Source organism: Halobacillus aidingensis (assembly GCF_900104185.1).
Lineage (GTDB): Bacteria > Bacillota > Bacilli > Bacillales > Halobacillaceae > Halobacillus > Halobacillus aidingensis.
In genome coordinates, this window is sequence record NZ_FNIZ01000002.1 from 111298 (window position 1) to 168482 (window position 57185).

Below are 57185 nucleotides of genomic sequence, written 5' to 3' on the forward strand. Positions count from 1 at the left end.
CGAAAACATAAGGGTCTATTGCAAGAATGAAAGATGCAGGGCTTGGGAGCACCATGGACGTTTAACTGGAAATCATATACTATGAAACTATAATAAGGAATTCCTTTTATTAAAAGCTCAAACACCTTGACCTTTCCGCCATTTTTTTGGAGGAGGATTAAGGTAAGTGACCCCGGAAAAAAAACCGCCTACAGTCAGTCCTATCATGAGACTCAAATTAATTTCTCCAACAACAAAGAAGCCGAACATCAACGAACCGATGATGTATCCTAAAGCTGTGATCAATCCCCATTGCAGTCTTCGCCACATACGAATACCTCCTTACCCATGATTTCCCCTTTTGAAAAACCACTGCAGCACGAAACGGGTAATGAATCCACATCCTAGAGCAATGAGAATGATGACGATCCATTGATTAGAAACCGCTAGTCCCAGCTGGAAACCCAAGAAGAGGGCGAATCCGAGAGCGAGACCAAGGAAAATTTGTTGACTTCGGGTCATTTTATCAGCTCCATGAAAGGTTTACTTCCTGTTATTACCTTTTTTTTAAAACAGAAAACATATAGAAAGGACGATGTATATGGAATTGACTCATGTGCGATTGCTTGTAGATGATTACCAAGCTTGTTTTTATTTCTACCGGGATACGCTCGGGTTCGAAGTGACGTGGGGAGATGAAAACTCCAACTACGCAGATTTCAAATTCAGAGGTGTGACGTTAGGCGTCTTTGAACGTAGGCAGATGGTGGAAGCACTGGGGAATGTTTATGTAAAGAACGGGAGCAGAGAGGACAGAGCTGCACTCATTTTTAAAGTGGATGACGTGGAGGAGACGTATCAGGAATGGAAGGATAAAGTGATGTTCATTACAGAACCTGTGGAGCAGAAGGACTGGGGCATTAAGGTCGCTCATTTCAGAGATCCCGATGGTAACCTTCTGGAAATCTATGAACAGATCATGTGAGGGGTTGGAGACAGAAAGGTTATCCTTTCGAAAGTATGAGGAAGGTGATTTTCCTTTTCTGTTATCCATGGTTACGGACCCGGAAACTGTAAGCTTTATCGGAGACGGAAAAGTGAAAGATGAAAAGGGAGCCCGGGAATTTTTGCAGTGGATTTACCGTACATATGAAGCTTCGGAAAATCATGGACTGCACGTTCTTGTCCGTAAAGCAGATGGGATGAAGATTGGCCATGCTGGACTTGTTCCTCAATTCATTGACGGAAAAGAAGAGATTGAGGTCGGCTACTGGATAGGCCGGGATTATTGGGGCCGTGGGTATGCGACGGAAGCGGCTGCCGCTCTTTTGAAACATGGAAAGAGGGAGCGGGAGCGATTGATTTCTTTGATTCAGTCCGGAAATATCGCCTCTCAACGTGTTGCTGAAAAAATGGGGATGGAAAAAGAGAAGTCGGTAGTTCTGGATGGAAAAGACGTCTGGATTTATACCGTTTGATAGAAGAGCTTGAAAGGAGGCGTTGTTTTATGAAAAGCAATAGAAGAAATATGGGGGCCATTTTAAGGGTGAGCGTATCATAACCCCTATAAACTACGCGTTATCCCTATTACAGGGAGGATTTTATGAAAACAAAAATGATGGGTGATGTGACCTTTTCTTTGCGGGAGGACCATGATTTTCGTTGGTTGGAAGAAATAGGACACGTGTTTTGTGTCTTTGATGAGCAGGATTCAGGAAACATCAGCTTCGGCGTGGAAAACGTAGATGGGAAGTTTTTTGTTAAATATGCTGGAGCAAGACCGATGGACTTTACGGGGGAGCCAGATGATGCGGTGGAGCGGTTGAAAACAGCCATCCCTGTTTATGAACAGTTGGACCACCCTTTCTTGATCAAGCTTAAAAATCATTTTGCATTAAGGGAGGGGTATGCTGCTGTTTTCGATTGGGCAGAGGGAGAGTGTCTGCATTCACATTGGTCTCATGGCGGACCGGCGAAATATACAGATCCTACCTCCCCTTATTACCGGTTCAGAAATCTCGATGTTACCAAGCGTTTGAAGACGCTGGAGACGATCTTTTCTTTTCATGCCTTTGTGGAGGAGCAAGGATTTGTGGCTGTTGACTTTTATGATGGCAGCATTCTTTATGATTTTATAAATGATGTCACGACCATTTGTGATATCGATTTTTATCGAAAATGCCCTACCTTTAATGATATAGGCGAAGAGTTCTGGGGAGCGGATCGGTCCAAGTCTCCGGAAGAATATGAGCTCGGGGCAGTGATTGATGAGCGTACTAACGTGTACACCATGGGAGCGATTGCGTTTGGGCTTTTAGGAGGGGAGACGGATCACTCGTTGTCGAGCTGGGAAGCTGGTGAAGATCTCTATGAAGTGGCTAGTAAAGCAGTAAATAAGGATAAAGAGGCAAGGTATAAGAATGTTCGAGCATTCATGAAAGCCTGGAAAGAGGTAAAGGAACGGTTGACCTTTACGTAACGGCACCCTTTATGGTTTAGAGAGGTTCTTTCAACAAAGGGAGAACAACATAGGAGGGAATGATCATGAATGCTTCTTCGACGATACGTCTTGTCCATTATTCAAACCGTTACAAAAAAGAGTTGAATGCATTTGCTTTACCTGCCGATCAAGAGAGGTTCACGGCACTGCCAGGGAAAACGTTGGAAAAATCGATGAGAGGCGTATTTCCTTGCGTTATCCTTGAATCCTCACGCCCGGTTGGATTCTTTTTGCTGAATCAAACAGAAAGGGTTTATGAATATACCGAAAATCCTTATGCCCTTTTACTTACCGCCTTCTCCATCAATCATTTGGATCAAGGGAAGGGATGCGCGGAGCGAGCGATGGGGATGCTTAGGAATTTTGTGGGAAAGGATTTTCCGTTTGTAAACGAAATTGTCCTCGCTGTAAATCATAAAAACGTCCCTGCTCAAAAACTCTACTCAAAGTGTGGATTCGTGGATACAGGGCTGCGTAGAGAAGGGAGAATTGGCGAGCAAATCGTGATGCGTTTGTCTTGGTGAATAGCTGGAATGGGGACAGTATAGAAGGCTGTTCCCATTTCAGCTTCTAAAAGCGCGTGAATTGTTCTTTAGGATTGTGAATTCCTCATGAATGGTCCCGGCATGAAACAGCTTCACGCTAAAAAATTTTGAAGGAGGAGATTTTATGAAAATCCAGGGGCTTAACCACTTTCTTTTTTCAGTATCTGACTTAGAAACATCCATCACTTTCTATGAAAAAGTCTTAGGAGCCGAGTTATTAGTTAGAGGGAAATCGACCGCCTATTTTGATCTACAGGGGATGTGGCTTGCATTAAATGAAGAAAAAGATATTCCTAGAAATGAAAATTCAGTTTCCTATACCCACACCGCTTTCACGATTAGAGAATGTGACTTTGATGACGCCTATGAGGAGCTGGTCAGCCTGGGCGTGCCTATCCTTCCGGGGCGGGAGCGTGAAAAGAGGGATAAAAGGTCCATCTATTTTACCGATCCTGATGGTCATAAATTCGAATTTCACACAGGGATACGGAAAGATAGGATCGACTATTACAAAAAGGCAAAACCCCATATGACTTTTTATGATTTATGAATGTACATAGTCAGAAAAGGAACCGTATGATGATGAATCTTGACGAACTTTGGCAACGGACCGATGATTGGTTGTACGAGGACCGGATATGGAATCATCATTCTTCAAACAACTATTTCATTTGGTTTCATGTCTTTGAAGATGAGATCAATCATAGAGGGCAGACGAGAATGATAAAAAAAATGTTGTCCAAAGTATAACGATTGGTTTTATGTATGCCTTCGTGATTCATAGTAAATCCTGTTTCTTTACACCTAATATATAAACGGAGAATCCTATGGTTGTTTTGATATACATGGCGATTAGCATTGGCATCGCATTCTTTTTGGGAATTATCCCCGAAGGGTTTGGAGACACGTTATTGTTAGGAGCAGTACTGGGGGGGTTATTAGGAATCTTCCATCAACTGACTAAGATTTATAAATTATTAAAAGGTGAAGAGGAAAATAATAAACCTGTGGTGAATTCAAGTAAAATACCTTTACGAAGATAAGGTCCATCGTGCATGATCAAGCCTTCCATTACAGGGAGGCTTTTTTTAGTATAGGCATGGACTCAGTATCAAATGCTCAATGGAATCGTATCAGTATCATCACTTTAGAAGGACTGTTCATATGTTCTTGGAATCTGAAATAAGAAAGTTGTATTCCTCTCTTTGCAGCAATGGTTTCTAATAAGTCTACTTCGTTGAACATTACATCCGATAAAGTACCATTAAAGATTTCCGTTAAAACCTTATAGTACATGCCTACGATTTTTTCATTATTAAGCCGATCGTAAATGTTTTTTATATTCATTTAGTAGTCTCCTTTTTTCTAACAACCCAGAGTAGCACATCTCTATATTGGATTTTACTCTTCTCTTCTTTGTTCGTTAAGTAGATTATGCTGAATTTACAATTTTTTAAAAATTAATTATTATAAAGCGTTTAAATATATGGAGTATTCATCATAATTTATTTTCATGGTTGATAGAGAAAGACTGTTTTACACAGGAAACAGAGGACTACTCTCGTTGGGAGTGTGTCTTTTGTGAAAAAGATAATGGAAAGCAGGTTGTTAAGGCTTAATAATTTTCCTTAAATTCCCAATTAATTTATGGGAATATTGGAATGGTTAATGTAGGATTTACATATGAAACGGAAATACGGGACGACCATCTGAAGGGGGAAACGGAAATGAAAAAATAGCCTGGGCTGTAAGCTTAACCTTGATTCTAGGAGTAATAGGAGGAATCGTTTCTTTACGTCTGACAAGTGCGTTAGGGAAAGATGCGGAGGAGGTTCATAACGAACAAGCAATTTCAGGAGAGGAAGTACGTTCTATTGATATCGATACATCAACCGCTGATGTTCAAATCATAAAAGGAGCGAACAATCAGATAAAGGTTGAACTTTTCGGCTCTAACCTAGATCTAGAGAAATACCTTTATAAGTTTCAGGTAGCTGATGGAGTTTTAGGAATTGAGTTGAACAAGAAAGGAATACTTGGTTTTTCATTGGATTTTTCAACCAAGATTAAATGTGGTGGAATACATTTTGAATTAAAGGAGCGTGCCTGCCTTTCTGTGGAGTCTTTCTTGGCAGGCACCAAATGATCTATTTGTAGTAATGATGGGAATCTTGATAGCTCCAAGGTGCTGGTTCTAAATATTCGCGTGATTGACCTCCCATACCTGGAAGTCCCGGCATCATTCCACCGCCTGGCATGCCCCCTTGGCTGCCACCTGGCTGCGGGAACCCTGGCATCATCCCGCTTCCGCTGCCACCACCATTTTGTCCTGGAACGGGGAATCCTGGTGTGGCTCCATTCCCGTTCTGGCCCGGCATAGGGAATCCCGGCATCATTCCATTCCCATTTTGCCCGGGAGCGGGCAACCCCGGCATCATCCCGTTGCCATTTCCACTTCCGCTCTGCCCCTGGGACGGACTCTGAGGTGACTGCGGCATTCCGCCACTTTCACCGCTTCCATTTTCCTCACTACCGGATTCACCGTTACTGGTTCCATTTCCTTGATTTCCCGCTCCATTCTGCGACCCAGCCTGAGGATATAAAGGGTAGCAGGTGACGGTCATTTCTTCACCGTTTTCCCCTGTAATCGTTCCCTGCATGCCTCCTTGCATCTGAGCTCCCTGCCCTTGTGGAAAGCAGATCATGGCCCCTTGCTGACGCTGATGAAAATATGGTGGATAAGCATTCATATGATACATAAACGTTCGCCTCCCTTGAATACATCTCTTCATCCTATTCAATTCCGGCATCTTCGCCTATCGTTTCTTACGAATTGGTGAATTTGCCTAATTTCATTCACTGTTTTTTCATTTTTAGAATATAGACCGGACATTACAGATCTTTACTCCCGCTTCACCTTATTAGAAGTGAGGGAGTGAGGGCATGGAAAAAGACGGTATAAAAAAGGGTTAAGTATTAAAGACTGCGACTATGGCACTGTTTTCATTCTTATCCTAAATAATAGTTATAATTTTCTGTCATTTTTGCTAAGGTTAGAGTTATCCATAATTTTCAAGGAGGAATATACATAATGATGAATCCATTTCGGTGGAAACAAATGGTTGTTTTAATGATGGCTTCTTTTTTAATCGTCACTCCTTTTCAAACGAATGAAAGCACGGGAGTGAACGCAGAAAATGATGACCTCGGGCATGAAATCAATCGGATTTTGATGGATGAAGAGCTGGATGGCGCGCTTGCCGGGGTGAGTATTCGATCTGCAGAGACGGGTGAAATGATTTACGAACATGATGGGGATATTCGTCTAAAGCCTGCATCGAATATGAAGTTGTTGACGGGGGCTGCGGCGATGGAAGTCCTTGGGCCGGATTATACGTTTACGACAGAGATCCTGGCAGATGGGGATATTAAGGGAAAGAAACTTCACGGTGACTTGTATGTCAAAGGGAAAGGCGATCCGACCTTGATGGAAAAGGACTTCGCTGCTATGGCCCAGTCGTTGAAAGAAAAAGGAATCCGGGAAGTGAAAGGTGACCTTGTCGCAGATGATACGTGGTATGATGATATTCGTTTATCGGAAGATATTGCATGGAATGATGAAACCAACTATACCGGTGCTCAAATATCTGCACTGACGGTTTCCCCGAATGAGGATTATGATGCGGGGACGGTCATTGTAGCGGCTCATCCGTCTGATACGGTTGGGGAACCGGCAGAGATTAAAGTGACGCCTGAAAACGATTATGTGGAAATCGTAAACCGTGCCACAACTGTACCTTCCGACCAATCGAAAGACATTTCCATTGAGCGTAAACACGAGACAAATCAAATTGTCATAGAAGGAACGATCCCAGTGGATGGAAGCCGTTCAAGGTCATGGATTGCGGTCTCCGAACCGACGGGTCTCGCACTGAACCTCTTCCACAAAGCTTTAAAAGATGAGGGAATCAAAGTGAAAGGGAAAGAGGTTGTAGACGGTAAAACTCCGGAGGCTGCAGAAGTAGTGATCTCTAAGGAATCCATCCCTCTTGAAGAATTGTTTATCCCGTTTATGAAAATCAGTAACAACGGCCATGCGGAAGTATTACTTAAAGAGATGGGAAAAGTGGTTCATGATGAAGGAAGCTGGGATAAAGGGTTGGAGGTTGTGGAAGATTTCTTGACGGACAATAGCGTTGATGCGGATACGATGCGGCTTCGTGACGGGTCCGGGATGTCCCATGTGAACATGGTTCCAGCGAATGAGATTTCCAACCTTTTGTACCAGGTGAAAGATAAAGAGTGGTTCCCTGCTTATTGGAATTCTCTTCCGGTCGCAGGCAATGGGGAACGTTTTGTTGGTGGTACGCTTCGTTATCGTATGAATGATACAGCTGCCGAAGATAACGTGCGGGCTAAAACGGGCTCTTTGACGGGAGTAACATCGCTATCTGGATATGTAACGTCAGCCGATGGGGAAGAGTTCATCTTTTCGATTGTGTTGAACAATTATCTTGGTTCTGTAAAGGATATTGAAGATGAAATTGCTGTGACGCTGGCTGAGTATGAACAGGACAGTGGAGAATAAGCTGATAGGGACTTCCTCGGGTAGAGGAAGTCTCTCTTTTATTACATTCTTTTTAGGTATATGGAATTAATTTAAACAGACGGTTTGTGCCTATGAATCCGTACTTTCCTGGGAAACAAAGGGGGAATTTTTCTGCTTTAAGATTTCTGATGAGTGGACGTATAGTTCAAAAGTTTTGTTGCTCTTTCTTCCACCTTTCTCTATAATCAACACCAAATGATAATGAAAATCGTTATCATTTATTTGAGGAGGAGAAAATATGAGCGATACTACTAATCGTACAGAACTAAAGATGAAAGGTGGAGCGAAGGAAGATGCTTTTTCTTTTCGTCCCTTGGAAGAAAAAGACGTAGGACTGCTGCATGACTGGATGCATCAAAAACATATTTCACCCTTTTGGAAGCTGAACCTTCCTATGGAGGAGCTGCGTTCTTGGGTACGGAAGTCCATAGAAGCTGAACATAAGGATGCTTACATCGGTACATACAATGGCGAGCCTGTTTGTTATCTGATTGCGTATGCGATTGGAAAGGATCCGATTAGAGACTATTACGACTATCGGAACGGTGATTTAGGCATGCATCTCTTAATTGGCCCTCGCCCGTTATTGAATATGGATGACGGTCTATCCATCGTTCGTGCGATGATCTATTTCCTGTTTGAACGTTACCAAGCGAAAAGAATCATCGGGGAACCCGATCGTCGCAACCGGATTGTGATACCAATTTTGAAAAAGGTGGGGGGAGAAAATCTGGGCCGCATTAATTTACATGGGAAACAAGCGTCTTTAATTGTGGGAGCGAAAGAGGCATTTGAAAAATCATTGCAGGCCAATGATGTTGAAATCCAGACGTTGACAAGGATGAAGGCGTCTAAAAGTGAGCTGGTGGTATGAAAGTAGATGCACAAGTCCTTCACTTACTCAAAACCATTGGGGATCGGATGATTGAGCTTGAACATCCACCACTGGACCAGTTGACCCCTAAACAATCAAGAGAGTACTACGAGGTGGCCAGGGGATATTTTAAAGATATGTCTGTCGGCGGAGTGGCCGTGGATGACTCTTCTTTTCAGGGCAGATCAGGGAATGAAGTCCCGGTGAAAATCTATACGCCTGAAGGGGAAGGACCATTTCCTGTCCTTGTTTATTTTCACGGCGGTGGCTGGGTGTTCGGGGACGTCGACAGTTCAGACAACGTGTGCCGGTACTTTTCCCGTCATGCGCAAACAGTTGTGGTCTCCGTTGATTACCGATTAGCCCCTGAACATAAATATCCGGCAGCTTTCCACGATGCTTTGGATGCGGTCACATGGGTTGCGAATGAGGCTCATCAATGGAACATTGACCTCAAGCGGCTGGCCGTAGGTGGGGAAAGCTCTGGTGGTAACTTGGCTGCTGCTTCGGCGATTTATTTCAGGGACGATGAGGAGATAGAGATTTCTCATCAATTTCTGATTACCCCTGTGTTGGATTATAACTTCGATACGGAATCGTACAAGGCGAATTATACATATAACTTGACGAATGAAAAAATGAAATGGTTTTTCCAGCACTATTTGAAAGAGGAGGAAGATGGGCGGGATGTGTTTGTTTCACCACTGCGGACCCAAAACATGGCCGAGTTACCGCCGACATTGATGGTTACAGCAGAATACGATCCCCTCAGAGAAGAAGCATTTGCTTATACTGAGCGGCTCCAAGCCTCAGGAGTGTCCGTAAACCATCTCCATTTTGAAGATCTCGTCCACAGTTTTATCAATATGGCGGGCGTCGTCGATTGTTCGGCAGAAGCTTTGGACAAAATGACGAGGACATTGAAAGATATGCTGTATGAATAACGTGTTCCACCTTCGTTTACGAAGGTGGACTTTTTTTACCCAATTTTACACAGGGGAAGAAAATACTAGAAACGGGGTCCTTTATAGTTAAAACCGCCTGTTTTTATTCATGACGAATTCCTTAATTATCAGAAAAATAATCGACTTGAATATCCGTTAAAAACCGCTCTGTATCAAAGGGCAGGGACCCAATTGATAATGATAATGGTTTTCAATTAGTGTTGACATTGATAATCATTATCAAATAGTATAGCGGTAAGCCATTGAGCAAACGAAAAGGAGTGGAATCACATGAGTGTTCATATAAAGAAATCCAATCAGGAATTATTGAATCAACAAAATCAACGGGAATCGAATGCACGGTCTTACCCGCGCCGTTTCCCATTAGCAATTCAGGAAGCAGAAGGGGTCTACCTCACAGATATGGAGGGGAACCGGTACATCGACTGTCTAGCCGGAGCAGGGACACTTGCTTTAGGACATAATCATCCGGTGGTCATTGAAGCGATGGAAAAAGTGCTTCACGATAAACTGCCCTTACATACACTCGATCTTACGACAGAAGTGAAAGAACAATTTGTGGATGAGCTTTTCTCCAGTCTTCCAGAAGGGTTTCGGGACCGGGCGAAGGTTCAATTTTGCGGACCGACCGGAGGCGATGCGATTGAAGCGGCGTTAAAGCTTGCCAAAACAGCGACAGGTAGACAAAACATTCTGACCTTCCAGGGCGGTTATCACGGTGCAACTCACGGAACGATGGCGATCAGTGGAAACCTTGGACCGAAAAAGCGTGTCCAGGGATTGATGCCGGATACGCATTTCCTTCCATACCCTTATGATTATCGTTGTCCTTTTGGAAAAGGTGGAAAAGAAGGAGCAGAGCTGAGTGCCGCCTATATTGAACGATTGCTGGACGATCCGGAAAGCGGCATTCTTCCTCCGGCAGCGATGATTTTTGAAACCGTTCAAGGAGAAGGTGGTTCCATTCCAGCGCCCATCGAGTGGCTGAAGGAAATGCGCCGGATCACAAAAGAACGTGGCATTCCATTGATTATCGATGAAGTTCAAACAGGGATCGGACGGACAGGAGAAATGTTCTCCTTCGAACATGCAGGCATTGTACCGGATGCTTTTGTGCTTTCTAAAGCAATCGGTGGCAGTCTCCCGTTATCGGTTGTCGTTTATGACCGTGACCTTGATGCATGGGAGCCCGGCGCTCATATTGGGACCTTCCGTGGTAATCAGATGGCGATGGCTGCAGGAACAGCCACCCTCCAATACATTAAAGAGCACAAGCTTTCTACACATGCAAAAGAGATGGGCGGGAAGATTTTCCAAGCGTTATGCGAACTGCAAAAGGATTATCCGCAGCTTGGAGACGTCCGTGGACGCGGCCTGATGCTTGGGGTGGAAATCGTCGATCCATCTGGTAAAGCCGGCATGGAGGGCAGTTATCCAGCAGACCCTGATTTGACGAGCCGGATTCAAAAAGCCTGTTTTGACCGTGGGTTGATTCTTGAGAGTGGAGGCCGTCATGGGTCTGTGCTCCGATTCTTACCACCACTCATCATTACAGAAGAGCAGGTCGATACGATCATTTCCATCTTTAATGAATCTGTCGCTGCTGCTGTTTCGGAGTGAGTGAATGGGAACCACAACGACTCAATTAGCAGCTACCGCATTCGATTCATTTTTCCTTCAAAACGGGGAATTCGGGGGAGAGCATTTTCGAAACCATGTCGAACTCGTCGTCGATACACTTGCTGACGTGTTGCAGGACGTTGATCGACCGTTGGAAGGAAAGACCGTTCAAGACATCCAGCAGGAGCTCAACGGGATCCTGGATCTTTCAGAAGAACCGCAGGCGCTGCATGAAGTCCTACGGGAAATCAAAGGACCTGTCATAAAAAACAGCCTCCACGTTTCCCACGAAAGGAGTATGGCCCACTTGCACTGCCCTCCTGTTTTACCGGGCGTGTTGGCGGAATTGATCATCGGGGCGTTAAACCAATCGATGGACTCCTGGGATCAAAGCCCTGCAGCGACTTATGTGGAAGAAGCATTGAGCCGGTACTGGTGCGGGCGGATTGGCTTTTCGGTTCGAGGAGACGGTGTGTTTACAAGTGGTGGGACACAGTCCAACTACATGGGAATGCTGCTCGCCCGCGATGCGTTTTGTCGATCGAAATGGGAGCACATCGTGCAAAGAGATGGACTGCCGGAATCGTTCAAAAAGATGAGGGTCCTTTGTTCAGAAGAAGCTCACTTTTCTGTGAAAAAATCAGTTTCTCAGCTTGGTCTTGGCGAGAAGGCGGTCGTTCCGGTTCCCGTCCTTGATGACCATCGGATGGATCTGGATGAGGTTAGACGTATGGTTGAACAATTGGAGCAGGATGGACTTCTGCCGTATGCGGTCGTCAGTACATGTGGGACGACAGATTATGGAAGCATCGATCCGCTTGAGGGTCTGGCTGACTTTTGTGAAGAAAAAGGCCTCTGGCTTCATGTGGATGCCGCATACGGAGCAGGGCTTCTGCTTAGTGAGAAGCACAATGGGAAGCTTGCAGGCATAGACCGTGCGGATTCGGTGACGCTCGATTTCCATAAATGGCTGTTTCAGCCGATCAGCAGCGGGATGTTTGCGGTCAAAGATCGGAAGCACCTGCGGTTGTTATCACACCATGCCGATTACTTGAATCCTGTAGAAGATGAAGAAGAAGGCATCGTGAACCTTGTGAATAAAAGCATCCAGACGACGCGCAGGTTTGATGCGTTAAAAGTTCTTTTGACCTTGAAAGTACTCGGGACGCGGTTATTAGGGAGTATGGTGGACCGGACGATGGAAGTCTCGAGCTTTGCTGCAGAGGAACTCGGGCGTCGCGAGGCTTTCCGGGTAGAAAATCCATCTCCTGAACTTTCGGCCGTCGTGTTTCAGTACCAGCCGGAGGGAAGCCTGGATGTGAGCGATTTGAACCGGAAAATACAGCAAAAACTTTTCAACGAAGGAACGGCCGTGATTGCGAAAACATCAGTCCGAGGAGAAACCTATTTGAAATTTACGCTCTTGAATCCACGTACGACGGAAGAAGATGTGTTGGCCGTGATTGATGAGATTGAAAATACAGCGAAACAGATATTAGGAGGGACACCTCATTGAATAAAGCAAAAGAAATCGCCGAAATGGCCACAATGCAAAGCTTTCTTAATTGTTACTTAAGAGAAACAGGCAACTATGAGGGGATGGATGTTGGCGAAATGAATGAAAAAATGCTGCGCATTCCTTTGGTCCGACAACACTTGGTCATCCATGTACCTGTAAACTATTGGTCGTTAACGGGGAGGCACCTGTTTGACTTTCCGATGACCTATCAAACAGAAGGAAAGGAAGAAACCCATACTCTTGATTATGTCACGATGACCACCCTCCTTGTGAAAGAATGGCTCATCGGCAATGGACAGGAATGGGCAGAAGATGAGCTCGTCCTGCGTGTCCTGCTCAGCTGCAAGAAAATGAAAGATTATGTAGTTGCAAGATTCGAAGATCGTCACAAGCTGATGGACGAAGATTTTACATTTATCGAAGCGGAACAGTCGCTGCTGTTCGGGCATTTGCTTCATCCGACCCCGAAAAGCAAACAAGGCCTGACCGATGATGAGGACCGTGAATATTCCCCTGAATATAAAGGGCGTTTCCAGCTCCACTATTTCAGTGTGAATCCTGATCTTGTTGAAGAAGATTCCAGTTTGGATCGTCCCGCATCCGCTCTCATCTTCGAAGGCGTCAAAGATACGGAAGGGGCGGAACCACTAGTGAAGGAATGGAACAAAGGCCGACTTTTACTTCCTATGCATCCCCTGCAAGTGCCGGTTGTATTAAAAGATCCGGAAGTCCAAGGGTATCTTGATTCTGGAGATATCAAACACCTTGGGCCAAAGGGTGTCCGGTTTACGGCTACCTCTTCATTCCGGACGCTGTACAGTGAATCTTCCCGGTTTATGTACAAATTCTCTGTCCCGGTCAAAATTACGAACTCCTTAAGGGCGAACCAGCCGAAGGAACTGGCGAGAGGGGTGGAAGTTTCACGTTTGCTCGATACAGAGCTTGGAGAGCAAATGAAGAAGCATCATCCGAATTTCCATATGATGAAAGATCCTGCGTCGATCAACCTACGTTTATCGAAAGAAACTTCAGGGTTTGAAGTTTCGTTAAGAGAAAATCCTTTTTACGACGATGATGAGCAGGTGACTCTTGTGGCAGGGCTCGTCCAGGATCATGCGTATGGAGGGCAGTCCAGAATCTCCACGATTATCCGAAGTATTGCTGAGAGCGAAGGAAGATCGTTGGAAGAGGTCAGTCTCGATTGGTTTGACAAGTATTTGTCGATCAGCCTGGAGCCTATTCTCTGGCTGCATCACACTTACGGGATCGCCCTTGAAGCCCATCAGCAGAACTCTGTTGTCAGGATGGAACAAGGGTATCCTTCCAAGTTTTATTACAGGGATAACCAGGGGTATTACTTCAGTCGGTCCAAAGCGGATCAACTCACAGAACTGCTTCCTTCATTAAACAGCAAAAGCGATACGATCTGTGAGGATGACGTCGCGGATGAACGTCTGCGCTATTATTTCTTTTTCAATCATTTATATGGGCTGATCAATGGATTCGGCGTCAGTCGATTGGTCGATGAAGAAAAATTGATCGACCTTCTTCGCAGCCGTTTGATGGATCATCTTCCATCCTCCCTGGTCCAAAGTCTATTGGAAGAAAGCAAGCTTCCTTGTAAGGCCAACCTATTGACGCGTTTGTATGATATGGATGAACTGGTCGGGCCGATGGAAGAACAGTCGGTCTATACAGCGGTTGATAACCCGCTTGCTGCAAAGGTGGGAGTCGGCCATGAGCATTGAGTTTGAGATTTATGATGAAACAATCCAGCGCACGATTGCGTTTCGGAAAGCTCAAATGGAAGATGTCGCGTTGGTTCACAAGTGGATGAATGAAGAACACGTGCATCCTTTCTGGCAGTTGAATCTCCCGTTTGACCGGTTTGAAAAACACTTTCAGAAGGCAGTGGCCGACACCCATCAGACGCTGTACCTCGGCCTGATCGACGGGGAAGTGATGAGCTATTGGGAAGCTTACTGGGTCAAAGGGGATGTGATAGAAAACGCGTACACACCCAAAGCTTACGACCAGGGCATCCATCTGTTAATCGGGGAAAAGGATTACCTCTGTTCAGGCTTTGCCCTGCCTCTTCTGAGAGCGATGGTGCGTTTTCAGTTTCAGCATGAAGCGACAACGAAAGTCGTGGCAGAACCGGATATACGGAATGACAAAATGATCCATATTTTTAAAAAATGCGGGTTCGCACCGATTGCGCCCATACAGCTGCCGGATAAAGAGGCACAGCTAATGTTTTGTGAACGAGAAGCATTTGAATCGAGGTGGAACGATGAATACAGAAAAGCAGATTTTTGATGTAATCGGCATCGGTCTCGGGCCGTTCAACTTAGGAATGGCCGCCCTCCTGGATAGCGTTGAGGATGTGTCCGCGGTGTTTTTGGAAAAAGAAGAAGAGTTCCAGTGGCACCCTCATTTATTGATGGAAGGAACAACGCTGCAGGTGCCTTTTTTCGCAGACCTTGTCAGTATGGCGGATGTCACCAACAAGCACAGCTTTTTGAATTATCTGCAGGAACACAACCGTTTATATAACTTTTATTTTTTGGAGAAGTTCCATATCCCGAGGAAAGAATACAATCATTACTGCCGGTGGGTCAGTGACCGGTTGGACAGTTTGCGGTTCGGTAAGGAAGTCATCCATGTGACAACCGCTGATCTCGGTGGAAAGACACTCTATCAAGTGACCGCTCACGATTCCTCCACAGGTGAGGAACACACGTACACAGCTGAAAACATCGTGATGGGCATTGGCACGGAGCCCCGGTTCCCGGAGGCACTTCAAGACGCCCTTGGAGAATCTGTTTTTCATACGTCCGAATATTTGAAAAGAAAACCATTGTGTGACTTATCCAAGTCTGTCGCCGTGATTGGATCGGGACAGAGCGCGGCGGAAGTTTTCCTTGATGTAGCGAAGCACCAGGAAGAAACAGGTGGTTCGCTTCAATGGTACACAAGGTCGCATGGGTTCTTTCCGATGGAGTATTCAAAGCTTGGGCTTGAGTATTTCTCCCCGGATTACATCGATTTCTTCTATGAGCTGCCTCAATGGAAGAAAGACCAGCTGTTACATAAGCAGGACCTTCTCTATAAAGGCATCAGTGCAGAAACCATCGCCGCTATTTATGATCATCTTTATGAACGGACGGTCGGCAATGCCGATCCTTCGATCCATCTTCAGGCGATGACCGAAGTGACGTCCATCGAACAGAAAGAGAGCCATTTGAGCTTAAAAGGTTATCAGAAGGTCACAGAGGAGCCAGTGGAGATGGAAGCGGATCTGGTCATTTTAGGGACAGGGTATCAGCCTCGCGTGCCCGCCTTTTTCTCAAGCATAAAGGACAGCATCATTTGGGATGAGCAGGGCAGGTTTGCCGTGAACAAAGGCTATGACCTGGCTGCGGACCTAAAGGCAGATGGGCACATTTTTATCCAAAATGGAGAACTCCATACCCACGGCGTCGGCGCATCTGATCTTGGACTTGGCGCACATCGCAATGCGGTAATCATAAACAGGATCGCGAAAAGAGACGTTTATTCGATACAGGAAAAAAATGTCTTCCAAACATTCGGAACGAAGAAGACCTTGGTCACACAACATCAATCATAAGAAAGAGGGGATCGGTTTGTTATTTCAACAGGACATTCATGGACAATTGAACGCAGACAGTTGGAAGAAAGCCAATCAACAGTTAATGGCGAAAATGTTCGCGGAATATATGTATGAGGATATGATCCAGCCGGAAGTTTTACTAGAAGACGGGAAAACGATAGAGTACAAGCTTTCCGTTTCCAGCGAAAAGTCGTACCGGTTCGTTGCGGAAAAGCGTTTGTTCGACAGTTTTGATGTCTCCGTTGATGAACTGAAAAAAGTCGAGCAGGGGATCGAAGAAGAGGCGGATCACGCGCTTGAACTTCTGATCGATTTAAAGGAAATCATCGGCATGTCCGCAGAAACCCTCGGCCATCTGATTAAAGAGATGAACGCGACGTTAATCGCTGATGTGCATTTGATGCAAAAGACAGATCGGGGGTCTGATGAGCTTGTGACTCTCGATTATGCGGAGCTTGAAGGCTACATGAAGGGGCACCCGTGGATTACTTACAACAAGGGGAGAATCGGCTTCGGTTATGATGACTACCTACGTTTTGCACCTGAGCACCAGCAGGAAGTGCAGCTTTCCTGGATTGCGGCACATAAAAATCTAGCAACCTTCCAATCGGTTCAGAACCTCAGCTATGAAACACTTCTGAACGAGGAGTTAAGTGAACAAGAGAGGGAACGCTTCTTTTCCGAGGTGAGCAAACAGAACCGCGATCCGGAAGATTATTACTTTTTCCCTGTCCATGAATGGCAGTGGAAAAATCAGCTGATCCAAAACTTCCCGGAGGAAATCGCGAAAAAGGAAATCATCGCAGTTGGAGATGGCGACGATGCTTATCTTCCTCAACAGTCGATCCGTACGTTTGTTAACAGAAGTAGTAAAGAGAAACATCATGTGAAGCTTCCAATGAGTATTTTGAACACTCTTGTGTATCGAGGGCTGCCATCAGAACGGACAGTGATCGCGCCGAAAGTCACTGAATGGATCAAGGGCCTCTATGAACAAGATGACTTTTTAAAGAATGAATGCCGGGTGATTCTGCCGGGGGAAAACGCCAGTATCAATGTGGATCATAAACATTACTCTGCCGTTAAGGAAGCTCCGTATCAATACCTTGAAATGCTGGGGACGATTTGGCGGGAAAGCATTTATACGTATCTGGAAGACGGCGAGCAGGCCATCACACTTGCAGCGCTCGTTCACGAAGATCCAAATGGGAAACCGTTCATTCAATCGTTGATCGAGTCGTCTGGATTGGATCCGGAAGATTGGATGAAGAAGTTTTATAAAGTTGTCATGGATCCTTTGCTTCACTACTTATATAAATATGGGACAGTCTTTTCACCGCACGGGCAGAATACGATTCTGGTACTGAAAAATAACGAGCCCCGTCGTCTTGCCATCAAGGATTTTGTCGATGATGTGAACGTGACGGACCAGCCGTTCCCTGAACTTGCGCACGTAACGGAAGAGATGAAAGCTGTGCTGCGTACAGAACCACCGGAAGGCTTGACGCAGTTTATCTTTACGGGACTTTTCATCTGCCATCTGCGTTATTTGAGCCATATTCTAGAAAAACACCATCTATTAAATGAAGAAGTCTTCTGGCAGCTGCTTGCAGAGTCGATCCACGACTACCAGAGCAGATTCCCTGAATTGAAGAAACGATTTGAGTTGTTCGACTTCTTCAAACCGGAAATGACGAAGCTTTGCCTGAACCGCAACCGGATGGTCGATTATGGCTATGCCGATGGCGATGATCGTCCGCATGCATCGGAATTTGGCAAAGTCACCAACGCACTGGCTGCTTTTAAAGAACAGCCGATCGGATAACCTGACGAAAAGAGGGATGGATCGTGGCGATCATTGTACAAAAATATGGAGGCACTTCACTCCAAACAACCGAACGAATCAGACAGGCAGCGAATCGCATCATCGGTGAACGAGAGAAAGGAAACCAGATGGTCGTTGTTGTCTCAGCCATGGGAGACTCCACCAATCATCTAGAGCAGCTCTCCCGTGAAGTCTCTTCCTGTACGAATGGAAGAGAAAAGGATCTGCTTTTATCTACAGGTGAACAAGTGTCATGCGCGCTGATGGCGCTCGCTCTTCAAGAAAAAGGGCAGGCAGCTATCGCTATGACCGGCGAGCAGGCAGGGATTGAAGTGGAATACCTCCACGGGAACGCCAAGGTCACTGCGATTCATACCAAGTGCATGAAGAAGGAGTTACAAAAAGGAAAGGTTGTCATTGTAGCCGGTTTCCAAGGCGTAGCCGCAAACGGAGAACTCTGTACGCTTGGCCGAGGCGGTTCCGACACGACGGCCGCTGCCTTGGCTGCAGCACTGAAGGCGGACCGCTGTGACATCTGTACGGATGTCGATGGGGTGTATACCGCAGATCCTCGTGTGATCCTAAACGCAGCGATATATTCATACATGGATTACGACAGCCTGCTCACCATGGCTGAAATGGGGGCCGGGGTGATTCATCCGCGTGCTGTCGCCCATGCGAAAGAATACCAAGTTCCTCTAGTCATTCGTTCGAGCTTCAGTGAACACGAAGGGACTTGGATATCAAAGGATACATCTATTTCTTCAGTGGCAGGGGTCACGTATCAAAAAAATCTCTGTCATGTCCGTCTTTTTGGAAGAAGGATGAAAAAGGAAAAAATTTTGAGGCGGATGAAGGATTCTGGTGTGATTGGAACAAAGGATGTTCATGCACACCTAGACGAACTTCTCGCAGTGGTAAAGAAAGACGACCTCGACCAGACGATATCAATGCTTGACTCATACAAAGATCAATTAGGCGTCCAAACCATTCAAACAGAGATTCAAAAAGCGGCCATCCACCTGATTTTTGTTAATGAGGAGGAAAAAAGGAAGCAGACCGCCTTGATGAATGAAAAAAAGTTCATGCCTTTGGAAGACGTCCATTCGATCGACAGTCATCCAGCGGTATGGAGTGTTTCCGTACAAGAAGAATATGGCTCGGATATGGCTCGACGTGTGTATGATGTCTTTATGACTGAGAACCATCACAAATTTCCGCTTGCTTATTGAAAGTCATTCGAATGCCCGCCCCCGCTTCATTTAAAGCGGGGGCGGGCATTTTTTTATCGTTCGTAGGTTTCGAGATTTTGAATGAAAGGTAAATTCATTAGAGAGATTCAGTAAAGTAAATAGCTGGTTTTAGAGGTCTCGTCTATTTCTATGAAGGATGGTGAGTGTAATCGATATTAATAACTATTTCAAAAATAATTATGAAGAATCCAGAGAAACGTTTAGAGGTTTATTGAGCAAAATTCAAGAAGTCTGGCCGGAAGCCAAGCTTTATCAACATGCGATTGGTGAAAAAGAAGACAACTCCATAGATGTTATTTATGCGGAAGCGACATCGTCCAACGACAAAGTGGCCCTGCTGACATCGGGTGAACATGGAATTGAAGGATACGCGGGAGCAGCTGTTATTCATTTATTCGTCGATCATTACCTAGCATCCATCGATCCATCGACGACGGGGATTTGTTTGGTCCATGCCATCAATCCTTGGGGCATGAGGCATTTTCGCAGAGTCACAGAAAATAATGTCGATCTGAACCGGAATTACTTTTTAGAAGAAACAGATATCCCTTATGATCTAAATGAAAACTATGAAAAAGAAAGTCACATCTTTCTTCCGAAGAAACCGGTGGATGTGATTTCTAAAGAGAAGACGGAATTGTATGAAGCCTTGAGTAAAGGGATGATGAACGAGGGGTATAAAGGAATCAAACAAGCCAAAGGAATGGGGCAGTTTCAGTTCGACCGCGGGGTGTATTTCGGCGGTTATGAAGAAGAGCCTTCCGGTTCCTATATCAAAACATGGCAGAGGCATTTGCTTGGGCAATTCTAAAAAGTCATTCACATGGACTGGCATACAGCGCTTGGACCGACCAATGAAGTGACCATGGTCATTTCCGAGAAGCACGGCATAAAGGAAGATGAGCTGAAAGCTTCCTATGGCATGGAAAATATCCAAGTGTTTTCTCCAGAAGACGTCAAAGGCGATTCGACGAATTACTTTTATGAATTAAGAGAGGCGGAATATCCTTCTACATCACTATTCTCCGCCTTGTTCGAGTTTGGTACATTTGGAACCAGTCGTGAAGCGGAACTGAGGGAATTTACGACGATCATCTTAGAAAACCAACTGTATTGGGAAGGTACGGAACATGAGGAAAGCAGGGAATGGATCCTGGAAGAGTTGATGAATATGTTCTATCCGAAAGAGAAGGAATGGAAAGAATCGGTCTTGGAAGAAGCTTGTGAAGCCATTGAATCTGTGCTGAAAAAAGAAAACATTCTCGAGTCTTCTGCTTCTCATTCTTCCCATGAATAGGAAGGGAGACATGTAGGAAAGTGGATGCGCGGACCCGACGCTTTCCAATGTTTACTAAATTCTGAAAAAGGAAATGGTCTTTATACAAGAAATAAAGGAGGAATCACATTGGTACACGATCCAAAACAAGCAGCAAAACAAATGAATGAAGAAAAGAAAGAAGATATTCTCCAACATTTTGAAACGTTCAAAGATTATTTAGGTGACAAAGTGCAAAAAGGAGAAAAGCTGGGACTCGGAGAAGAAGGTCTTTCCAAAGGGGCCAAGCGGGTAGCCGATTACCTCGCTGAACATGAGGAACCGAGAAACCGTGAAGAGAAAGTCTTAAACGAATTATGGAATGTAGCGAATAAAGAAGAACGTGAACATATGGCTCATGTATTGGTTAAATTGACGGATCAAACCAACTAGAAGGTAAAGCGTCTCCATCATTGGGGCGCTTTTTTTATTCATTTTTTTAAATAACTGTCGAGTGCTTTAAAAGATGAGAAGAATGAGCCCAGCGATTAATAATAAAACAGACCCTGAAAGTAGAGCAATTTTTGTCGGTCGGTTGGCTTTATGGAAGATTCGGAAAAACAAGATGATCACCTCCATATGAAAAGATTTGATCCTACTTTTACATACGTTTGAAAAGTGTAAGAGATTCATTTTTATATTCCTTCTCTGGACTGATTTTTCTTAGACCTGAGGCAGTCACCATAAAACTACGGATGTAATATATATATTGCATTATGTGGTGTATCTGTTATAGTTTGGTGGAAAGGGAAGGTATTTATGGATAATCATGTTAAAGTGGCGAGAGTGAGCAAAAACCTCACCCAACAGCAGTTGGCTGAAAAGACCGGTGTGACGAGGCAGACCATCAGTTTAATAGAAAAAGGGAAGTATAATCCAAGTTTGAAATTGTGTCTTGAAATTTGTTACGCCGTGAATAAAACCCTCGATGAAGTTTTCTGGGTGGAAAAGGGGAGCGATTCTTTTGAAGAAAATAAGGGATGAACGGCTGCAGTGGAAGAACTTAAAAAACATTCGTGTGGTTTACATCGTTCAAACGCTCGGAATTTTAGCGATTCTTGGTTATGATCTTACAACGAAAGGGTTAGACGGGATGACTAATAATCCGGTCTGGATCGTATTTATGGTCTCAGTTATTGTAAATGCATATTTATCGATGACCATAAGTGTCGATCATGAAGAACGGCAGAGGTCCCCTGTTAAGAGTCTTTATATATCCTTGACGGTCATTAGTGTACTCGCCGCTATCATTGGTTTGTTCGTATCCTTTTCAGATGGGCAGACAGTATGGAACGGCCTTCTCATCGGAGGAATCATTTTCGTCAGTTTCCTGGTCCCAGTGTTGTATATCTTTAAATTAAGAAAGGATAACTTGGAAGAAGAGATATCCAATTAATTTTCCTATGTAACCCGCAACAAGGAAGAACCTCCATGTGTGCGGGATTTTTCATTGTCCTATGATTGGAAGGTCTGGTTTTGAGCTTCTCTCATTTCTTTTGGCGGCGTTCCATGGATATAAGCAGGCCCTGGTTTAAGGTCGGGAATCTGGCCCATCGGTTTAGGATCCTGAATGTATTCAAAAGAACCTTTGCCATCCAATGTTGGCCCATTTGCCCATCTTCCCTGCTGACTCTCCGTACCTTCAGAAAAATTGTAGAAAGAGTAGGAAACTTCCTGCTTTTCGTATTCCTTGTTAAACGAGCTCGGAACGATAGCCCCTTGTGTCTGCTCGAGTTCTTCGATGGCTGCCATCCATTGATTCTGGTGCATCGTATCACGGGCAATGAGGAAAGAAAGCATGTCTCTCACTCCAGGGTCTGTCGTCATTTCGTAAAGCCGGCATACTTGAAGCCTTCCCTGTGATTCCGCATTGAGATTCGCCCGGAAATCTGCAAGCAGGTTTCCGCTTGCGACCGTATAACGGGCCGTCCATGGGTAGCCGACACTATCATTAGGCTGGGCTCCCAAACCGTTGACAATCGCGTGCTGGGGGTTCATTCCACCTAAAACAGCTTCAATCGCGGGATCCTTGGCTGCCTGTTCTTGATCATTTGCAGGCGCCCCATCCAAAAGCTGTGCGATCATGGTCGCAATCATTTCCACATGCGCAATTTCTTCTGTCGCAATATCTAAGATCATGTCTTTGTATTTATTTTCAGCACGGCAGTTCCAACCTTGAAAAAGGTACTGCATCATGACAGACATTTCTCCGTACTGTCCGCCTAAGATTTCCTGCAGTTTTTTTGCATACACGGGATCAGGTTGTGAAGGTTTTGCATTATATTGAAGTTCTTTGATGTGATAGAACATAACATCTCTCCTCTTGTGGTGGTGTCACGTTCTTAGTGTGGGGTAATCGCCAACTTATATGTGAAAAAAACAAGGGAAAACATTGGATGTTTTCCCTTGGACGTACCTATTTTTCCTTATCTTCTTCATCATACGGAAAAAGTTCTTCCGAAGCTTCTGTTTGCAGCTGGCCAGTGGAACGTACTTCGTGATTTTCTTTCTTTTCCTGATCGAGGCTTCTTGCCACCGATTGATGGAAGAAGTATTCGAAAATCGCTAAGGAAACAGCTGAGATTAAGGTGGCTTCAAATACATCGTCACCGACTGTCAGTGCATCGGTCATAAAGTATATGACGGCGAAACTAAGGACAAAATCCCCGGCTGTGGCCATGGTGTTGTTTGACTTTTTAAGAATCGTCACGTCACCTAAATAACCGAGAGCACTAACGACTAGGGAAATGAGAAAGACGTTTCCGAAAGAGACGTCAAATCCTAAACCTAAAATGATAAACAGAATGCCTAAAGTGAATACAAACTTCAGGGCCAGTAATTTTACGTGTGTCATGTAAGGCACCTCCTCAAGCTATAAGATGCACCATTGCATAAAAAATATACGTCAAAGGAGTTGGTCCTTTTAGTGGGTATGCCCCGACAAATTAGTGAGTAACAGAGAACAAACAGGTTTCAGCTTTTCTTACACTTGTTACTGGATAAGTCTTGGGAAATTAAGGATTTAAGATGACTTTGATGCAGTCATCCTCGTGTTTATTAAATTTTTTATAGCCTTCTGCTGCTTTTGCCAAAGGCAGTTCGTGCGTAAGGATCGTCTTTGGATCGAGCTCATTTCTTACAATTTGTTCATAAAGTGGCTTCATATAAGGCCTTGCATGGGCCTGCCCCATTTTGATCTGGATGTTTCTCGAGAAAAAAGCCCCGAGAGGAAACATGTTGTAATTTCCTCCATAGACCCCGGTAAGTTGGACCGTTCCGCATTTCTTCACTGCTTTCGATGCGATTTGAATCGGACCGAGCGTTCCTCCCTGGAGTTTGAGTTTTTGTTCCATGAATTCCAGTGGAGATTTCTTCCCATCCATGCCTACACAGTCAATCACGACATCCGCGCCGCCTTTGGTTACTTCTTTCAAGATTTCTCCCATATCCTTATGCCTTGTGAAATCAAAGACTTCTGTCCGGTTTGTGATCTTGGAATGGTTTAAACGGTAGGAGAGGTGGTCGACAGCGATCACTCGCTCGGCCCCTTTCTGCCAGGCGAATTTTTGTGCCATCAAACCAACAGGACCACACCCTAGAACAATTACCGTATCTCCTGGTTTGACACCTGCGTTTTCCACGCTCCAATAGGCGGTTGGGAGGACATCCGAAAGAAACAGCAGGGAAGGGTCATCCAGTTCGCAGTCCTCCGGCACCTTAAAGGGCGTAAAATTCCCGAAAGGCACCCGCAAATATTCCGCTTGTCCACCAGGATAGTTTCCAAATTTCTCGGAGTACCCGAAATACCCTCCAGAATCGTAATGGGGGTTGGCGTTGTCACACTGGCTTACATGATTTGTATCACAATATGGACAATGACCGCAGGCAACGGTGAACGGGATGACGACACGGTCGCCTTTTTTTACTTTGGTTACTTCCGGACCGACTTCTTCCACGATTCCCATTGGTTCATGTCCGATAATATAACCAATCGGCAAAGGGAAATTGCCTTGATACAAATGTAAGTCAGATCCGCAGATGGCTGTGGATGTAATGCGTACAATGACATCTTCTTTATCCTGTATCTTTGGAGCGGCGACTTCCTTGACAGCTACTGAATATTTTCCCTGGTAGGTAACAGCTTTCATCATTTATCCCTCTTCCTTGCAAGTTTATTCGAATGGTGGAGCCATGGATTATTATGTAACGCGAGCAGCCAGCTTTATAAGGCGGTTTCAGCTGCTTTTCGTCACTTTCTTATCGTGTTTTACTGTCAGCATTAACATAAGAATGCTGAAAACAGTTGAGAGAACTGTACTCCCTATAAGGATCCAATAAATCTGGGTTATTTTTTTATTCAAATCCACTCTCTCCTTGTTGGTGAAGTAAAGGTTTACCACAAGGGAAGCCCTTGTGGTAAGGATTGAAGCTGTCTTCAGTTCTTTTTATGAAGAGGAGGAACGACAAGCCAGCCTTTTTCTTTATTAAGGCGGAGGGCTTTTGCCCCTGCTTGTACCTTGTTCATATGGAATTTACCAAACAACATGGCGACATCTTCTCTTGTGGATTGCCCGATGGCCTGACTGCAGGCGACCAACCCTTGAGAGATATTCAGTGATATAGCCGCACTGATTTCCGGATCATTCAACCGTGCACCTACTGGAATGTCTTCAGCGTCGGCCACGGATCTTTCAGGCGGAGACGGAGGAAGGACGACACCGTTTACTTTTAAAACTTCCTCTATTTCCTGTGTCTCCTGTCTAATCCCCTGGACGAGTTCTTCCAAAAGACGTTTTAATTCTTTGTCACCTGCGTGATTATACATGGTCTGGTAGCTTGCGGAGTCTCCCTTTGCTACAGATAGATAACTCCAAAGACTGAAAACTTCCCCATAATGAAGGGGTTCTTGCTGTTGGTTTCCGCTTAAGATTCCCATATCTTCACTCCTTCGTTTTTGGTACAGGGATAGTATTCTTATCATTATGAAAATCATTCATGGAAAGGGACCATATGTATTTCTGTGAAAGGTAAGCACCAGGGGCACGTGTGGAACGAGATTTACGAAAGGTGCCTCCCGATACAAGTATGGCGTTTCTTTTTCGCTCCATACGTATACATTGCGGTGGCGGAGATTATTATAGTGTGACTAAAACCAGCGGATCGTTTTTTCGATGGATACCGAACATGTGACGACTCCAGAATATCTGGAACGACCGACAAAGGGGCAATCCGTATAATTTTTTGAAGATGGGAAGTTATAGTGGCAGGAAGGGGAAGGTCTCTATCTTTTGATTGAATTATAAAGCGCTTTCATTTTGTGATAGGATAAAATGAATAAGTAACCATATGCACCTCGGTTCGAAATCGTCCCTGAATCAAATAAAAAGGAGCCGTCCATGATGGCTCCTTATCTCCGCTTCAAAGAATCTAATTGATTTAACAATTGATCCAGTTCTTGAGATATTTTTACTAATTCACTATATTCCACGGAATCCAGGTAGGCTTGATACAATTGTTCTCTTACGGACTCGATTCTGTTTTCCAAGCAAAGGATGGTTGGCATAGCGCTCCCCTCTGATTTATACTTTTTCAAGCTGTTTGGATATCTTATGATGTGCTGGTCTTAACACAATTTTAATACAATCATTCTTATTCCCCCATAGGTATATATGTGGGTATTTTTGGATGGTGTGATTGAAGAGAGACTTTAGAAGTAAGCGGTCATTTTTTGTTCTAAATGAAGGACGATGGAAACTAAAAACAAGCCGTCCTCTATACGGGGCGGCTTGTTTTTAATGATTTAAAATTCCTGATACGTAGCAGGGTTCTGGTCTTTCATTCTGCCGGTTTCACGAGTCAATTGATTGATTTTGTTCATGTCTCCATCCGTCAAAGAAAAGTCGAATATAGATAGATTTTCTTTTTGGCGTTGTGGTGACGCCGATTTGGGAATAGCTACTGAACCGAGCTGATAATGCCAGCGCAGAATAACCTGGGAAACCGTCTTATCGTGATGATCCGCTACACTTTGTATCACCTCATTGTCGAGGATGTTCTGGACACGGGCCAATGGACTCCAGGATTGTGTTTGGATCTGCTTCTCCTGGTGATAGGCTCTTTGTTCCTCTTGGTTGAAAAATGGATGAAGTTCTACCTGGTTCAAGCTCGGTAAGACGCCTGTCTCTTTTTCAAGGCGATCCAAATGTTCCGGGAGAAAATTACATACCCCGATGGAGCGGATCAGGCCCCACTTTTGAGCGTCGATCAACGCTTGCCATGCTTCCACATACAAATCCTCTTTCGGGTTCGGCCAATGGATTAAGTAAAGATCATAGTAGTCCAGCTGCGCGCGGAACAGGGATTCCTGGATGGCCGTGACGGCTTTGTCGTATTCATGGTACCGGCCAGGTAGTTTGGACGTAATTTTCAATTCATTTCTTGGGATGCTGCTGCGGCGGATCCCTTCGCCGACCGTCGCCTCGTTTTCGTAATTATAGGCGGTGTCGATCAAACGGTAGCCTACGTCTATGGCACTTTGGATGGCTGAAGCGCCGCGGTTTCCGTTCAGGCGATACGTTCCAAACCCTAAGGATGGAATGGTGAGACCATCGTTCAATTGAATTTCAGGAATCGATTGACTCATTATAGTTGCACTCCTTTATTAGATCTTTTCCTATAGGTGATCAAAGATTGTTCAGTAGTTCTGAGGAAAGCTTAAACATATACTCTTTTACCTTGTCTGTGCAACCGTAAACCAATGACAGCGTGTACATTAGAGATTATTATAAAAACGATGGAAGCACTTGGTTCGTTTCCGTTTCCTCCAGGTTTCTGGGATTATCGTTCATTTTAAAAGTCAATTGTGGACATAGAATTCTGTTGAGTGTAGGGCAGTCACGTAAACAAAGGGTGAAGTTCTAAGACTATTACACTAACGTTTATGAAGCGCTTTCATTATATGATAGGATAGAAGTGCGCAATGGAAAAAGTCACCAGTTAAAACGAAATCGATGAGGAGGTTAAGAAATGTCTAATTTCGGAAATCAAGTTCAATTCGAGGTGTATCAGACGATGACGCAGCCTGATCCTGACAGGCTTCCCGTTTCATATGAGGAATGGGAAGCGAGGGCAAGAGAAGTCCTGGAGGATGGTCCTTTCTATTACGTAGCGGGAGGGGCAGGCGGTGAAGAAACGATGAAAGACAATCTTCAGAGTTTTACCCGGTGGAAGATCGTCCCGCGAATGCTTAAAAATGTGGAGAATCGTGACTTAAACGTAGAATTGTTCGGGAAAAGGTATGATTCTCCCCTCTTGCAGGCGCCAATCGGTGTGCAATCGATTATTCATGAGGGTGGAGAATTGGCTTCAGCAAGGGCTTCTGCAGCATTGAATATTCCATACATCGCAAGTTCTGCCTCTACAAGAACGATGGAGGAGGTTGCCGGAGTGATGGGGGAAGCTCCAAAATGGTTTCAACTTTATTGGAATAAAGATCCAGAAGTAACGGCAAGTTTTGTCCGGCGGGCAGAAGCCTCTGGGTATGATGCGATTGTCGTCACATTGGACACGCCTATGATGGCCTGGCGGGAAAAGGACTTGAAGAATGTGTACTTGCCTTTCTTGATAGGCGAAGGTGTGGGGAACTATTTTACAGATCCTGTGTTCCGGTCTCGACTGGGAGCACCCCCAGAAGAGGATCCTGCCCAGGCGGTCATGCATTGGACTAAAACGTTCGGAAATCCGGGGTTAACGTGGGAGCATCTGCTTTTTTTAAGAGAGCATACCGATTTACCAATCTTGCTGAAGGGCATTCTTCATCCGGATGATGCAAAGAAAGCGCTGGATTTTGGTGTAGATGGAATCATTGTCTCCAATCATGGTGGAAGGCAGGTCGATGGAGCAGTGAGCTCTCTTGACGCACTTCCACCGATAGTTGAGGCGGTAGGAAAAGAACTCCCTGTGCTGATGGATGGTGGAATTCGCCGAGGAGCTGACGTGATTAAAGCATTGTCTCTCGGTGCGAAAGCCGTACTTGTTGGACGGCCATGCATGTACGGACTGGCTGTTGCCGGAGAACAAGGAGTGCATGAGGTGTTAAGAAATCTATTAGCGGATACGGATATCACCTTGGCTTTATGCGGTTGTTCATCGATTGCTGAATTGAATGAATCTATCTTGCAGGCATCAAAAGGATAAACTTACGTGAAATAGGAGCAAGCCTAGCGCAGAACCATTTTGATCAGGGTTCTGCTCTTTTTTTCGTCCTCATATGAAGGAAGGGACCTTTCACCTAAACGGTATCAGGACTAGAGTTGGGATTCCTTATCAATATATTTATACCTAAAAAAGATAATTATTTATTGAAAAACGATAAATGGGAAGGTATGATAAGAATGACATTATGAAGTGAGGTGCTTTTTATGAAACGTGGATCGACACTCTTTTTGAAGCTGGCTGTCTTTTTGATTGGTCTGCCGGTACTTGCGCTGTGTATATTTTTCGTTCCTGAGTTTGCGGAATTTACGGGCGTTCTTCTTTCCGATTTTCCAGTCATCGAACCAGTCGTCTTTATTTATATGTATCTAACAGCCGTCCCTTTTTACATGGCGTTGTATCAAGCGTTTAAGCTGCTGACCTATATTGACAGGAATCAGGCATTCTCCGATTTATCGGTCAAAGCATTGAGAGTGATCAAATTTTGTGCGATTACCATCAGCGTTCTTTACGTTGTACTTATGCCGGTGATCTATATGGTCGCTGAAATTGATGACGCTCCTGGTCTGATTATGATTGGGATGATCATCATCTTCGCTTCCGCAGTCATTGCTGTTTTTGCTGCTGTCCTACAAAGACTGCTGCAAGAAGCGATAACCATCAAATCTGAAAATGATCTTACGGTCTGAGGTGATCTACATGGCGATTATAATCAACATTGATGTGATGCTTGCGAAAAGGAAAATGAGTGTGACTGAGCTTTCCGAGAAGGTCGGGATTACGATGGCGAACCTCTCTATTTTGAAAAATGGCAAGGCGAAGGCCGTCCGTTTTTCAACTTTGGAGGCGATTTGTAAGGCGCTCGACTGTCAGCCTGGAGACATTTTGGAATATCAGGAAGACGAAGATTAGGAGGGGTCGGATGCGAGCGGTGAAACAGCTCTTACACTTCGGATGGGAACAGGCATGGTCCTGTTTGTTTCCAGTCGTTATTTTCGCTTCTTTGGCGATTACCAAATGGGTGCCGATGCCCTTCTTGCCGAGGTATGATTGGCTGCTTATCATTTGTCTCTTCATGCAGTGGTGGATGGTACGCGCTGGACTTGAAACACGGGATGAACTGAAGGTGATTTCGTTGTTTCACGTGATCGGACTTGCGCTCGAACTTTTCAAGGTCCATATGGGTTCCTGGTCTTATCCGGGAGAAGGCTATTCAAAAGTGTTCGGCGTCCCCTTGTATAGTGGGTTCATGTATGCCAGTGTTGCGAGTTACCTTTGCCAGGCTTGGAGAAGGCTGAAGGTGGAGCTGGTCCGGTGGCCGTCTTCCTGGCTCGTCGTTCCGCTGGCGTCTGCTATTTATTTGAATTTCTTCACCCACCATTTTTGGATGGACATCCGCTGGTGGTTATCGGGGCTTGTAATTCTCGTTTTTTGGAAAGCATGGGTTCGATACGAGGTGAACGGCACGCGTTACCGGATGCCGCTCGCGCTATCGTTTGTGCTGATCGGATTTTTCATATGGGTCGCAGAAAATATCGCGACTTATTTCAGCGCATGGGAATACCCGAACCAGGCTGAAGCATGGAGTCTTGTTCATCTAGGAAAAGTGAGTTCCTGGCTCTTGTTAGTGATTGTGAGTTTTCTAATTGTAGCAACCTTGAAGCGAGTGAAGAAAGGTTCTGATGAAAATCGTAGCTTCATGGGTGAGGAGAGCAGTCCGAACGTGCAAGGACGTTTTGGAAGTGGAAAGTTATATTCGTGAAGGTGTGAGATCCTCCGTGATATGGCCTTTGTTTGTCATGGAAGGGGGGATTTCATATTTTGAAATGGAAGGGAGAGGGATTGTTTGGGTATATCTGTGATCGTGCTGATTTTCTTTGTGATCGTAGGAATCATTATGGTGGTCGTCCCTTCCCTTATAGTGAAAAAACAAGGGAGAGGGCCTTTCCCGTATAAGAGGTCTTTGAGTATCGGGGTTTTACTTCTTGTCCATTGGGTTTTATGGTTATCGGGCTTTTATGCTTTGCTTCCTGTGAGAGTTGCAGACGCCATTTTTCTTCCGGTATGGTTCGTGTTATGTGCTTTTGGTGCTGTTTTTGCGGGATTAGAGTTTAAGAATAATGCCGCTTTCGCCATTCCTCTAGCCGGCTTTACTTTTGTCAGCTTTGTCTTTGCCCTTTTTATGGAAGGGTTGTCTCAGATGTAATACATAAGAAGACGGCTGGATGAACCAGCCGTTTTTTTGATTAAAAAAGTAAAAATGAGGAAAAATTATGTATCCTGGGTTTCATCAATTCCTAAGTTAATCAGGTCCATCGATTCGTTTATTGTAAATGATCCGTAAATTCTGAATTCATCCCCTTCATTTATGGTACGTTGAGAATTGTGAGAAAAAAGTGAATGGGGGATGGAAACATGAGCAGATGGAAGCCGGGATTTATCGCTGTACTTATTTTTGTATTAGGATGGACGAGTATCCCTTTGTCGCAGGTGACCGAGGCAGCAGGGGCGAATGATGTGGTCATTAACGAAGTGGCCTGGATGGGGACGGATGTAAGTTATAACGATGAGTGGATCGAACTTCACAATCCGACCGGTTCAGATATATCTCTGGAGGGATGGTCACTGAATGCAACGGACGGATCTCCAGTAATTTCGTTAACTGGCACGATTCCTGCCGGAGGGTATTACTTACTCGAACGAACGGATGATTCGACCGTTACGGCTGTTGATGCCGACTTGATTTACACAGGTTCTATGAGTAATACAGGTGAGGTGCTTGAGCTGAGTGATGGTACACAAGTCATTGATGCTGTGGATGCTTGGTATGCAGGTGATAATAACACGAAAGCCACGATGGAACGGATCGATCCGCTATCGGAGGGGACCAATTCTTCAAACTGGCGTACAGCAACCGATACATATTCAGAAGGACTTGGGACTCCTTCCGCTAGCTTTTCCGTACCATCAGAAGGATGTTCTACGTCAGATGAAAAATTGAACAACGTGAGCGAGTCAGCAGGGAGCATTAATGTATACTTTAACAAATGCGCCTATGATGACTACGCGACTTCCGGAAACGGAGCCAACTATAACGTGAACTTAGAAGACCGGTTAATCCATCGCATCAAACAGGCGACGACGTCGATCGATCTTGCCACCTATGAAATCAACTTACCAGGCATCATTGATGCGCTGATGGCCAAAGCGGCTGAAGGGGTCGACGTCCGTGTCATTGCGGATGCGAAAGACGGCAGTGACCCTCATTATGCAGAACGTTATCAAACCATGCGTTTGTATGTGGAAAAATTGGTGCGTGGACAGGACAATGTCTTAGGAACAAGCGATGATACGACGGTATTTTCTGATTCCATCATGTTCGCTGTGGAAGATCAGGCGCTGCGGGAACAGTACGGACTTCCGACTTCAACGAACGGAATGGAAGAAGTGACCGTTGAAGTCGGAAGTGGTACAGAGACCGGATACAAACTTGTCGATGCCGAACAAAAAGAAGAAGGCAGTTATTACTCGCCAGGACAACAAATGCATAACAAATTTGCAGTCATTGATGGAACATGGGTATTCACAGGAAGCTGGAATTTCACCGTGACCGGTTTATATGGATCAGAGGAAAATATGCAGAATGATGTCCTTGGAGGAAACACCCAGCATGTTGTGGAATTGAATTCCGCAGCCCTTGCTGACGTATTCAAAACCGAGTTTGATGAAATGTGGGGAAGCGCTACTCTGAATCCGGATCCGGCTGTTTCGAATTACCATGGTCGTAAAGTGGACAACACCCTTCATACCGTGGATGTAGGTGGGAAAGAAGTGGATGTCTACTTTTCTGCAGGTGATGATGCTGTTGGACAAATGACTTCCTATGTGAAAAATGAGGCGGATTACAGCAGTTATTTTTCCATCTTTGCATGGAGTGACCAGGCCCTTGTCGATGAATTGAAATACAAGTGGGAAGGCTCGTACAACGACTTGGAAGGAAGTTTGACAGGCTTTGATGTGCGCGGTGTTTTTGACCAGAGCTTTTGGAACCAATGGTGGTCGGCTTCCATTGAAATGACCGGCCGTACGGCAAGCCAATCATCAACAAATAACCCTAATGTACGATGGAATCATGCCGCTCCTGTTTATGAAGATGCGGAAGATCGTAAAATGCACGCGAAGACAATGTTGATTGATGCCACCCATCCGTCTAGTGATCCTACTGCGATTGTCGGATCAACGAATTGGAGCACGAACGGAAATGATATCAACGATGAAAACATGTTGTTTATCCATGATGAAAAAGTAACGAATCAATTTTTACAAGAGTTTTATGCCCGGTATGAGGCGGCGGGAGGAGAGATTCCCACACCGTAAATGGTTTGTGATAAAGGTCCCCTAGCTTTTACGAGCCAGGGGACTCTTTTCATCCATTCTCTAAGGCTCGGATTCTATGACTCAGCGAGGCCGTCCGAAGGGGAACCCTTCCTAAATCATGACATCAACCCAGCTTTTTTTCATACAATATGTTGGGGTGAGTAAAATGAGGGTGAAATATACGAATGCAGATGTTGCTCTAATGGCGCGGATGATGCGGGCAGAAGCCGTAGGGGAAGGGAAACAAGGAATGTTGTACGTCGGCAACGTCATTGTAAACCGTGCAGCAGCTGACTGCCTGGACTTTACGGATGTAAGATCGATCCGGGATGTCATTTTTCAAGTCCAGGGGGGGAATTATTCTTTTGAAGCGGTTCAGAAAGGAAATCTTTTTTATAGTCCGGCAAGAGAAATGGAAAAAAGATTGGCAGAAAGAAACCTGAAATTCTGGCGTATGCACCCGGCAAAGTATGCTCTATGGTATTTCAATCCGTTCGGTGAGTGTCCTCCTACCTGGTATGGTCAGCAATTCACAGGGCGTTATAAAAATCATTGTTATTATGAACCGGTCGCAGGAACATGTGCCAGTGTTTACAGATAACAAAGCTATTCTAATAGGTGTGAGAAGGTATGTGAGGAAGTGCAATCCTTTATGGGATTGCGCTTTTTAAGTGCCCCTTGAGTATTGAGGAAGGGTTTGAAATAATTGACTCTAAGTCCTTTATCCACCATGCAGGTAAGGGATCGCATACATAGGCATCGATTTGATGTCAGTCCAGCTATAATTAGTTGACCCCCTCACTTAATCATTTCAGGGAGGTTTATATGTCTGAAGAACGAGAGAAAGAAATTCTAGATGAAATTCAAAAAATGAATAAGAAGTTAGATGAGATCCATGAATCTAAGGGGATGTCTACTCCTGTTTTATACGTAATCGGAATTCTAGGCTTCCTATTATTAGCCCCTATTTTGGTTGACTTGATTATTCCTTTGATCAATTAAGGAGACTGGAAAAATAAAAAGGAGAGGTGTAGAAGACATGAATATGAAGTCTGCTGTTCTGCTGCTTTTTGGCGTGTTGTTTGGTTTAATTCTAGCCAACATGTTCACCCACAGTCATTTTGATGGCAGCCAGTTGTTATTGACAGTGATCGGCGGCGTTTTCGGGTATGGGATCGTCATTCTTTTTGTAAAGAAGAGGCAGGGGAAAAGGAATTAGCTTCATCCATGTCCTGTAACTCTCATTAAATGCCCTCTAAGTCCTAGTCAATGTCCTATAACTAACGGTTAATGTGTTCAATGTCCTTTAACCAAGTGTTCTAATCATTTGAAGGAATGCGGCACAATTGTGTTAAGGAGTGAGTCCAATGGAATTTGAGTTCAGGCCGATCAAGGTGGAAGATGTGAAACAAATTGATTCATGGAACTATGATGGCTTCGTAGAAAAAGTGGAAATGGCGCCTTATTTTGAATCATTCAAGCAAACAGGGAAGTTGCAAGGTCCTGGTGGATATGAAGGATATGCTGCCTTTCATGAAAACGAAGTGGTAGGTTTGTTCGAATTCGATGTGAATGGAAGGATCATGGAGATCGGATTAGCATTGAGGCCGGATTGGATTGGGAAAGGGATAGGTGCAACCTATGTAAAGCAGGGCATAGCATTTGGTATGCATCATTATCACGAAGACGTTAATGAAATACGTCTAGAAGTGGATGAACAAAACAAAGCAGCCATCCGTGTCTATGAAAAAATCGGTTTTAAGAGAAAAACACAAAAGGACCGGAATATTGAGATGCGAATGGTCTTGTAAGAGTTTCCTACCATGAAATGGGTAAACCTGCCAATGTGGGTTTGCCTTTTTTTATTATCAAACACTATGGAACACTTTTCCTGCATTCAAAGGGTTCGATCTTTGATAGCATGGCCCTTGAGAAAAGGTGGGGAAAACATGGATGCGTTTCTATTCATACTTAAATATTTGATGCAGGGGTCACTAATTATCGGAGGAGCTCTGTTGACCTACTGGTTTCAATACACAGATGAAGGAAAAAGACACTGGGAAAGAAAAATAAAGAGATTAAATGGGGAGACATCTGGTCGTAAAGGGCAAGGAGGGTATAAGAAAAAGGCGAGGGATATCACACGTTTCCTAAAAGAAGGGTCTTTATTATTGAAAATTTCCCTCAGTCTGTTTGGGATCTTCTTGGTTTCATTACTACTTATGGGTGTTGTCGTATTTTTTCTCTAGCATAAGGTTATAGAGAGATTCATTTATACTACAGGAAAAAAGATTGGTGAAAGAATAGAATGACTGATCTGCATCGTAATTATAAAAATAAAAAAGGAAGATTCCTTAGGTTTTCAGATGGCTTCTTGAGGGATGTGCGGGAATTGAATGTCTATTCCCATTGATTAGCTGTGCCTCTTTAGGTGCGATCTCGGTATGGATAGATTAATCGAAAGGAATAAAGAGGATGAACGTAAGGAGCGTTCATCCTTTTTATATGATTTCTGATCGTAAGATACACCCTTATCCTGCTTCTCGGAAATAATCACCAATGGTCGGCACAGTATTCGGGTCGAGCCAAAGGACATCCGGATCAAACGGTCCTTTCGCAACTCCGGTGGTCTGCGTCACGGAGAAGTTTAAAGGTACGATGGGATAAGTCTGATGTTCGAAAATTCTTCTGTGAGGGAATAGAGATTAGAAGGGAAGGATTTTACATTTGTATGGAGTGAATGATTATGTCTACCAATCTTTTTAATGAGTGGCCCTGGCAGGATATTGTTATGGTGGCGGGTTTTATAGTATTTCTTTTCTTGACACGCTGGATAGCGGGTGTCTTGATCAACCGGCTGTTCCGAGAAAAGGGAAGCGTTCAGAAAGCAGCTCTCTCCCTCATCAATTGGGTTGTGTTCAATGGCCTGCTTTTATTTGTGATTTTCTATTTTTCTGATTCGGCCTGGCTGTTGTACCCTCTCTTCACCATCGGCCAAGTAGATATTACGTTATTTCTGATCATCATTGCTGTCCTGATCATTACCTTCGCCTATAGACTTTCAAATATCTTGAATGAGCATCTCCTGCCTTTTTTCTTCGAGCGTCATCATTTGGATAAGGGGATCCAGTTCACGATGGAGCGGGTCGTCCACTATATCATCATGGTAGTCGCGGTATTGGTTAGTTTGACGACGGTCGGGATTGATTTGAGTGCCCTTACTGTATTCGCCGGGGTCTTAGGAGTGGGTATCGGTTTCGGGATGCAAAACATCGCCTCCAACTTCATTTCAGGATTGATCCTCCTCTTTGAACGCCCGATAAAAGTAGGGGACCGCGTCCTCATTGACGACGTCATCGGTGATGTTGAAAAGATCAGTATGAGAGCGACGGTCGTCCGTACGCTGGAGAATGAACACATCATCAACCCGAACTCTTATTTTTTAGAGGAAAAAGTAGTGAACCGTTCGTTTGCGGACCCGAGGCTCCGCCTGACAATTCCAATTGGGGTCGCCTATGGGACAGATGTTCAAAAGGTGAAAAGAATCCTTCTCGTGGTCGCCGAATTGGCTAGGCAAGAGAACTCGTTCGTTCTGGAATCACCAGCCCCTTTTGTGAATTTCAAAGGTTTCGGTGATTCGTCATTGGACTTTGAACTGTTTCTCTGGATTTCCAATCCGAAAGAAGTCATTCGGATGAAAAGTGAGCTGAACTTCTCCATTTATGAGCAACTGAATGAAAACGGGATTGAAATTCCTTTTCCTCAAAGAGATTTGCACATCAAGTCTGCTCCTGAATCCTTGTTAAAAGGACATCAAGAGGACTCTTGATCGTTGTGTGAATTTAAGAATAAGCGTTCATTTAATGAATGCTTATTCTTATTTTATGTGAAATTTCATCTTAAACTATTTTGGGACACATTCGTATATCTCGAAACTGAGTCTTTAAGTATTGGGCAGGTTAGTTGAATCCTCAGTTTCGAGATAATATTAGATTTGAAACTAATTTAGATTAGTATCGTACATGTAATAAGAGGTTTTTTATAACTTGAAAATGGGGGCAGGTTTAACGAAATGAATAATCCAAGCGAAGAAGCACCAATGTGGGGTATGTCACTAACAATATTAATAATGGGTATCCTATTCTTAAACACTGATATTTCTTATACTGTTACTATCAAATCTTTTTCCTTTAACCTCCCATTAACAGATATTATAGGAATATGTTTGTTAGTCTTTTTTGGTGGGTCCATGTTGCAAAGTATAAAAGATTTCTTTCCCGAAAAGGAAAATAAGAAAAGTATGGATATAATAAGTGTAGGATTAGTTATCGGTCTAATACTATTAATCCTTTATAGTTTGTTTAAAGATATTAAAACCGTAAACCTTTTTCTGATTGCTCTATCATCTATCCCCTTGTTTGCTATAACTTCCAGTTCAATTGAGATTATTGGGCGTGTTATAAATGCAAAAGGTGAGGAAGAAGGGAAAGAGTATAAAGAAACTTTAATCAAAGTTAGCGGCTTACTGGTAACTGTTATATCCCTATTGGTAATGATACTTTAAATAGGATGAAAAATATACAACAATTGGAGTAGTTAAAACATCTCGAAACAAGTCTTAAATCGGGGCAATTCTTTACCATAAGAATTGCTCCTTCTTTAATTTAGGCAGGTTAGTTGAAGGCTCAGTTTCGAGATAATAATTGAGGATTGAGTTAATCAGTATAATTTGAAATAATTAGCATTCAAGCGTATTAAGAGGTCTTTTGTAAAAATGAGTCCTTACTAATGTTAGATTGACATAATAAGATACATAAAAATTCTACATAAGAGGTGAAAATTGTGATTTTGCCTATAGAAAAATGGATTGCTGAACAAAATTTTCCGGTAGAGGCTACTAACCTACTAGATGAAGGCATTATCTGTTATAAATCAGGTGCATATAGAGCTGGCTTGCTTTTTTCCTATCTAGGATTTGAGAAGATTATTAAGAATAGGCTGTTAGACGCCAGACGACCTGATAATATTCATGAAGGTGCATGGGGAAACATACAAAGAGATGTTAATAATGATTCTAAGTGGGAAGAAACTGTGTTTGATACAATTACAGGGTTTTCTAATATGCCAATCTTCCTCCAAGACAACAAAAAACGCGAAGAAATGAATCGACATCTATCCTACTGGAGAGATAGAAGAAATGACGCTGCACATGCTAAAGAAAATGAAATCAATAATGCACATGTAGAAGTTTTCTGGACGTTTATGCAATCTAATATACCTAAACTTGTTGTGCGTGGAAGTAGGGCTGCGATATTGGATAATATTAAACTTCATTTTGACTCTAGATACACACCAGAGGGGTCTGATTTTTCACATATTATACAACAAATAAAGCACTCTTTATATGAAGAAGACTTGAAAAGCTTTTATAAAGATGTCAAAGAAGTATTTGAGGATCTCCACCCATTCTACCCTTTTATTAGTGATTCTGAAATGAATAGTTTTTGGAATGAAATATTCAAGCTTGGAGAGCCATTCTCAACATCGTTAGTCCAATATTTCAAAAGTGAAGATGGCGCTGATGTTTTCATTATTGTTATTCAGGATTTTCCACGCCATATCGCTTTGTTTCATGAAGAAAAACAGTTTATTCATAATTTGTGGTATGAGAAGATAAAGGACTTTGAAGATCCATATAAGATTATGAGTGCACTGTTAAGGAACAGCCTTATTGAAGAGAGAAATCAAGAAGAGGCATTAAAGAAGCTAATACTAAATTTAAATAATAAAATCCCTTCAGATGGACTTGATTTTATGCTATTGAATCAATATGGCTACCTAAACCATTTTAGAAAATTAGTATTTGGGATAGATAGCGAAACTAAGACATTAATAAATGATTTTAGTTGGGGGAACAAAAATTTAAATCCTGTTAGACATTATTTGGAACATAATGGATTAGATGACGAAGTAGTTAACTCTTTGTGTAGAGTTTTCATGGCACAGCCGTATCCAGATAAGATGTGTGCAAATTTAAAAGACTATTTTAATAATCACAAAGATATAAAAGAAGAATTCATAAGAATATCTGAAGGTTTGAGAGCTACTCCACCGACAAGCTTAGGTTTTAACAGTTAAGTAGAAAGTAATTTACCGTTTCAACTCTAAGATAAGTATTTTATTAGAATTAATTTAACTTGATATCAAGTTTTCTAGTTAAGGGGGCATTGCTTGAATAAAAGGTTTCATTCAATGAGAGGGGATAAACAATGATTGTAGTGAATATTTTTGGAGAAATTGAACCCATTGTAATCTCAAAAAAATTAGGTATTACGTTATCTAACCTTCCTCAGGATTGGCAAGAAGAATTAATAGAAACGATGGAGGAAGAAATTCATCGCAGAGAATATGACATAAAGAAACTCAGGAAATACAGTAATATACCAAATATTGAACAGTATAATATTAAAAAAATTGTTGAACATAAAAACTTCTCAGGAATTTTTGGTGAAGGAAGCGGTAATTGCTTGAAGAAAATAGCAAGCAACTTGATGTGTGTAAGTGTTGAGGACTTTGAAAATTCAATGTTACAAAAGAAGAACTCTTATATAGACAGTCCTACTTGTGAAAGAGAGTTCGGAGAAAAAATGATGAATTTATATAAATTTCTAACTAGAAGTGGTTCTAAGAATACAAGTTGGTTGCCATTAACATGTTTGTATTCATCGGAAAAGAGTTTGTTCGAAGAAACCCATGTATTAAGAATGATTTATGCTGAAATGGGTTTAGATATAAAAATGAGTCCTATTATTTTTAATCAAAAGCGGATAGACAGTCTTCTAGGATTTGGAGAAATAATAGATTCATTTCTTGAGAACACAGAAGATTTTTATATGTTTGATTATATCCTGACAGCTATAGCAGATGATAGCAACTATAATGCATATCACATCTTTAAAAATTACTCTTTAATTGAAATGATTTTAGGGAAAGATGAGATCGATAATCCAATAAAATTCGATGAGAAATTATCCCTGTTCATAAAGTCGGATAGATATTCAAGTAAAAAAAAGTTATTCGCTAAAATGATTCGGCAAATTCGCAATAAAATTGCGCACGGCAATTTTATTGAAGTTCGAGAAAAATTAGAAGAGTATGCTGCCCATTTTATGAAAAATTATCACTTTGATTACCTTGAATATAGCAGAGAAAATTGGATTTATTTAAATATTTGTTGCGAATTGGATATAATATTAACTAATATCCTATGGGAATTGTTATCAGAATCCAATGTATCAAGTCATGTAAAATAGATATTTTTACTGCAAACATTGAGTTGTTGAAAAAAATTTATTAAGCATCTACTTAAATGAAAATTCTTCTTTAGTGTGAGCATATACTTTCAGTGGGGAGGTGTTTACATTGAGGAAGACAACTGGGTCAGGAGTTTTTTTACTTACTATCCTTATCGCAGGGGGGATCATTTTTTATTTTGGATCCGAAAGCAACGAGAGGACGAGTACTCAGGAGATTGAAAAATCGATGAAAGATACGGAAGAGGTAGCTGAAATTATTAACTACATAAAAGACAAATTTTCCAGTAACGACAGAATAAAGGATGTTTATTTTGACCATGATCGTAAGTCTATATCCGTCGATACTAGTTTTACAAGATCAGACCTTGAAGACGGAAGTAGATTTGAAAAAAAATTGTAGATGAGCTTCAATTGTACAATAAATCTGGTGAGAGGAATTCTTATATGATTGAAATTAACTTTAGCGAAGGAACTTTGTTTTCAAGCATAGTCATTTTAAATTGACAGTATAAAATTTAAAAAATTCCCTTTTGTGCCTTAAAATATCTTGGATTCGAGACTTAAACAAACGGGGGCTTTAGTTGAATAAGCAATTGAAAATAAATAGAAGAAAAATCTCAGTTCACTGAACTGAGATTTTTTTAATTTTAATTACAAATACTGTGCAATTATTTAAGCAAATCTAGTCACATTTTAAAGTGTAATTTCGAGTTTTGCGATAGGGGACGGAACCCGTTGTGTCCACAATCGCTTCTTTTCTAGTGAGGGAGCCCCGTCCAGGCGGTGGAGAGTATGGAATCTCGCACCATAGTATTTTATTTCAAATAATTTTAAATAGTTTGATTTTTTTCACTAACCGTTGTATCCTATTTTATGAATCCGCTTACAGAGAGAGTGAAGGAGGTACATAATATGCAAGCAATGAAAAACAGATGGTTAATTGCTTTATCAGCTATATCCATCCACCTTTCCATCGGAGGTGCCTACGCATATAGCGTATATACCACCCCCGTAAGTGAACAAATGGGTTGGACCCCAACTCAAGTAACGATTGCATTTACCATTATGATGGCACTGGCTGGGTCATCCGCAGCATTGTTTGGGAAGTTTGTTGAAAAAAATGGTCCAAGAAAATCAGCAATTCTGGCTGGTGTTTTGTTTGGATTAGGACAAGCCGGTTCAGGGATTGCGATCGCGATTGATTCACTTCCATTTTTCCTATTGTCCTACGGGGTAGCAAGTGGACTTGGACTTGGCATTGGCTATATTTCACCCGTATCAACTCTTGTGAAATGGTTCCCTGACCGAAGAGGTTTAGCAACCGGATTAGCGGTACTTGGTTTTGGAACAGGAGCTCTCATTACAGCGCCCGTTGCAGCCAACTTAATGACTGCAATTGGAATATCTAATACATTTTACGTATTAGGGGCAGCTTACTTTGTTTTTATTATATTAGGTGCTTCTTACATTGCCCCACCCCCAGAAGGCTGGGTGCCAGCTTCTATGAAACAAAATATGGCCTCTGGGAATAAAGTTTATAAAAAGGATTTACAACAATTGACTTCAAAAGAAGCGGTTAAAACAAAGCGCTTTTGGCTGCTTTGGACGATGATGCTTATTAATACGACCGCAGGGATCATGATGATTTCAGTTGCTTCACCGATGGCCCAAGAAGTTGTAGGGTTATCAGCCGTTGGAGCTGCCACGATGGTCGGGCTTATGGGTGTGTTTAATGGGGGAGGTCGTCTTGGCTGGGCAACAGCTTCAGACTATATTGGCCGCCCCAATGTTTTTCTGATCTTTTTCGTAATACAAGCTGTTGCCTTTTTCATGCTTCCGATTACAACAAACATCATCTTATTCCAGCTTCTAATTTTACTCGTTGTTAGTTGTTACGGCGGAGGATTCTCTAATCTCCCTGCATTTATTGGTGATTTGTTTGGAACGAAACAACTCGGTGCCATTCATGGGTACTTGTTGACAACATGGTCTTTAGGTGGCGTATTTGGACCTATGATTGTTTCGCAAATTCGGGCTAGAACCGATAGTTACACTGCTGTATTTTACGTTTTTCTTGCTTTAATACTCTTAGCGCTTGTCGTCTCCATTCTTATGAAGTTAGACATTAAAAAGACTGAGAGGGATCTAAAACAACAACAAGAAAAAGAAGCCGTTAATTATTAATTAGGAACCCAAAGGATTTGCATCGTAAAGTTGGATCGCGTCTTACCGACGAGATTCAACTTTTTTCTTAGGGATGGGATGGTTGATTGGATCGGAACCTGGTCGCTTTCCTCAGGAGTCTTCCAGGTTGCCATCCAATCAACGTCATAAGAGAAAGGTGAACGAATGTCAGAACTTAAGATCTAACTTGGAAGCGAGGGGACGGTTCTAGCGCTTCCGACAAAAGCATAAGAACCACCCTTGGCTTTGATTATCTTGAATTCGAGTCTTATAATAACGGGGGCTTTAGTTTAATAAAACACAATGAAATATCATAACTAAGTTTTTAGGTTAAGGAGGTTAATCTTTGATTACTGCTATACTCTTACTCTCTGCATTGTTTTTATAATGTTAAATATTCCAAATTTAAGTTCAAGAAAACAGTTCGAAAAAAATTATCAAGTACAAATTCTTATTGCATTTTTTACGGCCAGCAGTATATCAATAATTGTTTTATTCCTTGATCCAGTCAGTGTAGAAATTAGGTTCACATTATTAGGCATGGGTATTATATCGATATTGGCTAACCTGAATGCGGCTATATCTATTTACATGCAACAAAAGAAGATATCATGAAGCTGAGTTTTGTAGAAAAGGGGGATTTTGCATAATATAAACAAAAAACTAGAAGTCATTTTGTATGGGTAATATCATCACTAAACATAAACATAGCCAAAAAACCGACGATCTCATTAAGAGATGGTCGGTTTTTGGGTAATCTTATGCTTGAGTATTCTTTTTAGTCAATCGTTTTCCGATGGTTACGGCAAGCCCTGCGAGGAAAAGAAGTAATCCATTGCCTACGATAACAAGACCTACGAATGCTCCATACATCGCTCCTCCTGCGCCACTCGACGGTACCAGAATGGCACCTGTTAAAAAGCCCAGTATAACACCCGCAATTGCCAGTAGAAGACCGGAACCCCATAAATGTAAACGTCCATTTCTATACCACTTAATGGTGTAAACGTTTACCAGGATTAAAAAAATAAAAAGAAGTATCGTAAGAGCTCCATCCAAATCCTTCATGCAGTCCCTCCTAAAATAAATTCTTATGTTTAATATATGGCATATTGGAATATTTTACAAAAAATATTTGTTCTGCCCTAAATGATCAGATACGCATGCCGCATAAGAATATTCTTCAGATTATCTTGATTTAATATGTCTTAATGAAACGGGGGGCGATTGATAAATTTGTATGTTCGGCATTTAACTAAATTCCGCATTTACCTAACGAGCTTTATATCGTAGGAAAATGAAAATCGTAAAAAACACTGACATTATTTTTTGGAATACATTACCATTATAAGTACAACGGTAAAGGAGTGACTGGTATTGAAAAAACCCGAAGTAGTCTTAAATGTCTTTTCTTCGATCGATGGGAAAATTACAACTGCTCCGAAAAGAGATGTAGCGGAATGGACAGCAGCAGGTATTGATGGAGAAGCCCACGAAGTAACGCATCAACTATACGACGAGTTAGACTGTGATGGTTTAGTTTCAGGTAGCGAAAGTTTAATCGTATGGGGCGCGAATGGGGTAGAGCTGGACAGGCCCATTTATGAGCCGAAAAAATCAAAAGCTTATATTGTATTTGATGGGCGAGGGCGCATAGATTGGTATCAAACGGAGGGGTTATTAGTAGTTACTAGGGAAGATGTTTCGAAAAAGTATATTCAACAATTAGAAGAGAAGGGTATTACCTATATATCAGCAGGCACCGGTGCTCACATAGATTTACCTCTAGCTCTACATAAATTATATGAGTTAGGATACAGAAGATTGGGGCTTAGTGGTGGCGGAGTAATAAATGGAGCGTTCTTAAGGCAAGGTCTAATAGATGAAATAAGTTTAGTTATTGCCCCTTTAGCGATAGGAGGTACGACTACTCCCTCAATCTTCGACTCAGAGGATTTGAAAGAATTAAATGATGTGACCAGGATCGAACTAAAAAATATGAAAACTGTTGGTAATGGATCAATTTGGCTTCACTATAAAGTAATGAAATAAAAAATGAGAAGGCTTATCGATTATACAAGAAACTGGGATATTCAAATACGAGAATCTCGATGGAGAAAACCTTATAAGTAAATGGTTAAATCCGAGAGACGTATGACTAAATATTCCAGATATATTGAAATCAATTCTTCAAGTGTAGGGGACGAACCCTTAATAAAAAGGTTCGCCTCCTTTAAATATTATTGGGGCAGATAGTTAAGGATTTTTTTCTTTAATGATACTAGTCCTTTTAAAAAAACAATTGTATGAATACCATATAGGAAATGGTGCCGACGGCAATGGATAGAAGCATATTTTTTCTCCAGAAATGAATCATGGCTATAATGGCTATAGAAATGATTTCTGGAATGCCACGGGTCCCTGAATAAAATGTTACATCCCTTAAGCAATAAATGACTAAAAAACCAAAAACGGCAGAGGGTAAAACTTTACCAAGATACTGGACATAGTCAGGAGTAGGTCTACTTGATGAAAAAATAATAAAAGGAAGGAATCTTGTAAACATGGTTACTAAAACAATAACTCCTAAAGTCATGATTTCTTGTGTCATCGTCATTGTTCAAGTACCTCCCTTTTCTCTGGACTTTTTTTCATAAGTATAAGCGTACTTAAGATAACTACCAATGAAGGCAAAATGAAATGATCTGGTCCTAATAACACTAGACATAAGAGGGAGCCCCCTATTCCTACAATCGAACTTTGGTGATTTTCCTCTTGTAACCACTGATCTAAAAATATAACGGTAAACAATGCCGTCATGACAAACTCCAGACCTTCTGTATTAAACGTAATATATGCCCCAAATAAACCACCGATTGTTGCTCCTAATACCCAATAAATATGATTGAGGAGAGTCACAAAAAACATAAACCATCCTTTATCAATGTGTTTAGGTATCCTGGCTGTACTGTTAATGGCAAACGATTCATCGCACATCCCAAATATCAAGTAATATTTCTTAGCACCGGTAGCGTTATACTTATCTAAAAGAGACACCCCGTAAAACAAATGCCGGGAGTTTAATATAAGAGTTAAAAAAGCTGCATTTATTGGATTAAATGCGACAAGCAACAAATGCCCGGCTACAAATTCCATAGATCCTGCAAAGATTAGTAAGCTCATTAATGTTGCGTATAATGGGTGAAACCCTAATGATTGCATGAATATTCCATAGGCAGCTCCTACAAACATAAAGCCTGTCAATATAGGGATTGTCTTTGGAAAAGCTGCTTTAAATGCCAAATACAACAGTTCTTTCCTTTTCATTTTTTCACTTCCTTAGCTTAGCTTTATATAATTTATATCACGGTAAGTATTTGCAACAAACACTATAATTGTATGGATTACAATAAAATCTTTTTGAAAGAAGTAATCGATTGGTTAAGAACTTGTGGTTATACTGAGGAAATAGTAAGATATTCAATAACAAAAACATACAATTAAATTAATTGTATGTAGAGCGAGGTTATTTGTTATGCCTATTAATTCATTCGATCAATATCCGATGTCCTGGAAACCGGAAAAGTCCTCCTTGAAACGACCCATTTACCTTTCATTAGCTGATTTGTTAGAGAAAGACATCGTTCGTGGACATCTAACTCCTGGTACTAAACTTCCGCCTCAGCGTGAACTTGCAGATTTTCTGGATATCAATTTCACTACTATTACGCGTGCGTATAAACTGTGTGAAAAGAAGGGGTTAATTTTTGCGATCACAGGAAAGGGTACTTTTATCTCTCCAAATGCTGCGAGGACTATAACCATTTCCAAAGAGGCCGGTTATTCAGATATCGACCTTGCTTTTGGTGCTACATTTGAACAAACAAACTTCATGGTTGTAGATACCATACAAGAGGTTGCATCAAAAAAAAGTGTGGAAGAGCTGCTCAATTATGATCACCCAGCTGGGTTGCCTCACCATAAAACGGCTGCAATAAAGTGGCTGAAACCATTAAATATTGAGGCAAGTACAAATCAATTGGCGATCGTATCCGGGGCACAGAGTGCGTTAGCGATATCTCTATCCAGCCTTTTTGAGCCGGGAAATCGGATCGTAACTGACTTTTTCACTTATGCAAATTTCATTCAATTGGCCCAGATGTATCACATTCAACTGATCCCTATACAGGCAGATGCAGATGGGATGTCAGCCGGTGACCTCGATAAAATATGTTCTAAAACAAATATTCATGGGGTTTTTCTAATGCCGTCTGGTTGTAATCCAACAGCACATATGATTTCTGATCATAGGAAAAAGGAACTCGCGGAGGTCATTAAAAAGCACCGGCTCATTCTCATAGAGGACGAGATTAACGCATTATTCATTGCGGAGGAACTGGATGATTACAAGCAACCCATGTTTAATCTATTGCCTGAGCAAACCGTTTATATTAACAGTACATCGAAGACCATCTGCTCCGGGTTGAGGGTAGCCCACATAATCTTTGGGGAAAGTCTGTCTAAAAAAATAGTGGAGGGCATTTATAATATTAATACAAAACCCTCTTCTCTTGATATAGAGGTTGTTTCACAACTGATTCTTACAGGGAAAGCTCATTCTATTTTCAAACAAAAAAAGTCGTTACTAAAAGAAGCGAATGAAATATATAACTCCTATTTTCCTATAAGTAATGAATACGAAAACCCGTTAAGTTATTTTCGTTGGCTGCCAATTCATAGTAAAGCACCCGGCCTTCAAGTGGAGGAGGAAATAAAAAAGAAGCAAGTTTATGTTTTTCATTCGGATCGGTTTATCAGTGGTGGACAAACTTCCGATAAGAAGTACCTGAGAATTTCTATGGCTGCCACAAATTCCTTTGAAGAATTGAAGGAGGGTTTAGACAGACTTAAAATCCATCTTGGCCATCTGGATTAGTTTATTTACTTTATACTTTCTAAGTAGGGGCGAAAATATTGGTATTTTAAAAATTATCTCGAAGATATAGTGAAAGAGGAGAAGGCTATGATCTTCACGGCTCATTCAGAAAACGAAGCAATTAAGGAATATCATAATAACGACCAACCTAACCTTGCCTATTCCACAACACTTAATAATAAATGGTTATGGAGTAAGGCAGGAGGGTACCCGTTCGATAAATGGAGTGCAAACCTTGTTGGAGAACCCTATTTATGGTGTGGAACTAAACAGAAGCTCAGGAAGGATATCTCAACCTTCTGAGCTTCTGCTTTATTTCATATTTGTTTGGAATAGTTATTTTTCTGTTCGTAGTGCCTGCAAAAGAATCTGTTTATGCTGAGGGGCCAATTCTTTTAATTGGTCCACTGTACAACACCCTGTAAAGTATTGAATCACAAGACCATCAACGAAAGCGATCAGTATAGAAGCGCCTTGCCCGTCTTGAATAACTGGGTATTCTTTGTCAGAGTCAAGCTCTTCCAATTTATCCTGCACATGATCGACCATTTCATTGAAAGCACCACTAAATGTCGTTTCATAGATTTCACCTTGGGTGTAACGGCTCATCACAGCTTTGATTGTTTCTATATTTTGATCATTATAATCCCAGGAATCGTACAAAAATTGTTCAACGAATGCATCTACACTCTTGGCCTCATTACCTCTGACTGCTTTTACATAATCATCCTCAAGCCCTTTCAATAATTCGTCCATATTTCTATGTGAAATTCGATGTTCCATTTGATGCATCCTCCTCATGTGGTTTTACTATTCCTTTCCTACCCCTCACAATCCTCTATTATTCATATTTTCTAAAACTCTTGCTTTTTATTTCGGTATGATTAATGATCCCCTCCAATGTTAACGCTGTGCTATTTACATTGGCAGATGATGGTATAATGACAAAAAAGAGGGGGTGCACGGATGAGTGAAGAGAAAAAAGTAACTTTTATGCTGCCTGATCAACAAAAACAGGCATCAGCCGCAGATACTACAAGCGAAAAGTATTTAGAATTTCTACCGGATGAACTGACGGAATTGGTCAATTCTTTTAATGGCTTTGAGCTTGATACGATTGAATTACACGTGACAGGGGCCCTTGATTCTGGAGGAGCGACCAAGCTGTTTGTAGATTTTTCAGGAGAAGCAGGCATGAAGTTTACGTTGAAGAAAAAGGACTAGAAAAAAGAATAAAGGAGAAAGTGGGGGCGTCTATTCCTTTATTTAAACGGGATTATTTATGAGGATCTCTGCCTATCTCTACCTACCTTTGCCTATGTGGTAACGAGCATGGGTCAGGCTGATCGATTTCTTTACTCTTATTCATATAGTTAAGATGAAGATTGACGGTACCAAATGATACGCCAGTTTCCAAAGGAGAAATAGAGATGGTTAAGGTGTTCAGTTATGTTAGGTTCTTCTTATTTATGAGTGTTGGACTTTCATTATGGCAGTTATGGTTCTCATCATTTAACCCTGTAGAGACCGTTGCTTTCTCTTTTTTTATGACTTTTTTCAAATGGTTGTACGAGGTGACTTGGGAAAGAAAAACAGATGGTGCTGATTAATCTTGAAATGAAAGCTTTAGCTGAAGAGAGCGATTCTTCCATCAGGGGTGAATCGCCCTTTTTATTTGCTTGGGAAAGTTTGTGAGGTCATTTTTGAGGTAATAGAAGCTCTAAGCGGCCAGGGTATGTTTTCTATCCATAAGGGCTTGATAAAAGGGAGTGTTCTTTGGTGAAATGGAAGTTCATTTTCTATCCGATCATTGCTGGATTACTAGGCGTGATGTTTACGTATATGTTGGACGGATTTACAGTCGATTGGCCGTCTTTTATCGGAATTTTTATAGGAGTTTCAATAAGTCAGTTCATTTTTATGTTTTGGCGTAAAGACGATAACAGTTATTCAGATAGGAAGTAGCTTTATTTTTAATGTTCTTATTACATAAATAGTAGGTATCAAAGTACTATGATAAGGAGACAAACCCATATAATGCATTTATTCTGCCTGAAGGAAATGCTGCTCATATTTGCATTCCCTCGTGTTATACATGTGATTGATCGTCTCGTTTGAGTGTTTTTTATCTAACCAATTTCTTAACGTTTGTAGGTAAACGTTAGAAACTTAATGTCACTTGAACAATTATCTATATAGAACCTTATCACTTTGGGCAAAATGAGAAAGAGGTGATGATATGGATAAAGATGAATTAAAACTCACATCTGCTGAAATAGGAACATTGTGGGGACAGTACGTAAATGGAACGGCCATTGATATTGTCAATAAATATATGCTGTCCACCATAGAAGATGAGGAGATTAAAGTAATCTTTGAAGATGCAATAAAAATTTCAGAAAATCAAAAGCAGCAAATAGCACGGTTTATTGACAACGAAGGATTCCCAATTCCCGTTGGATTTTCAGAATCCGACCTTAATGAAGGCACCAATCGATTGTTTTCTGACATCTTCTGTTTACACTATTTGCATATTATGACGTTGCACGGTTTAATCGGGCATACGACATCACTTAGTTCTTCTGTTAGAAAGGATCTCAGACACTTCTATGAATCATGCAGTAATGATGCTATAACCATGTATCAGCGAACGACTGAATTACTATTGGAGAAGGGGCATTTTCAGAGGGACCCTTACTTTTACCCTGATGAAAAACCTGAATTTGTTTCAGGTCAATCTTTTATTAATGGATTTTCAAGTGATAAACGCCCTTTAGCTGCAACAGAAATCGTTGCTCTATCCCTTAATATAAAGAAAAAAATATTGGAAAAGTCACTTTCTATAGGATTTAGCCAAGTTGCCCAATCAAAAGAGGTTAGAAAATTTTTAGAGAGTATGCAAAATGCATCCAACAAGCAAATTCAATCATTAGGTAATATCTTAAAAGGAGATAACTTACCTGTTCCAATGTCATGGGAGTCAGAGGTTACTTCTTCACAGGATTCGCCCTTTTCAGACAAGTTAATGTTGTACCACATGGGTTTCTTATTACAATCTGCCCAATCCTACCATGGTTCAGGTCTGGCATCAGCAATGCGAGTCGATCTCGTAACGACTTATGAAAAAATCATATTAAAAAATATAATGATTACAAAAGAGTGGTTTAATTTAATGACCAAAAATAATTGGTTGGAACAGCCACCACTTGCCCCGAATAGAAAGGAAATAGCAAAAGATAAGTAAATAGAGCTGCTGATAGAAAAGGCTTAGCAAATTAGGTGAATTTATGGGAATTGGTTATTCTGAAAAAAGTAAGAAATTAGAAGTTTTATTATGGAGTATTGCTTTGCCGGGCTTTGGGCAATTGTTAAATGGAAAATATGTAAAAGGAATATTCCTAGTTATCTTAGAAATCCTGGTTAATATAATGGGAAACTTTAATAAAATCATTATTTTAAGTTTTAATTTTAAGATCGAAGAAGCAATCGCTGAAACCAATTATTTGTGGCTCATGTTTTATCCGTGTTTATATTTCTTTTCTATTTGGGATGCATATAAGGATGCGGGTGGGGGAATGGACAAACCCTTTGCTTATCTGCCTCTTGTATTCTCGGCCTATTTTGTAACAACAGGTCTAATATTTTCATCCGAATTCACATTCTTTGGATACTTATTTGGCCCGATATGGCTGCCTATATTATTTTTGCCGATTGGCTTAGGGATAGGGGTGGTCATAAGGCGGGTATTGTTAAAAATATATTCAAAGGAAACCATCTAAACATTCACTCTCATGATGGGAAAATTACAGTTTCGAATCTGTGACAAAAGAGAGGTAAGCGGAAGTAGAGAAATCAACGCCTGCTTAAAAAAAGATCAGTCTTATAGGGACAACTATTTCTCCTTAAGAATCGTGGGTTTCACTTCTATATAGAGTACTGAAGTTGCTATACTTGAGACAACTCTATTTATGAAGGGAAGAGGCAGATGACGAAACAAACCATTGGGTTCATCGGCGCAGGTGTGATGGGGAAAAGCATGGCACGCAACTTGATGAAGGCTGGATATGAGCTGAACGTATTTACGCGTACGAAAGAAAAAGCGAACGACCTTTTAGCCGAAGGGGCGAACTGGAAGGAAAGTGTGGCCGGTTTATCGGTGCATTCCGATATCATCATTACGATTGTCGGATATCCAAGCGATGTGAAAGAAGTATATTTCGGTGGCGATGGGATTTTAGAAAATGCCAAGCCAGGTTCCTATGTCATCGATATGACGACGTCTTCACCTGACTTGGCACAGGAGATCGCCGAAAAAGCCGAAGCGGCGGATATTTATGCGTATGATGCTCCTGTATCCGGTGGGGACGTTGGAGCAAGAAGTGGGAAGCTCACCATCATGGTCGGCGGCAATGAGGAGCCGTTTGACGATATCCTTCCTGTTTTCCAAGCGATGGGTGAGAACATCGTCCTCCAGGGCGAAGCGGGAGCCGGTCAGCATACGAAAATGAGTAACCAAATCACGATTGCATCCGGCATGATGGGCGTTTGTGAGGCTATTACATATGCCGGAAAAGCCGGTCTCCATCCCAAAAAAGTGTTAAGCAGTATTGAATTCGGTGCCGCTGGCAGCTGGTCCCTGTCTAATCTTGGACCTCGAATGATTGACGGGAACTTTGATCCAGGGTTTTATGTGAAGCATTTTATAAAAGATATGAAGATCGCCATTGATTCAGCGGAGAACATGCAGATCCCGGTTCCTGGATTGAAACTTGCCAAACAGTTATATGAGGAATTGAGTGAAGCTGGTGGAGATAATGATGGGACGCAGGCGTTGTATAAGTACTATCAAATGATGACACCTGTCTCATAGAAAAAAGCGACCGGTCGCGGTCGCTTTATTTTTTGTATTGAAGGATTTTTAGTATGGACTCGAAACAGGTGGTCCGGTAATAGTCGTGCAGTTGAGCATCGTCTCTCATCAACCATTGAATCAAGCTCCCATCAATCATACAGCGGATGCTGATGGCCGCTTGTTCCACATCACCGACTTCAAAGATCTCTTCTTCCAGCCCTTGATGGATGATTTCTCTGCCGATGGACCAACAGTTTTCGTAGAATTTTTGGTTGATCTCTTTATACGAATCGTTATTTTTTACTTGGGATAAAAAATCCAGGTACACACGATAGAAGTTTTTATTTTCTTCTGGACTGATGAACACACGGTTTATATAGGCTTCAAGCTTCCCGATGGCTGTCTCCTGCTCACTGATGGATGCGGCTTCTTTTTCATAAATGCGTGTCGTAATCCATTCAAACAATTGCGTGAAGACATCGGATTTATTTTTGAAATAATAGTTGGTGACCCCTTTGCTGACATCCGCATAATCGGCGATGTCCTGTAATGTGACGGATTCATAGCCTTTTTCAGTTGCGGCTTGGAAGGCGGCTTTCAATATCTGCTTACGTCTCTGTTCTGCTTTTTTTGCCATATTCAATACAACCTCCATAGGATATTCCTTTCCATTATACAAGAAACGGGAGAAGTACACGAATGTATTATACTGACCGGTCAAAATAAATTGACCGGTCAGTATAAAATGATTTATGATAGATTCATAAGCTATTAAATGACTATTCGAAAGGGGAAATGTACCTATGACCAAAGAATTCAAAGCTCTAGTGGTGAATAAGACGGACGAAGATTTTTCTGTGAATGTAGAATCGTTATCTTTCAATGATCTGCCAGAAGGGGATGTGACAATTCGTGTCCACTATTCCAGCGTCAACTATAAAGATGGATTAGCAAGTATTCCGAACGGAAAAATTGTTCAATCGTATCCTTTTGTACCTGGCATCGACCTTGCCGGTACTGTCGTTTCATCGGATGATGATCGCTACCAGGAAGGGGACGAAGTGGTTGTCACAAGCTATGAACTGGGTGTGTCTCATTATGGTGGATACAGCGAATACGCTCGAGTGCCAGGGGATTGGGTCGTACCATTGCCGGAGAATATGTCCTTGAAGGAAGCGATGGCGTTTGGCACGGCAGGATTCACGGCAGCGCTCTCTGTCCACCGCCTCGAAGAAAGCGGCGTCACACCGGAAGACGGAACGATTCTTGTAACTGGAGCTACAGGTGGTGTCGGCAGTATGGCTGTTTCAATGCTTGCAAAACGTGGGTACCATGTGACAGCTAGTACAGGAAAAGAGTCGGAACACGAATATTTGAAAACGTTAGGTTCAGAAGAAATCATATCCCGGGAAGAAGTGACACCAGAGAAGATCCGCCCGATCGGTAAGCAGAAGTGGGCAGGTGTGGTCGATCCTGTGGGAGGAAAAACATTGGCATCTGTCCTGAGCAATACGAAATATGGCGGGGCCGTTGCTGTCAGTGGATTAACGGCCGGGGTTGAAGTACCGACAACGGTCTTCCCTTTCATCCTTAGAGGTGTGAATCTGCTCGGTATTGATTCCGTTTATTGTCCTAAAGACTTGAGGGAGAAGTTATGGAAGCGGATGGCTGCGGATTTGAAGCCGGATGATTTAGGAGAAATCGAAAATGAAGTTACTCTAAAAGAGCTTCCTGATACCTTGTCAGATATTCTACAAGGAAAGGTGAGAGGAAGAACGGTTGTGAACATCCTTTCATAAATGGCCAGCAGGGAGGCGTCTCCTTTTAAGCTTAGAAAAACTAAAAGCATTCATCAAACCATGTGGAAAGCGTAACCTCTCAAAGGGTTACGCTTTTTTCATAAACCTTGAGTATTTTGAAAGCGTTTGAAATAATTGAAAGGTACATAACTAAATCGATGTAGTATGGATGAAAGGGTGTTTTTATATGAGTTCTGCGTCATTGTCCAACAAAGAACGAGCGGTTTCTTTTCTGAAGCAGGTGGCAGATGGAGAGGTAAGGGACGCCTATCAAACATATATCTCTTCTGGTTTTTCCCATCACAACCCTTACTTCCAGGGGGATAAAGGTTCACTGATGAGGGCAATGGAAGAGGACGCATCCAAGAACCCTCATAAAACGCTTGAGGTCCATCGTGCGATTGAAGAAAAAGATTTTGTTGTCGTCCATTCCCACATTAAACAAAACCAGGAAGACACGGGAGCAGCCGTAGTCCATATGATGCGCTTTGACAACGGGAAAATCATTGAGTTGTGGGATATCGGCCAGCCGATTCCAGAAGACACACCGAATGAAAATGGCGCTTTCTAAGTACGATTGTCGTTGGGATGAGAGAAAGGAATGTTCAAGAGACTGATCCGTATAAGTGAAGGTGAAAGGTATGGAGAAATTAAAGTGGATCGATCATGAGCTGAAAGTGAAATATGGCGCAGAAGAAGTTCTTTTGCTGCCAAAAGAATATCAGTTGCTGCAATATTTATGGGAGCGACCTTTTCAAGTGTTTTCCAGGGAGGATTTGCTTGATGCGGTATGGTCTATGGAAAATCCGACGGACCGGACCGTCGATGACCATATTTACCGGCTCCGGAAAAAGCTGAGGCCGTTAGCCTCTCTCTTAAGCATCTCCACGGTCAGGGGGAAGGGGTATTTGTTGAAAGTGGAGGAGCAAGTTCATCAAAGCCCCCTCGCCGAAGACCAGGATGTTGCCTCCAGTGCGAAAGTGCTTTTTCACAAATACCATCTCTACGGTCAGGGGAAAGCATTGAAGGTGCTTGAGGAAAACCAGGATATTTTCGGTTTTGAACTCGACGTCGAACACCAATGTTATCTTCACTTCATGAAGGGTGATTTTGAGTGGTTCCTGAAGGATGAACGTTCGTTTTGGGATACCTGTTACTATTTGATGCATATCTATTCCTACATTCAACCAGATAAAGAGAAAAGCCTGCATTATTTCACTAAAGCGTTGGCTGAAGAGAAGCTGCCGGGTGCCCATAGGACAGAAATAAGATTGTTGAACCGATTGAGTCTCTTGATCTTCACTAAGAGGCTTTCTGAAGCAGAAAACCAGCTCAGCGCTTCGAAGAAAGAAATCGATGATCGAGGGTTGCACAACTTGTATCCTTTGACTCTATTAACAGAACTCTACCTTGTATTCTTGCAAAACGATAAGCCGGCTATAGAGAAAAAGATGAAGGAAGTGGGAGAGACACTTGAGAAGTACCCTTTCTCTCGGGAGCAAGCGACTTTTTTGATTATGCAGGGCATCCACTGCTTTTGGAATCATGAAGAAGACAAAGCGGATCGTTTCTTTCAAGAGGGATTTAAGCTTTTTAAGGAAGCCAAATATATTCCAGGACTTATGATCAGTCTGAACGTCATCCTCTTTTTCATCCAGGAATTCCGATCAGAGAGTGATTTATTCTCTACATACAAGGAGATGTGGCGGGACCTCGCTTTTGAATACCGATTTTCTGAGTTGAAGAGCCAGATCGAATACCAACTGGATGTTCATTTGAACAGGAAAAATAGCAGCCTCTGATACTCCTCTGATATTTCTCCGTTATGCTTTTTAAAAGAGAACGGGGAGGTATTAAAATGAAACATTCACTTTGGGGAAACAGGAATTTTGTTACGTTCTTTTCAGCCAATGCGCTGTCCAATTTAGGGAATTGGTTTGACTTTGTGGCTGTGTTGATTTTATTTCGGTATACGTGGCAGGCGGATCCTTTACTGATTGCGTTGATCCCTGTCATGTATGCGATTCCCAGCATATTGCTTGGCCAGTTTGCTGGTGTTTTTGCGGATCGTAAGGATAAGCTGAAAATCCTCGTTTATTCCGATTGGATCCGAGGTGTCCTGACGCTGGTGCTCGTTTTCACTCCTTTCCCATTTCTTGCACTGGCATTAATTTTTTTGAGGAATACGGCGGGGGCGATCAGTCTACCTGCCCAGCAGGGACTGGTGAGGAGGATTGTGGAGGAAGAGGACATCATGAAGGCGGTAACGATGAACGGCAGCTTGTTTCAACTCGTGAAAGTGGTGGGGCCTTTGATCGGAGGGTCCCTGACCGCTGCTTTCTCCCCCTCTTTTTCAATAGCGATCAATAGTGCTTCTTTTCTTCTTTCCGGAGTAATTCTTCTGTTCATTCGTCCGAAGGAGCAGGAGGCGAATGAGCAGAAAGAAAAGCAAGGGGAGGATGTTGGATTTTGGACATCGTGGAAGGAAGGCTGGAGCTTCGTACTGAAAAGCCGGATTCTGACGGCCAGCCTCTTATACGGTATCGTCACCACTTTGACCATCCAGATGATTGATGCGCAGTTCGTCACCTTATTCAGCGAGGTCTTTCCTGAAAGAGCGGAGCTTACCGGCTGGGTCATTTCCGCAATCGGGATCGGTTCGCTCCTCGTTGTGCTTGCCCTGAACAAATTGGATGGTATCAAAAAATACGGATGGTTTTTCGGCACAGCGAGCCTGCTCATTGGTGTCATGACCGGCGGGTTCGGTTTTCTGAATGCCTCGACCTTCCTCTTTGTAGTCATCGGGCTTGCTCTGTTAGGAGGCATCGGAAATGGCCTCGCCTTTACTGCCGTCAATTATTTGATTCAA

64 protein-coding genes and 2 pseudogenes (1 of these 66 running past the window's edge) are annotated in these 57185 nt (G+C 42.5%); 51 read left to right on the plus strand and 15 right to left on the minus strand.

Features of this window, described 5'->3' with window-relative positions; genetic code table 11:
- Positions 1 to 117 precede the first annotated feature (117 nt).
- Complete coding sequence (locus tag BLS23_RS02340) at positions 118 to 309, minus strand: hypothetical protein (protein ID WP_089650922.1); 192 nt, start codon at positions 307 to 309, stop codon at positions 118 to 120.
- Between the two features lie 12 nt (positions 310 to 321).
- Positions 322 to 501, minus strand: a complete 180-nt coding sequence (locus tag BLS23_RS02345; RefSeq protein WP_089650923.1) for a hypothetical protein — start codon at positions 499 to 501, stop codon at positions 322 to 324.
- Positions 502 to 580: 79 nt separating this feature from the next.
- On the opposite strand from BLS23_RS02345, the gene BLS23_RS02350 reads away from it, so the two are divergent.
- The 7 genes and pseudogenes from BLS23_RS02350 to BLS23_RS02375 all read left to right on the plus strand — a co-directional run bounded on the left by BLS23_RS02350 (position 581) and on the right by BLS23_RS02375 (position 4067).
- On the plus strand, positions 581 to 964 hold the full coding sequence (locus BLS23_RS02350; RefSeq protein ID WP_089650924.1) for a VOC family protein: 384 nt from the start codon (positions 581 to 583) through the stop codon (positions 962 to 964).
- Entirely contained in the window at positions 948 to 1457 is a 510-nt protein-coding gene (locus BLS23_RS02355) for a GNAT family N-acetyltransferase (protein ID WP_089650925.1), read from the plus strand. Before BLS23_RS02350 ends, BLS23_RS02355 begins: the two co-directional genes overlap by 17 nt.
- A 125-nt stretch (positions 1458 to 1582) precedes the next feature.
- Positions 1583 to 2458, plus strand: coding sequence for a serine/threonine protein kinase (locus BLS23_RS02360; protein ID WP_089650926.1), 876 nt, complete (start codon positions 1583 to 1585; stop codon positions 2456 to 2458).
- A 65-nt stretch (positions 2459 to 2523) separates the two neighbouring features.
- On the plus strand, positions 2524 to 3003 hold the full coding sequence (locus tag BLS23_RS02365) for a GNAT family N-acetyltransferase (protein WP_089650927.1): 480 nt from the start codon (positions 2524 to 2526) through the stop codon (positions 3001 to 3003).
- A 145-nt stretch (positions 3004 to 3148) separates the two neighbouring features.
- The gene (gene fosB / locus BLS23_RS02370; RefSeq protein ID WP_089650928.1) at positions 3149 to 3574 is read left to right on the plus strand and encodes a metallothiol transferase FosB; all 426 of its coding nucleotides are present in this window, start codon (positions 3149 to 3151) and stop codon (positions 3572 to 3574) included.
- A gap of 104 nt (positions 3575 to 3678) precedes the next feature.
- Positions 3679 to 3774: pseudogene (locus tag BLS23_RS21965) on the plus strand (DinB family protein); the annotation flags it as partial.
- Positions 3775 to 3851: 77 nt separating this feature from the next.
- The gene (locus BLS23_RS02375) at positions 3852 to 4067 is read left to right on the plus strand and encodes a hypothetical protein (RefSeq protein WP_089650929.1); all 216 of its coding nucleotides are present in this window, start codon (positions 3852 to 3854) and stop codon (positions 4065 to 4067) included.
- Between the two features lie 76 nt (positions 4068 to 4143).
- On the opposite strand, the gene BLS23_RS02380 is transcribed toward BLS23_RS02375, so the two are convergent.
- Positions 4144 to 4371, minus strand: coding sequence for a hypothetical protein (locus tag BLS23_RS02380; RefSeq protein WP_089650930.1), 228 nt, complete (start codon positions 4369 to 4371; stop codon positions 4144 to 4146).
- Positions 4372 to 4783: 412 nt separating this feature from the next.
- On the opposite strand from BLS23_RS02380, the gene BLS23_RS02385 reads away from it, so the two are divergent.
- Positions 4784 to 5170, plus strand: a complete 387-nt coding sequence (locus BLS23_RS02385; protein ID WP_089650931.1) for a hypothetical protein — start codon at positions 4784 to 4786, stop codon at positions 5168 to 5170.
- 1 nt (position 5171) lies between these two features.
- Here the strand turns inward: BLS23_RS02385 and BLS23_RS02390 are convergent, their stop codons facing one another.
- Positions 5172 to 5783 (minus strand): hypothetical protein, encoded by a 612-nt coding sequence (locus BLS23_RS02390; protein ID WP_089650932.1) that lies wholly within the window; start codon positions 5781 to 5783, stop codon positions 5172 to 5174.
- A gap of 332 nt (positions 5784 to 6115) precedes the next feature.
- Here BLS23_RS02390 and dacB point away from each other — a divergent pair, with 332 nt between their 5' ends.
- The 14 genes and pseudogenes from dacB (at position 6116) to BLS23_RS02460 (ending at position 22034) form a co-directional block, all read left to right on the plus strand.
- Entirely contained in the window at positions 6116 to 7612 is a 1497-nt protein-coding gene (dacB, locus tag BLS23_RS02395) for a D-alanyl-D-alanine carboxypeptidase/D-alanyl-D-alanine endopeptidase (RefSeq protein ID WP_341845029.1), read from the plus strand.
- Positions 7613 to 7871: 259 nt separating this feature from the next.
- The gene (locus tag BLS23_RS02400) at positions 7872 to 8507 is read left to right on the plus strand and encodes a GNAT family N-acetyltransferase (protein ID WP_244157039.1); all 636 of its coding nucleotides are present in this window, start codon (positions 7872 to 7874) and stop codon (positions 8505 to 8507) included.
- Positions 8504 to 9451 (plus strand): alpha/beta hydrolase, encoded by a 948-nt coding sequence (locus BLS23_RS02405; protein ID WP_089650933.1) that lies wholly within the window; start codon positions 8504 to 8506, stop codon positions 9449 to 9451. Before BLS23_RS02400 ends, BLS23_RS02405 begins: the two co-directional genes overlap by 4 nt.
- 291 nt (positions 9452 to 9742) lie before the next feature.
- Positions 9743 to 11092 (plus strand): aspartate aminotransferase family protein, encoded by a 1350-nt coding sequence (locus BLS23_RS02410; RefSeq protein ID WP_089650934.1) that lies wholly within the window; start codon positions 9743 to 9745, stop codon positions 11090 to 11092.
- 4 nt (positions 11093 to 11096) lie between these two features.
- Entirely contained in the window at positions 11097 to 12608 is a 1512-nt protein-coding gene (locus BLS23_RS02415) for a pyridoxal phosphate-dependent decarboxylase family protein (protein ID WP_089650935.1), read from the plus strand.
- Positions 12605 to 14359 (plus strand): IucA/IucC family protein, encoded by a 1755-nt coding sequence (locus tag BLS23_RS02420; RefSeq protein ID WP_089650936.1) that lies wholly within the window; start codon positions 12605 to 12607, stop codon positions 14357 to 14359. The genes BLS23_RS02415 and BLS23_RS02420 overlap by 4 nt, the downstream gene beginning before the upstream one ends.
- On the plus strand, positions 14349 to 14930 hold the full coding sequence (locus BLS23_RS02425; RefSeq protein ID WP_425250610.1) for a GNAT family N-acetyltransferase: 582 nt from the start codon (positions 14349 to 14351) through the stop codon (positions 14928 to 14930). Before BLS23_RS02420 ends, BLS23_RS02425 begins: the two co-directional genes overlap by 11 nt.
- A complete protein-coding gene (locus BLS23_RS02430) occupies positions 14905 to 16242 on the plus strand; it encodes a lysine N(6)-hydroxylase/L-ornithine N(5)-oxygenase family protein (protein ID WP_089650937.1) in 1338 nt (445 codons plus the stop codon). Before BLS23_RS02425 ends, BLS23_RS02430 begins: the two co-directional genes overlap by 26 nt.
- A gap of 16 nt (positions 16243 to 16258) precedes the next feature.
- Positions 16259 to 18070, plus strand: a complete 1812-nt coding sequence (locus tag BLS23_RS02435; RefSeq protein WP_089650938.1) for an IucA/IucC family protein — start codon at positions 16259 to 16261, stop codon at positions 18068 to 18070.
- A gap of 23 nt (positions 18071 to 18093) precedes the next feature.
- A complete protein-coding gene (locus tag BLS23_RS02440) occupies positions 18094 to 19302 on the plus strand; it encodes an aspartate kinase (RefSeq protein WP_167355984.1) in 1209 nt (402 codons plus the stop codon).
- Between the two features lie 160 nt (positions 19303 to 19462).
- Positions 19463 to 20620 (plus strand): annotated as a pseudogene (locus BLS23_RS02445) (M14 family metallopeptidase).
- A gap of 141 nt (positions 20621 to 20761) precedes the next feature.
- Positions 20762 to 21031 (plus strand): DUF3243 domain-containing protein, encoded by a 270-nt coding sequence (locus BLS23_RS02450; protein WP_089651127.1) that lies wholly within the window; start codon positions 20762 to 20764, stop codon positions 21029 to 21031.
- 366 nt (positions 21032 to 21397) lie between these two features.
- Positions 21398 to 21622 carry a helix-turn-helix transcriptional regulator gene (locus BLS23_RS02455; RefSeq protein ID WP_089650940.1) on the plus strand — a complete coding sequence of 75 codons (225 nt, stop codon included), beginning with the start codon at positions 21398 to 21400 and terminating at the stop codon, positions 21620 to 21622.
- Positions 21603 to 22034 carry a hypothetical protein gene (locus BLS23_RS02460; protein ID WP_089650941.1) on the plus strand — a complete coding sequence of 144 codons (432 nt, stop codon included), beginning with the start codon at positions 21603 to 21605 and terminating at the stop codon, positions 22032 to 22034. Before BLS23_RS02455 ends, BLS23_RS02460 begins: the two co-directional genes overlap by 20 nt.
- A 59-nt stretch (positions 22035 to 22093) precedes the next feature.
- On the opposite strand, the gene BLS23_RS02465 is transcribed toward BLS23_RS02460, so the two are convergent.
- The 6 genes from BLS23_RS02465 to BLS23_RS02490 all read right to left on the minus strand — a co-directional run bounded on the left by BLS23_RS02465 (position 22094) and on the right by BLS23_RS02490 (position 27281).
- Positions 22094 to 22948 carry a manganese catalase gene (locus tag BLS23_RS02465; protein ID WP_089650942.1) on the minus strand — a complete coding sequence of 285 codons (855 nt, stop codon included), beginning with the start codon at positions 22946 to 22948 and terminating at the stop codon, positions 22094 to 22096.
- Positions 22949 to 23054: 106 nt separating this feature from the next.
- Positions 23055 to 23492 carry a YndM family protein gene (locus BLS23_RS02470; RefSeq protein ID WP_089650943.1) on the minus strand — a complete coding sequence of 146 codons (438 nt, stop codon included), beginning with the start codon at positions 23490 to 23492 and terminating at the stop codon, positions 23055 to 23057.
- A 160-nt stretch (positions 23493 to 23652) separates the two neighbouring features.
- A complete protein-coding gene (locus tag BLS23_RS02475) occupies positions 23653 to 24786 on the minus strand; it encodes a zinc-dependent alcohol dehydrogenase (protein ID WP_089651128.1) in 1134 nt (377 codons plus the stop codon).
- Positions 24787 to 25073: 287 nt separating this feature from the next.
- Positions 25074 to 25574, minus strand: a complete 501-nt coding sequence (locus BLS23_RS02480) for a DUF3231 family protein (protein ID WP_089650944.1) — start codon at positions 25572 to 25574, stop codon at positions 25074 to 25076.
- Positions 25575 to 26045: 471 nt separating this feature from the next.
- Entirely contained in the window at positions 26046 to 26201 is a 156-nt protein-coding gene (locus BLS23_RS02485) for an aspartyl-phosphate phosphatase Spo0E family protein (RefSeq protein ID WP_089650945.1), read from the minus strand.
- Positions 26202 to 26438: 237 nt separating this feature from the next.
- Positions 26439 to 27281, minus strand: a complete 843-nt coding sequence (locus BLS23_RS02490) for an aldo/keto reductase (protein ID WP_089650946.1) — start codon at positions 27279 to 27281, stop codon at positions 26439 to 26441.
- Between the two features lie 383 nt (positions 27282 to 27664).
- Here BLS23_RS02490 and BLS23_RS02495 point away from each other — a divergent pair, with 383 nt between their 5' ends.
- The 17 genes from BLS23_RS02495 to BLS23_RS02570 all read left to right on the plus strand — a co-directional run bounded on the left by BLS23_RS02495 (position 27665) and on the right by BLS23_RS02570 (position 42729).
- Complete coding sequence (locus BLS23_RS02495) at positions 27665 to 28834, plus strand: lactate 2-monooxygenase (protein WP_089650947.1); 1170 nt, start codon at positions 27665 to 27667, stop codon at positions 28832 to 28834.
- Positions 28835 to 29058: 224 nt separating this feature from the next.
- Entirely contained in the window at positions 29059 to 29541 is a 483-nt protein-coding gene (locus BLS23_RS02500) for a DUF2975 domain-containing protein (RefSeq protein WP_089650948.1), read from the plus strand.
- Between the two features lie 10 nt (positions 29542 to 29551).
- On the plus strand, positions 29552 to 29764 hold the full coding sequence (locus tag BLS23_RS02505; protein WP_089650949.1) for a helix-turn-helix domain-containing protein: 213 nt from the start codon (positions 29552 to 29554) through the stop codon (positions 29762 to 29764).
- 10 nt (positions 29765 to 29774) lie between these two features.
- The gene (locus BLS23_RS02510) at positions 29775 to 30614 is read left to right on the plus strand and encodes a DUF817 domain-containing protein (RefSeq protein WP_089650950.1); all 840 of its coding nucleotides are present in this window, start codon (positions 29775 to 29777) and stop codon (positions 30612 to 30614) included.
- An 84-nt stretch (positions 30615 to 30698) separates the two neighbouring features.
- Positions 30699 to 31058 carry a hypothetical protein gene (locus tag BLS23_RS02515; RefSeq protein ID WP_089650951.1) on the plus strand — a complete coding sequence of 120 codons (360 nt, stop codon included), beginning with the start codon at positions 30699 to 30701 and terminating at the stop codon, positions 31056 to 31058.
- A 209-nt stretch (positions 31059 to 31267) separates the two neighbouring features.
- Positions 31268 to 33229: a phospholipase D-like domain-containing protein gene (locus BLS23_RS02520; protein ID WP_089650952.1), complete on the plus strand. Its 1962-nt coding sequence runs from the start codon at positions 31268 to 31270 to the stop codon at positions 33227 to 33229.
- A 166-nt stretch (positions 33230 to 33395) separates the two neighbouring features.
- Positions 33396 to 33830, plus strand: coding sequence for a cell wall hydrolase (locus BLS23_RS02525; RefSeq protein ID WP_089650953.1), 435 nt, complete (start codon positions 33396 to 33398; stop codon positions 33828 to 33830).
- Between the two features lie 224 nt (positions 33831 to 34054).
- Entirely contained in the window at positions 34055 to 34231 is a 177-nt protein-coding gene (locus BLS23_RS21650) for a hypothetical protein (protein ID WP_167355985.1), read from the plus strand.
- Positions 34232 to 34268: 37 nt separating this feature from the next.
- Positions 34269 to 34448 (plus strand): hypothetical protein, encoded by a 180-nt coding sequence (locus tag BLS23_RS02530; protein ID WP_089650954.1) that lies wholly within the window; start codon positions 34269 to 34271, stop codon positions 34446 to 34448.
- 148 nt (positions 34449 to 34596) lie between these two features.
- Positions 34597 to 35040: a GNAT family N-acetyltransferase gene (locus tag BLS23_RS02535; protein WP_089650955.1), complete on the plus strand. Its 444-nt coding sequence runs from the start codon at positions 34597 to 34599 to the stop codon at positions 35038 to 35040.
- Positions 35041 to 35178: 138 nt separating this feature from the next.
- Complete coding sequence (locus tag BLS23_RS02540; RefSeq protein ID WP_089650956.1) at positions 35179 to 35478, plus strand: hypothetical protein; 300 nt, start codon at positions 35179 to 35181, stop codon at positions 35476 to 35478.
- A 497-nt stretch (positions 35479 to 35975) separates the two neighbouring features.
- Entirely contained in the window at positions 35976 to 37058 is a 1083-nt protein-coding gene (locus tag BLS23_RS02545) for a mechanosensitive ion channel family protein (protein ID WP_089650957.1), read from the plus strand.
- Positions 37059 to 37301: 243 nt separating this feature from the next.
- On the plus strand, positions 37302 to 37793 hold the full coding sequence (locus BLS23_RS02550) for a hypothetical protein (protein WP_089650958.1): 492 nt from the start codon (positions 37302 to 37304) through the stop codon (positions 37791 to 37793).
- 278 nt (positions 37794 to 38071) lie between these two features.
- Entirely contained in the window at positions 38072 to 39367 is a 1296-nt protein-coding gene (locus BLS23_RS02555; protein WP_089650959.1) for a hypothetical protein, read from the plus strand.
- 131 nt (positions 39368 to 39498) lie between these two features.
- Positions 39499 to 40542, plus strand: a complete 1044-nt coding sequence (locus BLS23_RS02560; RefSeq protein WP_089650960.1) for a hypothetical protein — start codon at positions 39499 to 39501, stop codon at positions 40540 to 40542.
- A 109-nt stretch (positions 40543 to 40651) separates the two neighbouring features.
- The gene (locus BLS23_RS02565; protein ID WP_089650961.1) at positions 40652 to 40945 is read left to right on the plus strand and encodes a hypothetical protein; all 294 of its coding nucleotides are present in this window, start codon (positions 40652 to 40654) and stop codon (positions 40943 to 40945) included.
- Between the two features lie 512 nt (positions 40946 to 41457).
- Positions 41458 to 42729 carry an L-lactate MFS transporter gene (locus tag BLS23_RS02570; RefSeq protein WP_089650962.1) on the plus strand — a complete coding sequence of 424 codons (1272 nt, stop codon included), beginning with the start codon at positions 41458 to 41460 and terminating at the stop codon, positions 42727 to 42729.
- A 759-nt stretch (positions 42730 to 43488) separates the two neighbouring features.
- Here BLS23_RS02570 and BLS23_RS02575 read toward each other — a convergent pair.
- The gene (locus tag BLS23_RS02575) at positions 43489 to 43797 is read right to left on the minus strand and encodes an inner-membrane translocator (RefSeq protein WP_089650963.1); all 309 of its coding nucleotides are present in this window, start codon (positions 43795 to 43797) and stop codon (positions 43489 to 43491) included.
- A 309-nt stretch (positions 43798 to 44106) separates the two neighbouring features.
- Between BLS23_RS02575 and BLS23_RS02580 the strand changes: the two genes are divergently transcribed.
- Positions 44107 to 44781, plus strand: a complete 675-nt coding sequence (locus BLS23_RS02580) for a RibD family protein (RefSeq protein WP_167355986.1) — start codon at positions 44107 to 44109, stop codon at positions 44779 to 44781.
- Between the two features lie 238 nt (positions 44782 to 45019).
- Here the strand turns inward: BLS23_RS02580 and BLS23_RS02585 are convergent, their stop codons facing one another.
- Entirely contained in the window at positions 45020 to 45346 is a 327-nt protein-coding gene (locus BLS23_RS02585) for a branched-chain amino acid transporter permease (RefSeq protein WP_089650965.1), read from the minus strand.
- Positions 45343 to 46056 (minus strand): AzlC family ABC transporter permease, encoded by a 714-nt coding sequence (locus BLS23_RS02590; RefSeq protein WP_089650966.1) that lies wholly within the window; start codon positions 46054 to 46056, stop codon positions 45343 to 45345. Before BLS23_RS02590 ends, BLS23_RS02585 begins: the two co-directional genes overlap by 4 nt.
- A 208-nt stretch (positions 46057 to 46264) precedes the next feature.
- On the opposite strand from BLS23_RS02590, the gene BLS23_RS02595 reads away from it, so the two are divergent.
- Complete coding sequence (locus BLS23_RS02595; protein WP_089650967.1) at positions 46265 to 47665, plus strand: aminotransferase-like domain-containing protein; 1401 nt, start codon at positions 46265 to 46267, stop codon at positions 47663 to 47665.
- 336 nt (positions 47666 to 48001) lie between these two features.
- On the opposite strand, the gene BLS23_RS02605 is transcribed toward BLS23_RS02595, so the two are convergent.
- Positions 48002 to 48448, minus strand: coding sequence for a hypothetical protein (locus BLS23_RS02605; protein WP_244157041.1), 447 nt, complete (start codon positions 48446 to 48448; stop codon positions 48002 to 48004).
- A gap of 183 nt (positions 48449 to 48631) precedes the next feature.
- On the opposite strand from BLS23_RS02605, the gene BLS23_RS02610 reads away from it, so the two are divergent.
- The 6 genes from BLS23_RS02610 (at position 48632) to BLS23_RS02635 (ending at position 52535) form a co-directional block, all read left to right on the plus strand.
- Entirely contained in the window at positions 48632 to 48889 is a 258-nt protein-coding gene (locus BLS23_RS02610; protein WP_089650969.1) for a hypothetical protein, read from the plus strand.
- Between the two features lie 206 nt (positions 48890 to 49095).
- Positions 49096 to 49275, plus strand: coding sequence for a hypothetical protein (locus tag BLS23_RS02615; protein WP_089650970.1), 180 nt, complete (start codon positions 49096 to 49098; stop codon positions 49273 to 49275).
- Between the two features lie 169 nt (positions 49276 to 49444).
- On the plus strand, positions 49445 to 49630 hold the full coding sequence (locus tag BLS23_RS02620; protein ID WP_089650971.1) for a hypothetical protein: 186 nt from the start codon (positions 49445 to 49447) through the stop codon (positions 49628 to 49630).
- A 274-nt stretch (positions 49631 to 49904) separates the two neighbouring features.
- The gene (locus BLS23_RS02625) at positions 49905 to 50909 is read left to right on the plus strand and encodes a DUF3231 family protein (RefSeq protein ID WP_089650972.1); all 1005 of its coding nucleotides are present in this window, start codon (positions 49905 to 49907) and stop codon (positions 50907 to 50909) included.
- Between the two features lie 43 nt (positions 50910 to 50952).
- Positions 50953 to 51444, plus strand: coding sequence for a hypothetical protein (locus BLS23_RS02630; protein ID WP_089650973.1), 492 nt, complete (start codon positions 50953 to 50955; stop codon positions 51442 to 51444).
- Positions 51445 to 51650: 206 nt separating this feature from the next.
- Positions 51651 to 52535 (plus strand): NAD(P)-dependent oxidoreductase, encoded by an 885-nt coding sequence (locus BLS23_RS02635; protein ID WP_089650974.1) that lies wholly within the window; start codon positions 51651 to 51653, stop codon positions 52533 to 52535.
- Between the two features lie 25 nt (positions 52536 to 52560).
- On the opposite strand, the gene BLS23_RS02640 is transcribed toward BLS23_RS02635, so the two are convergent.
- Complete coding sequence (locus BLS23_RS02640; RefSeq protein ID WP_089650975.1) at positions 52561 to 53154, minus strand: TetR/AcrR family transcriptional regulator; 594 nt, start codon at positions 53152 to 53154, stop codon at positions 52561 to 52563.
- Between the two features lie 166 nt (positions 53155 to 53320).
- On the opposite strand from BLS23_RS02640, the gene BLS23_RS02645 reads away from it, so the two are divergent.
- From BLS23_RS02645 to BLS23_RS02660, 4 genes are all read left to right on the plus strand, one after another.
- Entirely contained in the window at positions 53321 to 54316 is a 996-nt protein-coding gene (locus BLS23_RS02645) for an NADPH:quinone oxidoreductase family protein (protein WP_089650976.1), read from the plus strand.
- A gap of 187 nt (positions 54317 to 54503) precedes the next feature.
- Positions 54504 to 54887, plus strand: a complete 384-nt coding sequence (locus tag BLS23_RS02650) for a nuclear transport factor 2 family protein (RefSeq protein ID WP_089650977.1) — start codon at positions 54504 to 54506, stop codon at positions 54885 to 54887.
- Positions 54888 to 54957: 70 nt separating this feature from the next.
- Positions 54958 to 56118 (plus strand): winged helix-turn-helix domain-containing protein, encoded by a 1161-nt coding sequence (locus BLS23_RS02655; RefSeq protein WP_089650978.1) that lies wholly within the window; start codon positions 54958 to 54960, stop codon positions 56116 to 56118.
- Between the two features lie 56 nt (positions 56119 to 56174).
- A protein-coding gene (locus BLS23_RS02660; RefSeq protein ID WP_167355987.1) for an MFS transporter crosses the window boundary here: on the plus strand, positions 56175 to 57185 show its 5' portion. 264 nt of this gene lie beyond the right edge of the window; 1011 of the gene's 1275 nt are visible here — the first part of the coding sequence; it begins with the start codon at positions 56175 to 56177; its stop codon lies off the right edge, out of view.

Bases quoted from the DNA above. Each gene is read 5' to 3' on its own strand.
- BLS23_RS02340 (WP_089650922.1), bottom strand. From the start codon at position 309: ATGTGGCGAAGACTGCAATGGGGATTGATCACAGCTTTAGGATACATC.
- BLS23_RS02345 (WP_089650923.1), bottom strand. From the start codon at position 501: ATGACCCGAAGTCAACAAATTTTCCTTGGTCTCGCTCTCGGATTCGCC.
- BLS23_RS02350 (WP_089650924.1), top strand. From the start codon at position 581: ATGGAATTGACTCATGTGCGATTGCTTGTAGATGATTACCAAGCTTGT.
- BLS23_RS02355 (WP_089650925.1), top strand. From the start codon at position 948: ATGAACAGATCATGTGAGGGGTTGGAGACAGAAAGGTTATCCTTTCGA.
- BLS23_RS02360 (WP_089650926.1), top strand. From the start codon at position 1,583: ATGAAAACAAAAATGATGGGTGATGTGACCTTTTCTTTGCGGGAGGAC.
- BLS23_RS02365 (WP_089650927.1), top strand. From the start codon at position 2,524: ATGAATGCTTCTTCGACGATACGTCTTGTCCATTATTCAAACCGTTAC.
- fosB (WP_089650928.1), top strand. From the start codon at position 3,149: ATGAAAATCCAGGGGCTTAACCACTTTCTTTTTTCAGTATCTGACTTA.
- BLS23_RS02375 (WP_089650929.1), top strand. From the start codon at position 3,852: ATGGTTGTTTTGATATACATGGCGATTAGCATTGGCATCGCATTCTTT.
- BLS23_RS02380 (WP_089650930.1), bottom strand. From the start codon at position 4,371: ATGAATATAAAAAACATTTACGATCGGCTTAATAATGAAAAAATCGTA.
- BLS23_RS02390 (WP_089650932.1), bottom strand. From the start codon at position 5,783: ATGTATCATATGAATGCTTATCCACCATATTTTCATCAGCGTCAGCAA.
- dacB (WP_341845029.1), top strand. From the start codon at position 6,116: ATGATGAATCCATTTCGGTGGAAACAAATGGTTGTTTTAATGATGGCT.
- BLS23_RS02400 (WP_244157039.1), top strand. From the start codon at position 7,872: ATGAGCGATACTACTAATCGTACAGAACTAAAGATGAAAGGTGGAGCG.
- BLS23_RS02405 (WP_089650933.1), top strand. From the start codon at position 8,504: ATGAAAGTAGATGCACAAGTCCTTCACTTACTCAAAACCATTGGGGAT.
- BLS23_RS02410 (WP_089650934.1), top strand. From the start codon at position 9,743: ATGAGTGTTCATATAAAGAAATCCAATCAGGAATTATTGAATCAACAA.
- BLS23_RS02415 (WP_089650935.1), top strand. From the start codon at position 11,097: ATGGGAACCACAACGACTCAATTAGCAGCTACCGCATTCGATTCATTT.
- BLS23_RS02425 (WP_425250610.1), top strand. From the start codon at position 14,349: ATGAGCATTGAGTTTGAGATTTATGATGAAACAATCCAGCGCACGATT.
- BLS23_RS02430 (WP_089650937.1), top strand. From the start codon at position 14,905: ATGAATACAGAAAAGCAGATTTTTGATGTAATCGGCATCGGTCTCGGG.
- BLS23_RS02450 (WP_089651127.1), top strand. From the start codon at position 20,762: ATGAATGAAGAAAAGAAAGAAGATATTCTCCAACATTTTGAAACGTTC.
- BLS23_RS02455 (WP_089650940.1), top strand. From the start codon at position 21,398: ATGGATAATCATGTTAAAGTGGCGAGAGTGAGCAAAAACCTCACCCAA.
- BLS23_RS02465 (WP_089650942.1), bottom strand. From the start codon at position 22,948: ATGTTCTATCACATCAAAGAACTTCAATATAATGCAAAACCTTCACAA.
- BLS23_RS02470 (WP_089650943.1), bottom strand. From the start codon at position 23,492: ATGACACACGTAAAATTACTGGCCCTGAAGTTTGTATTCACTTTAGGC.
- BLS23_RS02475 (WP_089651128.1), bottom strand. From the start codon at position 24,786: ATGAAAGCTGTTACCTACCAGGGAAAATATTCAGTAGCTGTCAAGGAA.
- BLS23_RS02480 (WP_089650944.1), bottom strand. From the start codon at position 25,574: ATGGGAATCTTAAGCGGAAACCAACAGCAAGAACCCCTTCATTATGGG.
- BLS23_RS02485 (WP_089650945.1), bottom strand. From the start codon at position 26,201: ATGCCAACCATCCTTTGCTTGGAAAACAGAATCGAGTCCGTAAGAGAA.
- BLS23_RS02490 (WP_089650946.1), bottom strand. From the start codon at position 27,281: ATGAGTCAATCGATTCCTGAAATTCAATTGAACGATGGTCTCACCATT.
- BLS23_RS02495 (WP_089650947.1), top strand. From the start codon at position 27,665: ATGTCTAATTTCGGAAATCAAGTTCAATTCGAGGTGTATCAGACGATG.
- BLS23_RS02500 (WP_089650948.1), top strand. From the start codon at position 29,059: ATGAAACGTGGATCGACACTCTTTTTGAAGCTGGCTGTCTTTTTGATT.
- BLS23_RS02505 (WP_089650949.1), top strand. From the start codon at position 29,552: ATGGCGATTATAATCAACATTGATGTGATGCTTGCGAAAAGGAAAATG.
- BLS23_RS02510 (WP_089650950.1), top strand. From the start codon at position 29,775: ATGCGAGCGGTGAAACAGCTCTTACACTTCGGATGGGAACAGGCATGG.
- BLS23_RS02520 (WP_089650952.1), top strand. From the start codon at position 31,268: ATGAGCAGATGGAAGCCGGGATTTATCGCTGTACTTATTTTTGTATTA.
- BLS23_RS02525 (WP_089650953.1), top strand. From the start codon at position 33,396: ATGAGGGTGAAATATACGAATGCAGATGTTGCTCTAATGGCGCGGATG.
- BLS23_RS21650 (WP_167355985.1), top strand. From the start codon at position 34,055: ATGTCTGAAGAACGAGAGAAAGAAATTCTAGATGAAATTCAAAAAATG.
- BLS23_RS02530 (WP_089650954.1), top strand. From the start codon at position 34,269: ATGAATATGAAGTCTGCTGTTCTGCTGCTTTTTGGCGTGTTGTTTGGT.
- BLS23_RS02535 (WP_089650955.1), top strand. From the start codon at position 34,597: ATGGAATTTGAGTTCAGGCCGATCAAGGTGGAAGATGTGAAACAAATT.
- BLS23_RS02540 (WP_089650956.1), top strand. From the start codon at position 35,179: ATGGATGCGTTTCTATTCATACTTAAATATTTGATGCAGGGGTCACTA.
- BLS23_RS02545 (WP_089650957.1), top strand. From the start codon at position 35,976: ATGTCTACCAATCTTTTTAATGAGTGGCCCTGGCAGGATATTGTTATG.
- BLS23_RS02550 (WP_089650958.1), top strand. From the start codon at position 37,302: ATGAATAATCCAAGCGAAGAAGCACCAATGTGGGGTATGTCACTAACA.
- BLS23_RS02560 (WP_089650960.1), top strand. From the start codon at position 39,499: ATGATTGTAGTGAATATTTTTGGAGAAATTGAACCCATTGTAATCTCA.
- BLS23_RS02570 (WP_089650962.1), top strand. From the start codon at position 41,458: ATGCAAGCAATGAAAAACAGATGGTTAATTGCTTTATCAGCTATATCC.
- BLS23_RS02575 (WP_089650963.1), bottom strand. From the start codon at position 43,797: ATGAAGGATTTGGATGGAGCTCTTACGATACTTCTTTTTATTTTTTTA.
- BLS23_RS02585 (WP_089650965.1), bottom strand. From the start codon at position 45,346: ATGACGATGACACAAGAAATCATGACTTTAGGAGTTATTGTTTTAGTA.
- BLS23_RS02590 (WP_089650966.1), bottom strand. From the start codon at position 46,056: ATGAAAAGGAAAGAACTGTTGTATTTGGCATTTAAAGCAGCTTTTCCA.
- BLS23_RS02595 (WP_089650967.1), top strand. From the start codon at position 46,265: ATGCCTATTAATTCATTCGATCAATATCCGATGTCCTGGAAACCGGAA.
- BLS23_RS02605 (WP_244157041.1), bottom strand. From the start codon at position 48,448: ATGGAACATCGAATTTCACATAGAAATATGGACGAATTATTGAAAGGG.
- BLS23_RS02610 (WP_089650969.1), top strand. From the start codon at position 48,632: ATGAGTGAAGAGAAAAAAGTAACTTTTATGCTGCCTGATCAACAAAAA.
- BLS23_RS02615 (WP_089650970.1), top strand. From the start codon at position 49,096: ATGGTTAAGGTGTTCAGTTATGTTAGGTTCTTCTTATTTATGAGTGTT.
- BLS23_RS02625 (WP_089650972.1), top strand. From the start codon at position 49,905: ATGGATAAAGATGAATTAAAACTCACATCTGCTGAAATAGGAACATTG.
- BLS23_RS02630 (WP_089650973.1), top strand. From the start codon at position 50,953: ATGGGAATTGGTTATTCTGAAAAAAGTAAGAAATTAGAAGTTTTATTA.
- BLS23_RS02635 (WP_089650974.1), top strand. From the start codon at position 51,651: ATGACGAAACAAACCATTGGGTTCATCGGCGCAGGTGTGATGGGGAAA.
- BLS23_RS02640 (WP_089650975.1), bottom strand. From the start codon at position 53,154: ATGGCAAAAAAAGCAGAACAGAGACGTAAGCAGATATTGAAAGCCGCC.
- BLS23_RS02645 (WP_089650976.1), top strand. From the start codon at position 53,321: ATGACCAAAGAATTCAAAGCTCTAGTGGTGAATAAGACGGACGAAGAT.
- BLS23_RS02650 (WP_089650977.1), top strand. From the start codon at position 54,504: ATGAGTTCTGCGTCATTGTCCAACAAAGAACGAGCGGTTTCTTTTCTG.
- BLS23_RS02655 (WP_089650978.1), top strand. From the start codon at position 54,958: ATGGAGAAATTAAAGTGGATCGATCATGAGCTGAAAGTGAAATATGGC.